The following is a 56,733-nucleotide window of genomic DNA, read 5'->3' as shown; positions in this document are numbered from 1 at the left end:
CTTCCTCTGGGTCCCGGCGATTCCGGCGGCCCTCCTCACCCTCTACATCGGCCACCTGCGCAAGCTGGAGCGCCAGCGGTACGAGGTGAAGCTGGACCGCGCCCGGGCCGCCCAGGCGGCCGAGCAGCTGCGGCGGCGCGAGCAGCAGCGGGCCGAGGCCCCGGAGGCGGAGCGCACCCCGGCCGAGGTCCCCGTCGACGCGGAGCCGGACCCGGCCGCGCCCGCCGAGCGGCCGCCCGGCCGCCGCCCGCACCTGCGGCTGGCCGCCGACCCCGAGGAGGCCACCGTCTCGGTGTCCGCCTCCGCGGTGGCCGAGGCGACCGAGCACGAGGAGTGGGTCGACGGCATGCGCGAGCGCGGTGCGGCCGGCCCGGACTCCTGGGAGCCGGTACCCGTCCCGCTGCCGACCTATGTCACCGCGCCGGTCGCCCCCCGGGTCTCCCGTGGCCTCGACCTGTCGGCCCCGGGCACCTGGACCGCTGGGCGCCCGACCGAGTCCCGCACCACCCCGCTGTTCGATCAGTATGCCGAGGCCCCGGCCCCGGAGACCCGCCCCCGCGCGGCCAACGAATGACCGTGACCACCCTCCGACCAGGAGGGTGGTCACAGACCCCCTCCGAAAGGTGCTAGAGTTTCTTCTCGTTGGGGCTGTGGCGCAGTCCGGTAGCGCACCTCGTTCGCATCGAGGGGGTCAGGGGTTCGAATCCCCTCAGCTCCACCCAACGGATCGACTCCGGTCGGTCCAGCAAATCCCGCCGGGAGTCAACTCCCGGCGGGATTTCGCGTTTTGCGGTTCCGGAGCCGATCCGAGCGCCGGCAGTGGTGGAGGTCACAGGGCCTTCCCGGGGCGGAATCTGACGCCGTTTGGGTCTCAGAGGGGTCGGTTATGGTGGTTGGGCCCAGACGCTGACGAGGGAACGATCTGGTCTATCTCAACGGGGTGCCATCGCGGTGCGCGAGTTCGGTCTGAAACGGTGGACGCGAGAAGCGGACCCGGAGGGGCCCGGCGGCCCGGCAACCGGAAGACCGAATTCCTGGACCGTGGCGGCGGCCTGCGCGGCGGCGGTGTCGCTGGCGGCGTTCGTCCTGGTGCGGCACCTGCACGGGGCGACCATGGTCGACATGCTGGTCTACCGGGCCGAGGGCCAGGCCGTGGTGAACGGCCAGGACCTGTACGCGATGCGGCTGCCCGGCTGGGACCTTCCGGCCACCTACCCGCCGTTCGCCGCGATGCTGTTCGTCCCGAGCACCTGGTTCGACGTGAGCACCCTGCGCGTCCTGGTGATGCTCCTCAACTACGCGCTGCTCGCCCTGGCCGTCCACCTCTCCCTCCGGCTGGCCGGCTGGCCCCGGCGCACCCGCCCGGCCGCCGTGATCCTCGCGGCCGGCCTCGGCGTCTGGCTGGAGCCGGTGTACACCACCTTCCAGTACGGCCAGGTCAACCTCGGCATCCTCTGCCTGGTGCTGTGGGACCTGACCCGCTCGGACCGCAGCCGGTTCAAGGGCGTGGGCATCGGGCTCGCCACCGCCATCAAGATCACCCCGGGCCTGTTCGCCGTCTACCTGTTCCTGACCGGCCGGGTCCGGGCCGGCCTGGTCTCGATCGGCACCTTCCTGGGCGCCGGCCTGATCGGCTGGATCGCGCTGCCGGACGCCTCGCACGGGTTCTGGAGCACCTACCTCTGGGACCCGAGCCGGGTCGGCGTCACCGTCCTGGTGGACAACCAGTCGCTGCGCGGGGCCGTCTGCCGGCTGCTCGACGTCAACGACCCCGGCCTGGTCGGGGTGATCGCCTCCGCGCTGGTCGGCGCGCTCGGGCTCGGGGTGGCGGTGCTGGCCGGGCGCTCCGCCCGGGTGCTGCGCCGGGCCGACGCCTGGGGTGCCGTCTGCGCGGCCTTCACCGCGCTGCTGGTCTCCCCCATCAGCTGGACCCACCACTGGGTCTGGTGCATCCCGCTGATCGCCCTGCTCGTGGTGGAGGCCCGGACCCGGGCCCGGCAGGCGCTGCTGGCCGTGACGCTGCTGGTGTTCCTCTCCCACGTCATGTGGACCGTCCCGCACCGCTGGGGCCGCGGGGTCGCCTGGTACTGGCAGCTGCCCGGCTCGGTCTACCCACCGCTCGGCATCGCCGTGCTGGCCGTCGTCGGACTGCGGCTCCACCGTGCTTGGCGCGAGGCCGTCGACGCCTCGGCCGGCGCCTGGGCGCTGCTGAGGCCCGTCCCGGGCACCGAGCCCGACCGTGACCCCGCCCTGACCAATCGGACCTGACGGATCAGAGTCGACGTGACCACCCAGACCGCAACCCCGTCGCCGCCCCGGGCCGCCGTTCCCGTCGCCCGCCGGGCGGCCGCCGCCCTGGGCTCGTCGGCCCGCCGTACCGTGCTGCTCGGCGTGCTCTGCTTCGCGGCGGTGTGCGCCATCGGCCTGCAGGGCTGGGCCTCCGTCTCGCTCGGCGGCTTCGACCTCGGCATCTTCGACCAGGGGGTGCGCGGATACGCCCACTTCGGGCTGCCGGTCTCGACGCTGAAGAGCTACCACCACGAGTTCCCGCCAGGGTTCTCCCTGTTGGGCGACCACTTCTCCCCGGTACTGGCGCTGCTCGCGCCGCTCTACTGGATCTGGGACGACCCGCGCTCGTTGATCATCGGGCAGGCGCTGCTGTTCGCGCTCGGGGTGCCGCTGATACGGCGGATCGCCGCGCACTGCTTCGCCGCGGCCGAGCCGCGCACCGCCCGGCGGGCGGCCGACCTGGCCGGGCTGGTCTACGCGCTCGGCTGGCCGCTGCTGGTCGCCGCCCGGGTCGGCTTCCACGAGGTGGCGTTCGCCGTCCCGCTCACCCTGCTGATGCTGGAGCGCGGCCTGGCCCGCCGGTACGTCGCGGTGGTGCTCGCCGCGGTGCTGCTGTGCTGCACCAAGGAGGACATGGGCCTGATGGTCGGCGCGTACGGCCTGGTGCTGCTGCTGCGCACCCGCCGTACCGGGGACCGCGCCGGCCGATTCACCGGGCTCGGGCTGCTGCTGGGCGGGCCGCTCGCCGCGGCGGTGGCGATCAAGTGGCTGATCCCGGCGATGGGCGGGGAGCCGGGCTACTACTGGAACTACGCGGCGCTCGGCGCCGACGGCGGCGACGCGCTCAAGCACCTGCTGCACAACCCGTTCCTGCTGGTGCAGACCGCCTTCGACCAGCCGCTCAAGCCGCTGCTGCTGCTCTGGCTGTTCGGCACGATGTTCCTGCTGCCGCTGCGCTCCGCCACCGCGCTGTGCGCGCTGCCGCTGCTGGCCGAGCGGATCCTCTCCAGCAACGCCAACCACTGGTCGATCGCCCGGCACTACGACTCGATGCTCTGGCCGATCCTGCTGACCGCCGCGATCGAGGTGCTGGGCCGGCTGAGCGCTGCCGAGCGGCCGGAGCCCACCCGTCGGCGGGCCCGGCTGCTGGGCCTGGGCACGGCCGGGGTGGCGCTGGTGGTGGCCGTACTGATCGGGCTGCTGCAGCTCGCGGTGCCGTCCTCCTGGGAGCCCAAGGCGAGCGAGGCGGCGCTGGTCCGGGCCGCCGCACTGATCCCGGACGGGGCCTCGGTGGAGGCGGACAACCAGATCGCGCCGCGGCTGACCGCCCGGGCGGACGTGGTGCTGGTGGACGGGACACCGCGTGGGCGCGAGTACGTGCTCACCCGCTCGGACAAGCGGTCCTTCCCGTTCAAGACGGACAAGGAGCAGGCCGACCGGATCCAGCTGCTGCTGGCGCACGGCTACCGGCAGCTCTGGGCCGAGGACGGGGTGGTGCTGCTGCACCGGGAGGGCGGCGAGCCGGTGCCCGGCGAGCACGTGCCCGGGCCGGGCAGCAAGCCGGTCCAGGACGAGGTGCCGTCCGACGTGGGGCACAACCTGTTCAAGGGCTGACGGTTGCGCTCAGGTCTCCCGGACGATGACCACCGGGCAGCGCGCGTGGTGCAGGCAGTACTGGGCGACGGTGCCGAGCGGGGTGTCCGGCGGGGTGGAGTGGCCGCGGTTGCCGAGGACCAGCAGGGCGGCGCCGGTCGCGGCGGCGACCAGGGCGGGGCCGGGCGGCCCGGCCTTGAGGTGGCGGCGGAGCGGGACGGCGCGGTCGGTGGCGGTCTCGGCGAGTCCGGCCGTCTCGGCGAGGATGGCGGCGGCGCGCCGCTCGGGCCCGAAGCCGTCCAGGGTGGGCGGGACGAGGCCGTGCTCGCCGTAGAGGCAGGGGAAGTCCCAGACGGCCACCGCCTCCAGCGGGCCGCCTGTGAGGTCGGCCAGGCGGGCCGCCCAGCGGACGGCCGCGCGGGCGGGCGCGGAGCCGTCCACACCGACCACGATCCGGCCGTGCGGCTGCATGCCTTCATCGTCGCAGACATGCCGAGGGCCGGCCGGAACGGTCTCCGGCCGGCCCTCGCCGTTGTTACGGGCGGTCGGCGTAGGAGCCGTGCTGGTGGGAGCCCTGGGGCGGGACGGCGCCGTAGTGGCCGGGGCGCCGGCCGCGCGGGTGCCGGGTCAGGTGGTAGCCGAGGACGCCGGCCAGCGCGGCCAGGAAGCCGCCGCCGATGGTCCAGTACCAGCGGCTGTTCCAGCCGGAGAACCAGCCGGTGTACCAGTGCTCCTTCTGGGCCACCGGGGCCGCCGCCTTGGCGGTGCTCGCGCCGCCGCCGACCGGCGGGACCAGCGGGGCCTTGAGCTCGCCGCCCTCCGGCTGGGCGTTGTCCGCGTTGCCCTTGGAGCTGACGTGCAGCTGGGCGCTGGCGGCCAGGCCGAGGTCGGGCTGCGGGGCGTCGGTGACCGAGAGCCGGACGTAGTAGGTGCCGGGCAGCGGGTCGCCGGACCACGGCTCGGCCCAGGTGCGGACCTCGCGCAGGGTGCAGTTGAGCGTCAGGGAGGTGGCGCTCTGGTCGCCGGTGGCGTTCTGGGTGCCGGCGGTGCAGGCCTGGCGGCGGCGCAGCCCGTCGAAGACCTCGACGGTCCAGGTCTGCGGGCCGTGCCGGTCGGTTGCCGGGGCCAGGTTGACGGTCAGGTTGACCGTCGGGGTCTGGCCCTCGGAGGCGCCGAACGCCCAGTACAGGTAGTCGCCGGTGGAGGCGGCGACGTTGGCGTCCTGGCCGGGGGAGAGGTTGACCGCGGTCAGGAAGGAGGTGCCGGCCTTGGTGGCCGGGGCCGGGGTGCCACTGGCGCTCGCCGTGGGCGACGGCGCGGCGGAGGCGGCCGGGGCGCCCAGCGCGAGAGCGGGCAGCAGGGCGAGGGCGGCGAGGGCGCCGCGGATCGTCGTACGCATGGTCAGTTCTCCCGCCAGACGGCGATGCGCCAGCGTGCGATCCAGCCGAAGAGCAGGCCGAAGGCCAGGCCGGCCAGGGTGAGGGTGAGCAGCAGGATCCAGCCGCGGCCGAGGCCCATCGCGGCGCCTTCGGGGGCGGGCGAGGCGGAGGCCAGGTCGACGGTCAGCTCGACCGGCATGCCGGGGTCGGTGTGCACACCGGCCTGCGGGGCCAGCGAGTTGCTGACGACCAGGCAGACGGTGGTCTCCGGCTTCTCGCTCGCCGAGGCGGTGGGCTTGGTCGTGACGTAGCCCTTGGAGTCGTTGGTGGACCAGCGCAGGCCCGTGGAGATGACGTCGGTGCGGGTGCTGTTGGCGTCGGTGCCGCGGACGAGTTCCTGGCCGGTGGCGCTGGTGGCCTGGAGCAGGACGCCGTAGTCCCGGTTCACCGCGCGGTCGAGGGCCACGCTGACCGAGGCGCGCAGCTCCTGGCCGGCCTTGACCGGAACCTTGTAGACGCGGTGCTCGGAGAACTTCTCGCGGTCGCTGTAGACGCCGGGGGTGAGCACCGGGGCGCTCTCGCACTTGTCGGTGCCGGTGGTCTGGACCGGGTTGACGGTGTAGGTGTCGTCGCTGCGGTCGATCAGCTGCTTCACCTTGCCGGTGAGCTGGTCCGGGGTGCGGACGTCGGTGTAGGTGCCGCCGGTCGCGTTGGCGATGCAGATCAGCTGCTGGCGGGTCTTGTCGTCGTGCGCCAGGCCGAGGGTGTCGACCACCAGGTGGATGCCCTGGGCGGCGAGTTCGCGGGCCACGTCGCACGGGTCCGGCGGGGAGCAGTCGTCCTCGCCGTCGGTGATCAGGACGATCCGGCGGGTGGCGTCACCCTTGCCGAGGTCCTGGGCCGCGCCGCGCAGGGCCAGGCCGATCGGGGTCCAGCCGGTGGGGCGCAGGGTGGCGACCGCGGTCTTGGCCTCGACCTTGTTGGTCTTGCCGACCGGGAACAGCTGCTTGGTGTCCTGGCAGCCGACGGTCTTGTCGTTGCCCGGGTAGGTGGCGCCGAGGGTGCGGATGCCGAAGTCGGTCTCCGTCGGCAGCGCGTCGATCACCTCGTCGATGGACTGCTGGGCCACCGAGATGCGGCTCTTGCCCTGGATGTCGGCGGTGTTCATGGACCCGCTGACATCCAGGATCAGGTCGACCCTGGGGTTCTCCTTGGGCGTGGGCGGGGCGCCGGCTGATGGTTCGTCGGCATGGGCGGGCAGGCCGAGGAGCAGCGAGGCGCCCGTTATCGCCAGGGCGGCCAGCAGGCTGCCGAGCCTGGTCTTCGGTCGTCGTCCGGTAGTCACGCGCCAGATCCTAGGGATCATCAGTTCGTCAAGGCCAAACGAGACCGGACGGTGCACTCGCCCGCCCCGGCGTGAAATCCGGGGTGTGGAGAGGGGATTACGGAGCGCTGTGCTCACGTCGGCCTTATCCGCGATGGATAGCCTTCAGGACGGTTCGGACGGAGGCGGGGTGCGATGGAGCTGACCGCGGTCGGCAAGCGGTACGGGCGGGGCGGGCGGTGGATCCTGCGCGACGTCGATCTGGCGGTCGGGCCCGGGGAACTGGTCCGGATCGCCGGGGCGAACGGCGGCGGCAAGTCGACGCTGCTGCGCGGCCTGCTGCTCGGCCGCCCGGCCGTACGGGTGCTGGCGGTGCGTCCACGGGGGGAGGAGCGGTGAGGCAGGGCGGGGCGCTGACCCGGTACCACCTGGAGCTGCTGCTGCGCTCGCACGCCTGGCTGCCGCCCTTCCTGGCGTTCACGCTGCTGCTGGTGATCGGGGTGACGGCGGGCGATCCGCTGCTGGGCGGACTGGGCTACGGCGCGGGGGTGCTGCTGCCGGTGAGCGCCTGGTACGTGCGCGGCGCGCTGACCGCCGAGCCGCCGGCCTCGCGGGCCTGCCTGGTCGCGGTGGCGGGCCCGGTGCGGGTGTACCTGGGCGCGCTGCTGGCGGCGCTGACGGCGGCCGTGGTGCTGGCGGTGGGCCAGGTGGCGGCGCTGTGGTGGGTCAGCGGCGCGGTGGCCGACCCGGGGGCGCAGCGGGATCCGGGCGTCTGGCGGGCGCTGCTGGCGGGGCTGTCGACCTCGGTGGTCTGTGTACTGCTGGGGGTGCTGGCCGGGGCGTTGGGCAACCGTCCGGTGCCGGTCCGCCCGCCGTACGGGATCCCGGTGACGCTGGGGCTGGCCGTCCTGGCGCTGGTGGTGCCGCTCTCGCCGGCCAACGCGGCGGTGCGCGCACTGGTGACCGCCGCGCGGACCGGGCAGGTCGCGGTGCACTGGGTCGCACTGCTGCTCTCCGTCGCCCTGCTGGCCGTGGTCGGGGCCGGGGTGGCGGCCCTGGCCGGGCGGCGGGCGGAGTGAGGCCTGCGGATGAATTCCGGCAATAGCGGACACACCGTAGCGAAGAGCCAATAAATATGGATATTGCTCGTTAGGGTGACGAACCGGGGCGCCGGCGCCGCCGCACCGGCTCCCCGTGCCCGGTCCGCCCCGATCGGCATCCCCGCCTCCCCCAGGACGGACCGTGGCGACACCCTCCGCCGTGACGAGATCCGCGGCCCGGCCCGCCCGGCCGGTGCCGACCGGGCGCACCGCCGAGCTGGTGCTGGTGCTGACCGCCGTCCTGGCCACGGTGTTCGGCTACATCGAGGTCGGCGCCAACCTGGACGGCACGGCGCCGGCCCCCGAGGTCGCGTACGGGGCCGGCGCCGTGCTGGGTGTGCCGGCCCTCGCGGCGCACGCCGTCATCCGGTGGCGGGCCCGGTACGCGGACCCGCTGCTGCTGCCGATCGCCGTGCTGCTCAACGGGATCGGGCTGGTGGTGATCCACCGCCTCGACCGGGCCACCCCGGGCCGGGCCGCCGCCTCCACCCAGCTGCTCTGGTCGAGCCTGGGGGTGGCGCTGTTCATCGCCGTGGTGCTGCTGGTGCGGGACCACCGGCGGCTGCAGCGCTACGCCTACGTCGGGGCGCTGGTGGCGCTGGTCCTGCTGGTGCTGCCGATCTTCTTCCCGCCGGTGTACGGCTCGCGGATCTGGATCGTCGTCGGGCCGCTCTCCTTCCAGCCGGGGGAGCTCGCCAAGATCCTGCTGGCCGTCTTCTTCGCCGCCTACCTGGCGGTGCACCGGGACGCGCTGGCGCTCACCGGTCGTCGGGTCTGGCGCTGGAAGCTGCCGCGCGGGCGGGTGTTCGGGCCGGTGCTGATGATCTGGGCGGCCTTCGTCGGGGTGCTGGTGCTGGAGACCGACCTCGGTACCTCGCTGCTCTTCTTCGGCCTGTTCGTGGCGATGCTCTACGTGGCCACCGCGCGCACCGGCTGGATCGCGATCGGTCTGGGCCTGGCGGCGGTCGGAGCGGTGACGGTGGGATGGCTCTCGCCGCACGTGCACAGCCGGGTCGTGGACTGGCTGGACCCGCTGGGCTCGATCGCGGCGGGCAAGGGCGCCAACCAGATCGCCCAGTCGCTGTTCGCCTTCGCCTGGGGCGGCGAACTGGGCACCGGGCTGGGCAACGGGCACTCGGTGCTGATCGGCTTCGCCGCCAAGTCGGACTTCATCCTCGCCACCATCGGCGAGGAGCTCGGCCTGACCGGGCTGATCGCGGTGTTCCTGCTGTACGCGGTGCTGGTCTCGCGCGGCTTCCGGATCGGCATCGCGCTGCGCGACCCCTTCGGGCGGCTGCTGGCGATCGGGCTGGCGGCGATCGTCGGCCTGCAGGTGTTCGTGGTGGCGGGCGGGGTGCTGGCGCTGATCCCGCTGACCGGGATGACCATGCCGTTCATCGCCCAGGGCGGCTCCTCGGTGGTGACCAACTGGATCATCGTCGCGCTGCTGGTGCGCATGAGTGACGATGCCCGGCGGCCGGCACCCGAGGTGGGCTGATGGCGCGGATCCGACTCGGGGGGAACGGCCCGCAGGGGCTGCCCGGGATCTCGGTCACCGGGCGGCGGGCGGCCACCTTCTGTCTGCTGCTGGTCGTGGCGCTGTGCGTGCAGGCCACCCGGGTGCAGGTGTTCGAGGCCGAGGACCTCGACCACAACAGCGCCAATCAGCGGCTCACCATCGAGCGCTACGCCCAGCCGCGCGGGAACATCCTGGTCGGCGCCGAGACCGTCACCGGCTCCGCGGCCACCGGCGGCCGGTACGCGTACAAGCGCACCTACACCGACGGGCCGACCTACGCCGCCGTCACCGGCTTCGCCTCCCAGGCGTACGGCGACACCCAGCTGGAGGGCACCGAGGACGCCCTGTTGACCGGCACCGATGGCCGGCTGACCGGCTGGTCGCTCTGGGACGCGATCGCCCGTAGGCAGAACCCCGGCGGGGACGTGTACACCACGATCGACCAGGCCGCCCAGCGGGCCGCGATGCGCGGGCTCGGCGGGCAGAAGGGCGCGGTGGCCGCGATCGAGCCGGCCACCGGACGGATCCTGGCGCTGGCCAGCACGCCCTCCTACGACCCGGGCAGCTTCGCCGGCTCCACCGGCGCCGACCGGACCGCCTGGAACCGGCTGCAGGCCGACACCGACCAGCCGATGCTCAACCGGGCGCTGCGCCAGACCTACCCGCCGGGCTCGACCTTCAAGGTGGTCACCGCCGCGGCCGCGCTCGCCGGCGGGGTGGTCACCGACCCGGACGCGCCGACCGGGGCGCCCTTCCCGTACGTGATGCCCGGGACGACCACGCCGCTGGTGAACGACAGCGCGGCCTGTGACCGGCCCGGCCAGTCGCTGGACGCCGCGATGACCGCCAGCTGCAACAGCGTCATGGGCTACCTCGGGGTGCAGACCGGGCTGGAGAGGATGGTGGCCACGGCCGAGGGCTTCGGCTTCAACGACCCGAAGCTGGACCTGCCGGTGCGCCCGGCCCGGTCCAACTTCGACACCGCGATGAACCGGTCGCAGCTGGCGCTCTCCTCGATCGGGCAGTTCGACACCGCGGCCACCCCGCTGGTGATGGCGATGGTCGCGGCCGGGGTCGCCAACGACGGGACGGTGATGCGTCCACAGCTTGTGGACAAGCTGACCAGGAGCGACGGCACCGTGGTGCAGCTGATGAAGCCGGCCGTGTACAAGCGGGCGCTGACCCCGGCGGTGGCCGGCCAGGTACGGAAGCTGATGACCGACGTGGTGGAGAACGGCACCGGAGGCAACGCCCGGATCGCCGGGGCGGTGGTCGGCGGCAAGACCGGCACCGCCGAGCACGGGGTGGACAACAGCGGGACGCCGTACGCCTGGTTCATCTCCTGGGCCAAGCCGGCCGGCTCGGACGCGGTGCCGACGGTCGCGGTGGCGGTGGTGGTCGCGGACAGTGACGCCACCGACGTCACCGGTGGCGCGCTGGCCGCGCCGATCGCCCGGTCGGTGATGCGGGCGGTGCTCGACCGCTGATCCGATGTGGCCGCTGACCTGGCCTTCTATCCGATGTCCGGCAAGTCAGCCGTGTGCGAAGTGTCTGGTTTGTTATCCGCGGTGCGCCGGTTCGTACAATGCGCCGATCAAGACTGTTCGTTTGCGACACTGGTGCATTCGCGGGGTACTGTCCCATGTTTGTTCGGTTGGTCCCCGATGGCACCCCTTGGTGCCCGGGTGACCTGCTCGCTAGGACACCCTCCCCTGCCCAGAAGGACCGCGGTTTTGGCCAGCAACACCCTTGGTGCGCGTCTGCTGCGACGCAAGCCCGTCTCGACCCTGATCGCGGAGAGCGAGGGCCGCAGCGGCCTTCCGGCGGGCGCGCCCGAGGAGGGCGGACGCTCCGGCATCCACCTGCGCCGCTCCGTCGGCCTCTGGCAGCTGTCCTCGATCGGCATCGGCGCCACCATCGGCACCGGCATCTTCTTCGTGCTCGGCAGCGCGGTGCCCGCGGCCGGGCCGGCGGTCATCCTGTCCTTCGTGATCGCCGCGGTCACCGCCGGACTCACCGCGCTCTGCTACGCCGAGATGGCCTCGGCGATCCCGGTCTCCGGCTCCTCGTACTCCTACGCCTACGCCACCCTCGGCGAGGGCGTCGCGTTCGGCGTCGGCATCTGCCTGCTGATGGAGTACGGCGTCTCCGCCTCCGCGATCGCGGTGAGCTGGGCCGAGTACCTCAACAAGTTCCTCGACCTGGCCTTCGGGTTCAAGATCCCCGAGCAGCTGTCCGGCGCCCCCGGCGGCGGTCACTGGTTCAACCTGCCGGCGCTGCTGCTGGTCGCGATGGTCTGCTTCCTGCTGATCCGCGGTGTCAGCGAGTCGGTGAAGGTCAACGCGGCCATGGTCGGGATCAAGATCCTGATCCTGCTGCTGTTCGTCGGCGTCGCGCTCACCGGCTTCCACTCCGGCAACCTGACCCCGTTCATGCCGCTCGGCATCGGCGGCGTGAAGATCGCCGCGTCCAGCATCTTCTTCTCCTTCATCGGCCTGGACGCCGTGTCCACCGCCGGCGAGGAGGTCAAGAACCCGCGCCGCACCCTGCCGATGGCGATCATCATCTCGCTGGTCGTGGTGACCCTGCTCTACATCCTGGTCGCGCTGGCCGGCATCGGCGCCCAGCCGTGGGGCCAGTTCAAGGACCAGGAGGCCGGCCTCGCCCAGATCATGCAGGACATCACCGGCCAGAGCTGGCCCGCGATGATCTTCGCGGTCGGCGCGATCGTCTCGATCTTCAGCGTCACCCTCGTGGTGATCTACGGCCAGACCCGCATCCTGTACTCGATGGGCCGTGACGGCATGCTGCCCGAGCGCTTCGCCCAGCTCTCCCCGCGCACCGGCACCCCGGTCTGGAACACCCTCGTGGTGGGCCTCGGCGTGGGCGCGCTGGCCGCCTTCATCCCGCTGGACGTCCTGGCCGACATCACCAGCCTCGGCACCCTCATCGCCTTCTCGGTGGTCTCCATCGGCGTGATCGTCCTGCGCCGCACCCAGCCCGACCTGCCGCGCGGCTTCAAGGTGCCCGGCTACCCGGTCGTCCCGCTGCTCAGCGTCGGCTTCTGCATCTACCTGATCACCGGCCTGCACGCCGACACCTTCCGGGCCGGGGCGATCGCCCTCGCCGTCGCGGTGGTCGTCTACTTCGGCTACAGCATCAAGCACTCCCGGCTGGAGAAGGCCGAGCAGCAGGCCGTCCCGGTCGACACCAACGCCGGCTGACCGGGTCGTTACCCAATCGTGAAGGGCCGCCGCTCGGTACGACACCCGGCGGCCCTACGCGCGTAGCGCGACAACCGGTGCCGGACGCCATGGCGACAGGGCCCGGCCCGCACCCATAACCTTCCACCATGGTGAGCACCCGCACGCCCGGCTTCTCCCGCCCGCGCGGCCGCTACACCGGCCGCGTCAGAACGCCGGCCCAGACCATCCGCGCCGAACTGCCGTCCAGACCCGGACGGCCACCGAGAGGCTTCTCCGCCCGGCCGTTCCCCCGGCAGCGTGGCGAGAGCGCATTTCCACCCACGCTCGATCGATGGAATCCCGCCCGGCTCGCCTCGCTGCGCTCCGTCCAGCTGCTCGGCTGTCTGATCGCGGCCGGCTGGGCCGCCGCCTTCCCGCTCGTCTCCGACCTGCCCAACCAGCGGCTGTGGGGCCTCGTCGCGGCCCCCGCCTACCTCCTGGCCGGCCTGTTCTGCCTCACCCTGCCGCGCCGCTACGCGCCCCAGGCGGCCGCCGCGGTAGGCCTCGCGGGCGCCGTGTTCGCCCCGCTCGGACTGCTCGCCCTCACCGGCCGCCACCAGTCCGAGGTCATGGTGGTCGAACGCTCGGCCCACCTCCTGCTCACCACCGGTGACGCGTACCTGCCGCACCCGGTCGTGGTCACCGACTACAACCCGTACCTGCCGGCGATGGCCCTGTTCGGACTGCCGCGCCAGCTGCTCGGCAACTCCACCGCCTTCGCCCGGGTCGCCGGGGACGCCCGGATCTGGTTCGCCCTCACCTTCGTCGCCTGCCTGCTGGGCGCCTGGCGGCTGCTGCGACCCACCCGGGACCGCGCGCCGCTGCTGCCGCTGGCCGTCCTCACCGCCTCGCCGCTGATAGCGCTCGCCCTGGCCGTCGGCGGAGTCGACCTGCCGCTGATCGGCGTCTGCTGCCTGGCCATGGCGCTCGCCGAGCGGGACCGCACGGTCGGCGCCGGACTGGTGCTCGCCCTCGCCTGCAGCCTCAAATGGACCGCCTGGCCGGCCCTGCCGGTCGCCGTCCTGCTGCTCTGGCGGCTCTACGGCCGAAGGCCCGCCACCCGCACCGCGCTGATCGGGGTCGGGGTGAGCGCGGCGGTGATCCTGCCGTCCGTCCTGACCCAGGCGGACCAGCTGCGCGACCAGGTGGTGCGCTTCCCGCTCGGGATGACCGCGATCCGCACCCCGGCCGGCAGCCCGCTGCCCGGCAAGGTGCTGGCCGGGTTCGGTCCGACCGGGCACTCCATCTCCCTGGCGCTGATGACCCTGGCCCTGATCGGGGTGGCGATCTGGCTGCTGGCCCGGCCGCCGGTCTCCGCGATCGCCGCCGCCGACCTGCTGGCCGCGGGGCTCGCGATCGCTTTCATGCTCGCCCCGGCCGGGCGGTTCGGGTACCTGGCGCTGCCGGCCGTCCTGGTGATCTGGCCCCGGCTGGCCGCCCGGCGGTGGAGCAGCCGCCGCCGGATCCCGCCCCGGCCGCTGCCGGACCCTCCGGAGCCCGCGCTGCCGCGACGCTGAGCGGGCGGTCTCGCCCGCCCCGGAACGCACCGGGGCCCGCTCGGCCTTCTCGGCTGAGCGGGCGTGGTCGCTTCTGTCTTTCGGTACCGGCGCGCCCCTTCGGCTCGGGGAGGGCGCGTGCGGGTCAGCGGCTGCCCGCCGCCTTGAGCAGCGAGGCGACCGCCGGGCCGGCCGCGTCGACGCCGTGGCCGCCGCCCTGGACCTCGGCGGCGACCGCGAGGTTGCCGCGGAAGGCGGTGAACCAGCTGTTGGTGGTGGACGCGCCCTGGACCTCGGCGGAGCCGGTCTTGGCGCCCGCGTTGTCGGTGATCCCGGCCATCACGTCCTTGGCCGTGCCGCCGACGGCGGTGGCGTTCATCATCGCGCGCAGCTTGCCGGCGACGTCCGGCGAGATCTGGCGGGCCGCCGTCTGCTGCGGCAGGCCGGCGACCAGGATCGGCTGCTTGAACGCGCCGCTCTGGACGGTCGCCGTGATCGAGGCGATGGCCAGCGGGTTCATCTGGACCTTGCCCTGGCCGATGTAGTTCATGGCCTGCTCGTCCTTGCTGCCCGGGGTCGGCGGGATCTTGCCGTCGGCGTTCGGCAGGCCGGTCTTCCACTCCAGGCCGATGCCGTACACGTCCTTGGCCGTGCTGGACAGCGTCTCGGGCTTGAGGCTGGTCAGGCCCTGGTTGATGAAGGCCGTGTTGCAGGACACCATGAAGTCCTGCTGGAGCGTGTTGTTCGGGAAGGCGCCCGGGAAGTCGTTCGGGATCGCCACCGGGTTGCTGCTCTTCTCCGGGCAGGCCACCGTGCTGTCCGGGTTGATCCCGGCCTCCAGCAGGGCCGTCGAGGTGACGATCTTCATCGTCGAGCCGGGGGCGAGCAGGCCGGTGAAGGCCCGGTTCTGGCCGTTGGCGGGGGCGTTGGCGAAGGCCAGCACCTGGCCGGTGCTCGGCTCGATCGCGACGATCGAGCCGTTCTTGCCGCCCAGGTCGGTCATCGCCTTCTCGGCGGCGGCCTGGATGGCGTTGTCGATGGTCACCTTGAACGGCTTGCCGGGCTTCGGCTCGACGATGGTGAACAGCTTGTCGGCGGCGGCCTTGCCGGACGGGTCCGTGATCACCACCGCGCTGCCCGCGTCCTGGTCCTTGTTCGGGTCCGGCGGCAGCAGCTTGCGGGCGTTGTCCTGCAGGGTGCTCATCAGCGCCGGGGTCAGCGAGGCGCCCTGCAACGGCTTGCCGTTGCGGTCCACCACGGTGGACGGCGGGGAGAAGACCTGCTGGGTGGCGATCGTCTCGCTGCCGGACAGATGCGGGTGGATCACCGAGGGCGCCCAGTGCACGGCCGGGGTGTTGTCGCTCATCTTCACGACGCCCAGGAAGCCGTTGTAGTCCCAGACCCGGCTGGTGCCCTCGAACTCGGCTCGCGCCTTGAAGCCCATCAGCACGCCGGTGGGCCCGGGGGTGGCGGAGGCGGACGGCGAGTCGGTGGCGCCGGGGGTGCCGGTCGCGGACGGGGTCGCCGAGGCCGCGCCGGTGGGCTTGGCCGGGGTGGGAGTGCCGGTGGCCGAGGCGAAGGCCTGCGGGGTGGCCGGACCGGCCGGGGTCAGGGTCAGCGCGCTCGGCTTCACCTGGTCCTTGAAGGCCGTCAGCGCCGTGGTGGCCGCGGCCGGGTCGTCCGTCAGCGAGGCCGCCTTGGCGACGTCGCCGGACGCCCAGGCCGCCAGGAAGTCCTTCGCGCCGTTCGCCGCCTGATCGGCCGTGGGGGGTTCGGCGACCACCGTCCGGGGCTTCTTGTCGTCGGAGGACCCGGAGCCCGAGCCGCCCATCAGGCTGTACGCGCCGTAGCCGCCGCCCGCGAGGACGACGATGGACACGCCGGTGATGATGCCGATCTTCGCGCCACTGCGCATGGTGCAGTTCCCCCAGGGGTCTCGCGGCCGGGCGCCGCCGGCCGGGGGCCGGAAACGCGGTACGCCCCCACCCTAGGCAGCGCGGATCGGTGCGCCGACGAAACGCCCGGGACTTGTGACGGATCTGGTACGTGTCGTGCACCGCATACGGACGGTTCGGGGGTTTCGTGTGTGGACCGGCCCCGGCGGTCGGCTCAGATCCAGCTGTTGAACCACATCCGGCCGCGCCAGTCGTCCAGCGGGATCGTCTGCCCGGTGAACAGCGGGAAGAAGTAGAGGTAGTTTCGATCTCCCCAGCCTCTACGGCTCTGACCTGGCCGTACGCCCCGCCCCCGGGCCGTGTCAGGCCCCTGGGGCCGTCTCGGGGCCGTCAGGCAGCTTTCCGAAGGCCCGATACATGCCGTCCACGGCGTTCCGCGTGCGGCTCTCGCTGCTCGGCATCAGGTGGGTGTAGACCCGCAGCGTGAATCCCGGGTCCTCGTGGCCGAGGTACTGACTCAGGGCCCGGACGTTCTCGCCAGCGTCCAGCAGGACGGAGGCGTAGAAGTGCCGCAGGGCGTGCATTCCGTGTTCGCGGGCGCTCTTATACCGCTCCCCCTTCCCGGCCTCCGGAATGATGCCAGCAGCGGCCAGGGCGGGCTTCCAGAGGTGGTCATCGAAGTGGCTCGGGCGGACGAAGTCCTGAGTCGTCCCCATGAAGACGACCTTGCGGGTCACAGGCGGCCCGCTCAGCGTCCCCCACGGAAGAGTGATCTCCACAGGCGGGAAGCGCTTCATGTGCTCGCGGAGCGCCGCCGCCACGGCCGGCGGCAACGGCACGTCGCGGACCTTGCCTCGCTTTGGGAGGGCGAAGACGAACTTCCCCCGCACCCGCTTGAGCTGCTGCCGGACGGCCAGCCAACCGCTGTCGAACCCGATCGCCTCGACCGGCAGTCCGAAGATCTCGCCCTGCCGGAGACCGCACCCGCCGCCAAGGTCGACCATGGTCCGGAAGCGCTCCGGCAGGGCTCCCTGAACGGCGAACACCTGGTCCGGCGTCCAGGGGACGACACGGGTGGGCTCTGCCTTCGGCATCCGGACGGACTTCACTCGGCACGGGTTCTTGAGGATCAGGCCGTCGTCCACGGCGGCGCTGAACACGGTCGACACCGTGCCGTAGATGATCCGCTGGTAGGAGGCGGCCGGCGCGGTCTTGGGCAGGTTGGTCAGCCAGGTGCGCACGTGGCCGGGCTGGAACGAGACGAGCGGCCGGGAGCCGATGGCCTCGAAGACGTGCAGCCGCAGGTGTCGCTCCAGCGCGCCCCGCTCGTTGGTGTCGCCCTGGTGGCTGCTGAGCCAGTTCTCCGCGAACTGGCGGAAGGTCAACCGACTCGCCCGAGGGTCGGTGTAGGTGCCACGGGACATGTCGGCCGCGATCTCGATCAGCCAGTTCTCGGCCTGGCGCTTCTGCCGGTCGGGGAAGCTCCGGCTCTTCTCCTTGCCGTCCGGGCCTTCATAGCGGGCCCGGTAGCGCTTGCCTGTGCCGTAGCGGTCGGTGCGGACGCGGTGGGGCTTGCCGTCCGGGCCCTTCTCGGTCTTGTACCAGCGGTCTTGGATGTGTCCGGCCATGGGGCCGCTCCTAGGTGTTGGGGTGTGGGTGTGCTGCGGGCAGGGAGGGAGGCGGCTGGTGGCGCGTGAGAGCGGTTTCGGGGCCGCTAGCGGGGGCGTTCGGGACGCCTCCCTGCATCCCTGGGGCGCTGTTCTTCCTGGTGAGGGCGGAGTTGGTGGCCAGGGAGGCGGTCAGGGAGTTCTCCCTACCTCCCTGGCGCCTCCCTGGTGGTTCAGGCGGCCTGGTGGGTCTGGTCGGTGACCCACTGGGCGACGGCGTCGGGGTGGTAGCGGAGGTGGCGGCCGGCGCGGAAGGCGGGCGGGCCGGTGCGCTTGCGGCGCCACTGGTAGACGGTCTCCAGCGGGACGCCGAAGAGGGAGGCGATGTCCTCGGGGGTGAGGAATCGGGCGGGCAGGGAAACTACGGCGGGGCCGGTGTCGGGCTGGGTGCGGTGGTTGGCCAAGGTGCTCTCCTGGGCTGTCGTCTCGCCTGTCGCCTGTCTTGTCGCCTGTCTTGTCGCCTGTCTTGTCGCCTGTCGTCCCGCAGGTGGGAGCGGGGTTCCGGGTTCTGCAGGCGGTTTGGCGGGGGTGAGGCGACAGGCGACAGGCGGGCTGGGCCGTGGTGGCAGGGCGGCGGTCTGTGGTCTGTCAGCGGAGGTGTCAGGGGTGGGTGTCAGCGGCTGTCAGAGGCGGTCTGACAGCGGGTCTGCCTAGGGGTTTGGGTGTCAGGGGGTGTCAGGTGTCAGGGGTGTCGGGCCTCTGACGGTTCGGTGGTGGGTGGGCTCGTTGTGTGGGGCACACGGAGGGCTCGGCGTGTGGCCCTGGGGCCGGTTCCGGGGCTCGGGGTGGGGCTGTGTGGGGCTTGGTGTGTGCCCCACACGGGTCACACGGGCAGGTCGGAGGGGCACACAGCCTGTGTGGGGCACACGGCCGCGTGTGTGGCCCTGTGTGGGGCTGCTCGGGCCGTTCGGTGACCGGCTGGGCTTCACCCAGGGGTTGCTGTGGGTGGCCGTACTGGGGTGGTCACCGGGTAGTGGGTAGTGGGGCGGAGCGTGCGAGCGGGTCCCGTTTCGGTCCCCGGGAGGGGCGCTACTGGGTAGTGGGGTGCGCCCCAGTACCCAGTACTCGGTAGCTGTGCGTGATGGCTGAGGGCTTCCTCGCGCGTACGCGTGCACGCGTGCTTGGGACCCTCGGACGCACGGAGCGGGCGTTGATGATGAGCGCGGAGCGTGAGCGCCCGGTCCGGTTCCCATCTCCCCCCACCCACCCCCCACCCGGAGGGAGAGTCCGTTTCGGGCTCCTGAGCGGGTGGGGGGAGCCTTGGGAGATGGGTGGGGGGTGGGTGGGGGGACGTCCGGGTCCTGTGCCCGGTGACGCCTAGCGACCAGTGGAGGGATGCGGGGGCGGCCCGGGGCGGGTTTCGGGGTTCAGCCGGCCGGGGCGCTAGACGCTAGGCGGCTGGTCACTGCGGGTGGTGGACGCTAGCGGGGTCGCTAGGTCTAGCGACCGGTGACGCTAGGCGCGTGGCCGTCCGGTGGGCGGCCGGGGCTTGGTGGGGAGCGGGCCCGGGGCGTCATGGCGGCCGGTGGGGCGTCCGTCCGGGTGGCCGGTCGGGTGGTGCGGGTGGTGGTCGGGCGGGTCATGGTGTGGTCTCCGTTCGGGTCCGGGGGTGGTCCGAAAAGGCCGGAAAGGCCGTAAAGGGGTCTGAGCTGGGGTTTTGCGTGGCGGAAAGTGGTCCGGAATGGTCCGGAAAGGGTCCGGGAGGTTCGGGGCCGGGGGATCGCGGACCACTTTCCGGACCATTCCGGACCACTTTCCGGCAGCCGTTTTCGCAGGTCAGAGGGCTTTCCGGCCTTTCCGGCCTTTTCGGACCGCTCCTCAGTCGGGCGGGGCGTAGAGGTAGGTGGTCTGCTGGCGTCCGCCGGTGGAGAGCTGGGCGGCGGCGAAGCCGGGCAGCTGGCAGAGCCGGGCGGTGACGTCGGCGCGCTGGGTGGCGTTGAGCCGCTTCAACAGCACCTGCACCTGGCTCTGCGTCATCCCGCCCGCCCCGGCGGCCTTCACGGCCTGGATGAGCTTGTCGAGGTGCGGGTCGCCGGTGCTGGCGGCGGCGGTGGGGCCGAGGATGTGGGCGGCGCTGGCGCGGGCGTACCGGACCAGGGCCCACGCGGCGCGGAGGTGGGCTTCGGCGATGCGGTCGGTGTGGTCGAGGAGGGCGTAGACCATGGCCGTGCGCTTGGCGTAGGGGGCGGCGCGGGCGGTGAACTCCGCGATCGGGCCTTCGTCGCCCTCGTCCCCGCACAGCGCCGGGTAGACCTCCTCCCGCCACAGCTGGGCCGCCTCCGGGCTGAGCCGGACCTCGCCAACCCGCCTGGCGTCGGTGAGCACGGTCTTCCACGCAGTGGCGAGGTTGTCGATCAGCCCGTCCGGGGCGCCTTCGCCGTCCGGGTCGAGCAGGTTGCGGTGCACGAAGACTGGCAGGAAGCGGTTGTAGGTGCCTCCGGCCATCTCGGCGTCCTGCATCTTCGCCCGCAGCTCACGCGGGCTGATGTGGCCGATGACGGCGATGTGCGGGGCGGTGGCGTGCAGCGCGTCCCGGTTCATCACGCCCAGGTCTTCGCCGTTCCACGCCTGACGCAGGATGCCGCTCAGCGACGATCCCTCCCGCCGCCCCCGGGCCATGGTGACGCCGTACTCCGACTCGACGACCCACAGCCGCTTGTCGATGACGCCGGGGTCCTTCTCGCCGTCGCCGTCGCGGACCATCTCGATCAGGCCCTCGCCGGAGGACAGGCCGGAGCGGGTGTTGCAGGCGATGAAGTCCGGCACGGCCGCCTTGAACAGCCGCCTGGCGGTGTTGGTGCCCGCGCCCTTGCGCCCGGCGGCGGTGGCGCCGACCGTCAGCGCCCAGATCAGGGCCGGGTGACGATCATTGCCGATCCACATGAACGGACCCGGACCGATCGCGGCCCCGCCGGCGGACAACAGGTTCACCAGCACGCCCACCGGGTCGGCCTCCGTGGTCGGGTCCAGGTCGCGCACGGTGTCGCCGACCCAGCCGCAGAACACCTCCGGGTCCGGCACCGGGCCCGGCCGCGAGGGACGGTCGATCCCGGCCGCCGGGTCGTACATCGGGTTGGCGGCCTGTGGTCGACCGTCCGGGGTAGTGACGAGGTGGAGTTCGACGGGCATCAGGCGCTCTCCGCAAGGGTCGGGGTGTCGGGCAGGTCGACCTGACGGCCGGAGGGGTGGCGGTGACGGTGCCAGCCGGGGCGGCCGGGGATGGCCACCGGCGGCCAGCTGGAAGAGGCCACCACGGGGCGGCGGGCGGCTTCGACGGCGCGGGTGCGGCGCTCGGCCAGTTCCAGCGCGGTCGGGTGGTTGGACCAGGCCCGCACCGTGCGCACCAGCTCTTTCCAAGCGGCTTCGTCCTCGGCCACCCACTCGGCGCGGGCCTGCTCGCCGAGCACCAGGTCCGTGCGGAGCCCGGCGTGAATGAACTCCGGGGCGTGCTCGGCCTGCTGGCGCCAGGCTTCGGCGGCGATGATGAGCGCGGCCTCACGGCGCGGGTCGCCCGCCGGGAGGGCGGCGAAGGCGGGGGAGCCGTAGTCGGGGATACCGACGGGCTGTCCCCACCGGTCGAGCACCACGGCCGGGCTGACCCGCCGGAGCACGCTCACGAACCGGTCGGCGGCCCACCGGGCGGTGGAGCGGTGCGCGTCCCGGGTCGGCGTGGGGAGGGCGATCGGGTCGGGCAGGACCGTTTCAACCGCGTCCGAGTCCGTTTCAGCGGCACCGGCGGCGGGGGTGTTCATCGGATGCTCACCGGCGCTCACGGCGTCGTGTTCACCGCTCATAGCCGGGCCCGTTTCAGGTCCGCCGGGCGCCGCTTCAACCACGCGGCCGGGCGTTTCAGCGGCGGGGTGAACGGGGCGGTGAACACCCGACTGAACGGCGCTCACGGCGGGGCGTTCACCGCTCGCGGTCGGACCGGTTTCAGGTCCACGGGCGCCCGTTTCAGCGGCGGCGGGCCGGGTTTCAGGTCCGGCTGGTGGAGGTTCCTGGGGGCGAGAGTCGGCCCCGTTGTGGCTGGTCACAGCTACTCCTGCAAGGGTCGGGAGTCGGGCTGGAAGTCGGGGGTGTTCACCGGGAACGGAGTCGGGTGGCGGTTGGGTCATGACTGCTGGTCAGTGAGCGACCGATGCTTGGGGGTAAAGGGCGGGAACGCTTCCCGTGAGCACGGGAACGGTCGGCGGGTAGCGCCGGGAACGGTTCCGTGAGCGGCGGTGAACGGTCGGGTGTTCACCGCACCGCGCGTGCCCCTGAAAGTCAGCCAGCTGCCCTTGAAACGGGGCCGCCGGCCGGGGCGTACTCGTGTACTCGGGTACGTACTCCGGGCAGGTGCGAGGCCGTGAGCGCCGGTGAGCGATGGTCGGTCGGGCGTCGGTGTACCCGCCGCACTCGGGCGGTCGGGTACACCGGTCAGCGGCAGCGGGTACGTGTACCCGGCGGGCCCGGTGAGCGGGTCGTGAGCGCCCGTGAGCGTCGGTGAGCGCCCGCACGGAGAGGCTCGTCAGGCGGCGGCCTGGGTCGCCAGGGACAGGGCCGGGGTAGCGGGCGGTTCCGGGGCGGTGACGCCGAAGACGTGGGTGATGACGTTTCCGAGGCTGACCGTGAAGGCGTGGAGGTTGGAGGTGCGGCGGCCGGTGTAGATGTCCATGGCCATGTCCGCGAAGTCCTCGGCGGTGTCGTAGCCGGTCTGCGCGAGCGTGAACCGAAGGCAGTCCACGATGTTGGCCTCGTTGCCGGTCTCCAGGTCCTCGTGCGTCAGCATCAGGCCGGAGGTGAACAGCAGGCGGCCGAGGATCTCCGCGAACGACAGGTGCAGGGTCACCTGCACCGCCACACGCGGGCGGGTCTCGCCGGGGTCGGACTCGCCGAGCACGCTCACCTGGGAGCTGATGGAGCCGATGGTCAGTGGCTGGGTGTTGAGCGATCCGTGCATGATGGAACTCCCTTCACTGGGGATGGGAGCGACGGTCTTTCTTGGCGGATTGGGCGTCGCTCCCACTGCTGCTACCTGGGCCTTTGCGGGCACCGTCGACCGGTCGAACCGGCCTCTCAACTGGTGCGCACCAGTAGTCTGCAACTGGTGCGTACCAGTGGTCAAGGGGCTCGCTGCGTGTCCGTCAGTTCCGGCCACGTCTCTATGGAACGACGTGAGCCAACAACCCGGTAGCCAGCAGGGGTTAACCCAGTTTTGTTAACCCCCAGTGCAGCGCCGTCGAATGGGGGATGCTGGCTGGAAAGCAGCATCACCACGGCAGGGGTGAGCACGTGTCAGAGCGTCTACGGCAGGCCCGGAAGGGGCGTGGTTGGTCGCAGGACCGGCTGGTGCGGGAGGTGGGCAGCTACGCGGAGCGGCACCTGATCGACGTAGCGACTCCGGCGAGCCTCCGGGTCTACGTCTCGGAGTGGGAGAACGGTCGCCGAACGGTCTCGGAGACCTACAGGGCGATCCTCCGGGCGCTGCTGGGCATGACGGACGACGAGCTGTTCGGCGAGCCGTCTGCGGGTGCTCAGCCAGCGGCGGACGGCTATGACGAGCTGCTCGGGCGTATCGACTCCGCCCGGACCATCAGCCTGGGGATGGTCGACGCCTTCCTGAACCAGACGGAGCTACTCCGCAGCTTCGACCGGCAGATGGGCGCTGCGGCGCTGGTCGACCAGATGCGGGCGCATCTCGACTCGCTGGAGGACGCACTGACCTTCGCCGTCCTGCCGGACGCCCGCCGGCCGGTGGCCAAGGCGCTGGCCGGAGCAGCCACGCTCGCCGCCTGGCAGGCCCTCGACGTGGGCGCGGTGGAACGGGCCTGGCGGCACTACGAACTGGGGAAGAGGGCGGCTGCGGAGGCGGAGGCGCCGATGTACCTCGCTCACGCGATGGCTGAGCAGGCGTACGTACTGGTCGATGCCGGACGGGTGCAGATGGCTGTGGACCTGGTCCGGGACGCCCGGCGAACCGGGGGCTCGAAGGTGTCCCCGCGGCTTGCCGCGTGGCTCCTGGCGGCGGAGGCGGAGATGTGCGCGAAGGCCGGTCTGGCCGACGACTGCCGACGTGCACTCGACCAGGCCGCGTCGGCGCTCCCGGACGGCAATGAGAGCCGCGATCCGGAGATGGCGAGCATCTTCCTGAACGCCAACCACCTGGCCCGCTGGCGCGGCAACGCGCTGGCCATGCTCGGCGAGGATGACGCCGTGGCGGAGCTCTACGCGGCCTTGTCTCAGATGGACCCGGCGTTCATCCGGGCGACGGCAGGGCTGCGGTGCGACCTCGCTCAAGCGCACCTGGTGCGCGGGGAGTTCGGGCAGGCGAAGGAGCATTTGCAACAGGCCCGCCTCCTGGCCAACCGAACGGGTTCGGTCAGGACCAGGAGGCGGATCGAGCAGCTCACTCGGAGGGTGTAAGCCCGCCAGCACGAGACGCGAGGACGTGGAGGAGCGCCACCAGCGTGCCGGAGCCTTGCAGCTTGTCCTGGGCCATCAGGCTGGGGATGTCGGCCAGCGGAATCCACTCGATCCGTCCGGCTTCTTCCTCGTCCGTGGGGTCACCGATGAGCGTCGCGCCCTGTCCCACGAAGATCTCGTGCGGGGAGTCGACCATGCCCACCATCGGCTGGAAGGTCACGGCGTGCTGGAGCTTGGTGGGGCGCCAGCCGGTTTCTTCCTCGACCTCCCGTGCGGCAGCTGTCGCCGCGTCCTCGCCGGCGTCCACGATGCCGCCGGGGAGTTCCCAGCCCCACTTGTTCGGGACGAACCGGTAGCGCCACAGCATCAGGACCCTGTCTTGGTCGTCCACCACGGCCGTAATCGCCACGTGGTGAAGCCGGACGACGTGGCTCTCGTACCGCTCGACCCCAGGCGGTTCCACGTCCACCAGGGTGAGCTTCACCCACGGGTTGTCGTAGATCGTCCGTTCGCCGTGGATGCGCCACGGCTCAAGCTCACCCTGGGTGCTCACGCTTCCGTGTCCCACCTTGGACCTGGTGACGAAGTAGCCGCGTCCGTGCTGAGCCTCGATCAGGCCTTCGGCCGCGAGCCTCGCCAGCACGAGCCGGACCGTAGTCCGACTGGCGTCCAGGTCGGTCACCAGCGTGCGCTCGGAGGGCAGCTTCGCGCCCGCCGCCAGTTCGCCGGTCTTGATCCACTCGCGGATCGTCCGCTCAACTCGCTCGGTCTTCCCGTCCATGCCTTCCACGCTCCAGATTCGGCTAACTGGTACGCACCACTGTAGGGGCCGCCCCCTGTCGCCGTAAGAGGCTCGGGTGACCCCTCTGCCGGGGCCGCGCCTGGGCCGCCTGTGGGCCGTCCCATGGCGGCCAATGATGACCAACAACGACAACTGACGACGGGTGAGGCGAGCTGAGCGGCCGCCGATTCGCCAGCTAGATCCAGCTGTTGAACCACATCCGGGCGCGCCAGTCGTCCAACGGGATGGTCTGCCCGGTGAACAGCGGGAAGAAGTAGAGGAAGTTCCAGACGATCAGCAGCACCACCAGGCCGGCCGTCGTCGAGCCGATGATCCGGCGGTCCCGGGAGGCACCGGCCGGTCCGATCAGGGCGCCGACCAGCATCGTCACCGCGAGCACCAGGAACGGGACGAAGACCACCGCGTAGAAGAGGAAGATCGTCCGCTGCTGGTAGAGGAACCACGGCAGGTACCCGGCCGCCAGGCCGCACAGCAGCGCGCCGGCCCGCCAGTCCCGCCGGAACGCCCAGCGCCACAGGCAGTACACCAGCGCCAGCACGGCCGTCCACCACAGCAGCGGGGTGCCGATGCCCAGCACCTCGCGGGCGCAGTCGGCGGCGGTGCAGCCGTTCTGGCCGAACTTGGGGGACTCGTAGTAGAAGGAGACCGGTCGGCCCAGCACCAGCCAGGACCACGGGTTGGACTGGTAGGTGTGCGGGTCGCTCAGGTGGGTGTGGAACTCGTAGACCGTCGAGTGGTAGTGCCACAGGGCACGCAGGCCCTCGGGTATCCACGGGTAGTCGGTGGAGCGGCCGACCGCCCAGTCCCGGCCCCAGCCGCCCTGGCCGGGCGCGTTGCTGCTGGCGAACCAGCCCCACCAGGAGGCGATGTACACCGCCACCGAGACCACGACGACCGACACGAAGGCCGGCACCGCGTCCCGGGCGAGCACCGCCAGGTACGGGCGCGGGGCACCGGCCAGCCGACGGGCGCCGACGTCCCACAGCACGGTCATCAGGCCGAACGCGGCCGCCACGTACAGGCCGCTCCACTTGGTGGCGCAGGTCAGGCCGACGCAGACGCCGGCCGCGATCCGGTACGGGCGCCAGCCCAGGTTGAGCCGCTGGGCCAGCTCCGGGTCCGCCACCCCGCCCAGGCGGGCCGCCAGCCGGGCACGGGTGCGGTCCCGGTCCAGCAGCAGGAAGCCGAAGGCGGCGACGATCCAGAACATCACCACCAGGTCGAGCAGCGCCGCCCGGCTGAGCACCAGGTGCAGGCCGTCCACCGAGAGCAGCAGGCCGGCCACGCAGCCCAGCAGGGTCGAGCGGAACATCCGGCGGGCGATCCGGGCCAGCATCAGCACCGACAGGGTGCCGAGCAGGGCCACCGCGAACCGCCAGCCGAAGGGGTTCATGCCGAACAGCTGCTCGCCCGCGCCGATGATCCACTTGCCGACCGGCGGGTGCACCACGTACGAGGGCGTCGGGCGGTACGGGACGGCCGCGCCCGGCGTCATGATCGTCGTGTTGGCGTCCTCCGGCCAGCTGATCTCGTAGCCGCCGTGCCAGAGCGCGTAGGCGTCCTTGGCGTAGTAGGTCTCGTCGAAGATGATCGCGTGCGGCTGGCCGAGGTTGGTGAACCGCAGCAGCCCGGCGAACACCGCCACCGCGATCGGGCCCAGCCAGCCGGACCAGCGGCACAGGAAGTACCAGAGGCCCTGCGGCAGCGAGATCCCCAGCCGCAGCAGCAGCGGCGACTGCGGTACGTCCCGCCCGGTCACCCCGGGGCCGTCCGGCATCGGCGGGACCAGGCGTTCGGTGAGCGTCGCGACGGGGCGGGGCCGGTAGCCGTGGCGGGCCAGGCGCTCCGGCCAGTTCATGGGTGACCGGGGTGAGCGGGGGGACGGCAGGCCGACACCGCCCTGCGCGGAGTGGTCCGTACCAGTGGGCGTCTGCGCCGCCGTGTCGCCGTTCATCCGCCACATCGTAGGGGCGCTCTTCGTGCGCGTGACCGGTCCCTCGGAAGCTGCCCGAATCGTCACCAAAAGCCCCGGCCCGGCGGAGCTGGAAGGATGGGGTCCGTGACAGGAGTACTCGTTCTCGCAGGCACCCCCATCGGCGACGTCTCGGACGCCCCGCCCCGGCTGCTCACCGAGCTGGCCTCGGCGGACGTCATCGCGGCCGAGGACACCCGCCGGCTGCGCCGGCTCACCCAGGCGCTCGGGGTGACCCCGGCCGGGCGGGTCGTCTCCTACTTCGAGGGCAACGAGGTCGCCCGCACCCCCGAACTGGTCGAGGCGCTGCTCGGCGGCGCGCGGGTGCTGCTGGTGACCGATGCCGGGATGCCCTCGGTCTCCGACCCCGGCTACCGGCTGGTGGCGGCGGCCGTCGCGGCGGACGTGAAGGTCACCGCGGTGCCCGGGCCGTCCGCGGTGCTCACCGCGCTCGCGCTGTCCGGCCTGCCGGTCGACCGCTTCACCTTCGAGGGCTTCCTGCCGCGCAAGACCGGCGACCGGGCCCGGCAGCTGGCCTCGATCGCGGCCGAGCCGCGCACCATGGTCTTCTTCGAGGCGCCGCACCGGATCGCCGAGGCGCTGGCCGCGATGGCCGAGGCGTTCGGGCCCGAGCGGCCGGCCGCCGTGTGCCGCGAGCTCACCAAGACCTACGAGGAGGTCAAGCGCGGGCCGATCGGCGAGTTGGCGGCCTGGGCGGCCGAGGGCGTCAAGGGCGAGATCACCGTGGTGGTCGCGGGCGCCCCGCCGGCCGCGCCGCAGGAGCTGACCCCGGCCGAGCTGGCCCGGCTGGTGGCCATCCGGGAGGAGGCCGGGGAGCGGCGCAAGGAGGCCATCGCGGCGGTCGCGGCGGAACTCTCCGTGCCCAAGCGGGAGGTCTTCGACGCGGTCGTGGCGGCCAAGAAGGACGGGTTGAACGAGGCTTTGAAAAAGGGGTGAATTCCGAGGGGTTGCGTGGCGGACGGGGAGTCGTACCTTGGAGGGAAGGCCCCGGTAAACGCCCGTCGAGCTGAAGCTTCGGCCCTGGTTTCCGGGTTGCGGAAGGCCCTTCGTATAGGACTTCCCAACCCGCATCCAAGTCTTCACAAGAAGGGCGTCGGCCGGGGCGGTCCGGGCATTTCCTGGAATGGAAAGACCCAGCCGGGCGAGCGCCCGGCGGGCGCTGGGAGACGGCTATGAGCGAGATGATCGGTAGCCCCCTCGGTGGCAACGCACTGAGCGCGCCCGGCCTGGCCGGGCGGCCGCACACTCCCGTCGAGACCGTACGGGAGGCCTACTCCTTCGCGTGCCTGCGCTGCGGGTACGGCTGGGAGCAGGCGTACGACATCGAGCACCACATCGCCAAGGACGGCCACGTCGTGTTCGAGTACCACGCCAACGGTGTCCGGGTACCGTCCCCGCTGCTCAAGCCGACCTGCCCGGGATGCGGTGGTCACACCGTCCGGATCATGCGCGAGGGCCGGGTGGCCGTCGCCGACCAGCCCTGGCAGCACGCTCCCGGCTACCCGGCGCACGCCGAGCCGGCCGGGGCGCCCCCGGTGTCCGGGCCCGAGAAGCCGCGCGGACGCTGGGCCCGGTTCTGGTCGCGGCTGTTGGGCTAGGGCCTGACACAGACACGGGGAGCGCAACCGGGGCCGCCCGCCGCGAGCAGTGCGGTGGGCGGCCCTTCGCACGCCGTCGCGGGGGTAATGCGGTCGAGGCGGGTGTTCGGGCCCGACTAAGCTTTCCGACCATGGCGGCCACTGCAGAACACAGCACCACCGGGACGAGCGCCCCGGCGTACTACGTCTCCACCCCGATCTACTACGTCAACGACCGTCCGCACCTGGGCCACGCGTACACCACGGTGGCGGGCGACGTCCTCACCCGCTGGCACCGCCAGCGCGGCGAGAAGGTGTGGTACCTGACCGGCACCGACGAGCACGGTCAGAAGATCATGCGGACCGCCGAGGCCAACGGCGTCAGCCCGCAGGAGTGGTGCGACAAGCTGGTCGAGGAGGCCTGGAAGCCGCTCTGGGAGCACCTGGAGATCGCCAACGACGACTTCATCCGCACCACCCAGGAGCGGCACACCGCCCGGGTGCAGGAGTTCGTCCAGGATCTGTTCGACAAGGGCGAGATCTACAAGGGCGGCTACTCCGGCCCGTACTGCGTCGGCTGCGAGGAGTTCAAGCTCCCCGCCGAACTGCTGGACGGCGCCACCGCGGACGAGAAGCTCTGCGCCGTGCACAAGCGGCCGGTCGAGTGGCTGGAGGAGGAGAACTACTTCTTCCGCCTTTCCGCCTACGGTCCGAAGCTGCTGGAGTTCTACGCCGCCAACCCGGACTTCATCCAGCCGGCCTCGGCCCGCAACGAGGTGCTGCGCTTCGTCGAGCAGGACCTGAAGGACCTCTCGATCTCCCGCTCCACCTTCAACTGGGGCGTGCCGCTGCCCTGGGACGAGAAGCACGTCCTCTACGTGTGGGTGGACGCGCTGCAGAACTACATCACCGCGGCCGGTTACGGCAGCGACCCGGAGCGCTTCGCCGAGCTGTGGCCGGCCTCCGTCCACCTGGTCGGCAAGGACATCCTCCGCTTCCACGCGGTCATCTGGCCCGCCATGCTGATGGCCGCCGGGCTGCCGCTGCCCAAGCGGGTCGTCGCCAACGGCTGGCTGATGGTCGGCGGCGAGAAGATGTCCAAGTCCAACCTGACCGGCATCGCGCCCACCGACCTCACCTCGCACTTCGGCGTGGACGCCTACCGCTACTACTTCCTGCGGGCGATCCCGTTCGGCACGGACGGTTCGTTCTCCTGGGAGGACTTCACCGCCCGCTACACCTCCGAGCTCGCCAACGACTTCGGCAACCTGGCCTCCCGGGTCGCCGCGATGGTCGGCAAGTACTTCGGCGGGGAGCTGCCGGCCTCCGCCGCGCACGGTGACGCCGAGCAGGCGATCGCGGACGGGCTCGTCAAGGCCGTCGAGACGGCCGACCGGAAGATCGGTGAGGAGCTGGACTTCGCCGGCGGCCTCGCGGCGATCTTCGACTTCGTCAAGCAGGTCAACGGCTACCTCACCGAGCAGGAGCCGTGGAAGGTCGCCAAGGACGAGTCGGAGGAGGGCCGGGCGCGCCTGGCCACCATCCTCTACACCGCCGCCGAGGCGCTGCGCGGCACCGCCGTCCTGCTCAACCCGGTGATGCCGTCCACGGCCGAGAAGCTGTGGGCCTCGCTGGGCGCCGCCGAGGGTCTCGGCGCGCTCGCCGCGCAGACCGTCGCCACCGTCGGTGACTGGGGCCGGCTGCCCGCCGGTGCCACCGTCACCAAGGGCGAGATCCTGTTCCCGCGCCTGGAAGAGAAGCCGGCCTCCTGATGCCCGCCAAGGACGACGACCGGTCGACCCCGCCGCCGCTGCCGGAACCCCTGGCCGTGGCGGTGGCCGACTCGCACACCCACCTCGACATGCAGGCCGGAACCCCGGCCGAGGGACTGGCCCGGGCCGCCTCGGTCGGGGTCACCACGGTGGTCCAGGTGGGCTGCGACGTGCCCGGCTCGCGCTGGGCCGCCGAGCTGGCGGCCCAGTACGAGCAGGTGCACGCGGCCGTCGCCCTGCACCCCAACGAGGCGCCGCGGATCTTCCTCGGCGACGCCGACGGCTGGTCCGGCCAGCAGCGCAAGGCCGGCGGCCAGGCGGCGCTGGACGAGGCGCTCGCCGAGATGGACGCGCTGGCCGCGCTGCCGCAGGTGCTCGCCGTGGGCGAGACCGGCCTGGACTACTTCCGCACCGGGCCGGAGGGCGTGGAGATCCAGAAGGAGTCGTTCCGCCGCCACATCGAGATGGCCAAGCGGCACGGCAAGGCCCTGGTCATCCACGACCGGGACGCCCACGAGGACGTCATCGCCGTCCTGCTGGCGGAGGGCGCCCCCGAGCGGACGGTCTTCCACTGCTACTCCGGCGACGCCGAGATGGCCAAGGTCTGCGCCGAGCACGGCTGGTACCTCTCCTTCGCCGGCCCGGTCACCTTCAAGGCCAACCAGCCGCTGCGCGACGCCCTGCTCGCCACCCCGCTGGACCGGATCCTGGTCGAGACCGACGCCCCGTTCCTCACCCCGCACCCGTACCGGGGGCGGCCGAACGCGCCGTACCTGATCCCGGTCACGGTGCGGTCGATGGCCGCCACCCTGGGGCTGCACGAGGACGAGCTGTCGGCGGCGATCGCGGAGAACACCGCCCGGGCCTTCGGGTACTGAGCGCCGTCGCGGGCGTTGCCCCGAGTGTTGTCCCGGGCGCCGGTCCGAGTCCTGCCCCGAGTGCCGGCCTGAGGGGGCGTTCCGGTTCGGCGCGTCCGGACGGTGCCCCGTGCGCCCGTATCCTTGGCGCGTGAGCACCACCGACCCCACCTCTGACAGCCACCTGCTGGGCGCCGCCGACATCCGGGAGCTGGCGGCCGCGTTCGGCGTGAAGCCGACCAAGCAGCGCGGGCAGAACTTCGTCATCGACGGCAACACCGTGCGGCGGATCGTCCGGGCCGCCGACGTGACGGAGCAGGACGCGGTGGTGGAGGTCGGGCCCGGGCTCGGATCGCTGACGCTGGCGCTGCTGGAGGTGGCACGGCACGTCACGGCGGTCGAGATCGACCCGGTGCTCGCCCAGCACCTGCCGGACACCGTCGCCGCCCGGATGCCCGGCCGGGTGGACTCCTTCGACCTGGTGTTCAGCGACGCCATGGAGGTCACCGAGCTCCCCGGCCCGGCGCCCACCGCGCTGGTCGCCAACCTCCCGTACAACGTGGCCGTGCCCGTCCTGCTGCACATGCTGGCGACCTTCCCCAGCATCGAGCGGACCCTGGTGATGGTGCAGAGCGAGGTCGCCGACCGGCTCGCCGCCAAGCCCGGCAACAAGGTGTACGGCGTCCCGTCGGTCAAGGCCAACTGGTACGCCGACGTGAAGCGGGCCGGGGCGATCGGGCGGAACGTGTTCTGGCCCGCCCCCAACGTCGACTCCGGCCTGGTCTCGCTGATCCGCCGCGAGCCGCCGAAGACCAGCGCCAGCCGCGAGGAGGTGTTCGCGGTGGTCGACGCCGCGTTCGCCCAGCGGCGCAAGACCCTGCGCGCCGCGCTGGCCGGCTGGGCCGGCTCCCCCGCCGGGGCCGAGCAGGCGCTCGCCGCCGCCGGGATCGACCACAAGCTGCGCGGCGAGATGCTGACGGTGGAACAGTTCGCCGCGATCGCCGAGCACAAGCCCGTCAAGGACAGCGAGCCCGCCAAGGACAGCGAGTGATCACCGTACGGGTCCCGGCCAAGGTCAACGTCCAGCTCGGCGTCGGCGGACTGCGCGCCGACGGCTTCCACGACCTGGCCAACGTCTTCTTCGCGGTCGCGCTCGGCGACGAGGTCACCGCGACTCCGGGCGAGGGCGTCACGCTGACCTGCTCCGGGCCGGACGCCGCCGTCGTCCCGCTGGACGACAGCAACCTCGCCGCCCGCGCCGCCCGGCTGCTCGCCGCCCACCACGGGATCGCCGACCCCGGGGTGCACCTGCACATCGCCAAGGCCATCCCGGTCGCGGGCGGCATGGCCGGCGGAAGCGCCGACTGCGCCGCCGCGCTGGTCGCCTGCGACGCGCTGTGGAAGCTGGACACCTCCTTCGAGACGCTGCTGGAACTGGCCGCCGAACTGGGCTCCGACGTGCCGTTCGCCCTGGTCGGCGGCGTCGCACTGGGCCGCGGCCGGGGCGAGATCCTGGAGTCGCTCGCCGTCTCCGGCACCTTCCACTGGGTCTTCGCGGTCGCCGAGGGCGGCCTGTCCACCCCCGCCGTCTTCCGCGAGTGCGACCGGCTCCGTGAGGAGGCCGGCACCGGCTCCAGCGACACCGACGTCCCCACCCCCGACGCCGACCCGGCCCTGCTCGCCGCCCTCGCCGAGGGCGACGCCGTCGCCCTCGCCGCCGCGCTCGCCAATGACCTCCAGCCGGCCGCGCTCTCGCTGCGCCCCGCGCTGGCCGCCACCCTGCGGGCCGGCACCGAGGCGGGCGCGCTCGGCTCCCTGGTCTCCGGCTCCGGGCCGACCTGCGCATTCCTGGCCAAGGACGCCGACGCGGCCACCGCCGTCGCCGAGGCGCTGCGGGCCTCCGGCACCTGCCGGACCGCGCACGCCACGTACGGGCCGGTGCCGGGGGCGTCGCTGCTGCGGTAGCGGTGTGGTCTCGGCGACCTCGGTCGCGCAGGCACTGGCTCCTCGCCCGGCAGTGGGGTGTCGGCGGGCCCATTAGGCTGGGGTGATCGGGGCGTCCCCGAGAGGGGCACCCCTCCGCTGAGGGCGGACCGCCCCGCGACCGCCGAACCCAGGAGCGCAGCACACGTGGCCGTCAACCTCGCCACCATCGAGTCCGTCACGAAGGTCTACGGCACCCGCACCCTGCTGGACGCGGTGAGCCTGGGCGTGAGCGAGGGCGACCGGATCGGCGTCGTCGGCCGCAACGGCGACGGCAAGACCACCCTGATCCGGATGCTCGCCAAGCTGGAGGAGCCCGACGGCGGCCGGATCACCTGGAACGGAGGCCTCGAACCGGCCGTCCTCACCCAGCACGACTCGCTCGACCCGAAGGCCACCATCCGGCACGAGGTCATCGCCGACCGCGCCGACCACGAGTGGCTCGGCGACGCCCGCATCCGCGACATCATCGAAGGCCTCTTCGGCGGCCTCGACCTGCCCGGCTTCGCCGACGGCCTCGACACCGTCATCGGCCCGCTCTCCGGCGGCGAGCGCCGCCGGATCGCCCTCGCCAAGCTGCTGCTCGGCTCGCCCGAGCTGATCATCCTGGACGAGCCCACCAACCACCTCGACGTCGAGGGCATCAACTGGCTCGCCCAGCACCTGCAGAAGCGCCGCTCCGCGCTGGTCTGCGTCACCCACGACCGCTGGTTCCTCGACCAGGTCTGCACCCGGATGTGGGACGTCCAGCACGGCGAGGTGCACGAGTACGAGGGTGGTTACTCCGACTACGTCTTCGCCCGCGCCGAGCGCTCCCGGATCGAGGCCGTCGAGGAGCAGAAGCGCCAGAACATGGCCCGCAAGGAGCTCGCCTGGCTGCGCCGCGGCGCCCCGGCCCGTACCTCCAAGCCGCGCTACCGGATCGAGGCGGCCAACGCCCTGATCGCGGACGTGCCGGAGCCGCGCGACAAGAGCGAGCTGATGAAGTTCGCCAACGCCCGGCTCGGCAAGACGGTCTTCGACCTGGAGAACGTCACCGTCAAGGCCGGCCCCAAGCTGCTGCTGGAGAACCTCACCTGGCAGCTCGGCCCCGGCGACCGGATCGGCCTGCTCGGCGTCAACGGCGCCGGCAAGACCTCGCTGCTGCGCGCCATGCGGGACGCGTACGCCTCCGAGGGCGACGTGCAGCCGACCTCCGGTGTGGTCAAGGTCGGCAAGACCGTGCGACTGGCCTACCTCTCCCAGGAGGTCGCCGAGCTGGAGCCGGAGACCCGGGTGCTGCAGGCCGTCGAGCAGATCCGCTCCCGGGTCGACCTCGGCAAGGGCCGGGAGATGAGCGCCGGGCAGCTGTGCGAGCAGTTCGGCTTCGGCAAGGACAAGCAGTGGACGCCGGTCGGCGACCTCTCCGGCGGCGAGCGGCGGCGGCTGCAGCTGCTGCGGCTGCTGATGGACGAGCCCAACGTGCTGTTCCTGGACGAGCCGACCAACGACCTGGACATCGAGACGCTCAACCAGCTGGAGGACCTGCTCGACGGCTGGCCCGGCTCGATGGTCGTCATCAGCCACGACCGCTTCTTCATCGAGCGGACCACGGACGTCGTCCACGCGCTGCTCGGCGACAAGAAGATGCGGATGCTGCCGGGCGGGGTGGACGAGTACCTGGAGCGGCGGGCCCGGATGGCGGCTGCCGCGGCTCCCGTCGCGGCTGCTCCGGCCCCCGTCGCCGAGACCGCCTCCGGGCTGTCCGGCGGGGACCTGCGGGCGGCGAAGAAGGAGATGCAGAAGCTGGAGCGGCAGATCGCCAAGCTGGACGAGAAGGAGTCCAAGCTGCACGCCCAACTCGCCGAGCACGCCGCCGACTTCTCCAAGGTCGCCGAGCTGGACGGGCAGCTGCGCGCGGTCCGCGAGGAGAAGGAGGAGCTGGAGATGAGCTGGCTGGAGCTGGCCGAGCAGGTCTGAACTACTGCTCCTTGAGCAGGATTTCGAGCTCGTCCGCCGCACGGCCCAGCGCGCTCAGCGCCGGGTCGTGCGGCGCCGTCGGACGGGCCGCCGGCCTCGTCGGCGGGCGGTGCTCCCGGGCGGCGGCAGTCAGTTCGTCCAGCGCCCGGCGGACCCGGTCGGTCTCCGCGGGATCGGGCACCCGGCCGCCGTACCGGATCTGCGCGGCGAACGCCGCCACCGCGCCGCCCAGCCGCTCCAGCGCGGCCGTGGCGGGCAGCCACTGCTCGGCCGACCGGCCGGTGGGCGGCGGCTCGGCCAAGCCCCGCTGCACCTCCTGGCGGGCGTCCGCCAGGGAACGGTAGGCGGTGCGGCGCAGCCAGACCTGGGCCTGGCTGTTCCGGGTGGTGGCGTCGAGGTAGGCCCGCAGGGCGGTGGTCGCGATGACCAGCCGGGGCTCGATGCGGTGACGCGGGCGCTCGGGCCACAGCAGGTAGCCGAAGAGCAGCACGACCGCGCTGGCGAGCACCGTGTCCAGCACCCGGGGCCAGAACTCCGCCGCGCTGCTCTGGCCGCCGAGTTGGAGCAGGACCAAGGCCATCGGGGTCATCACCACGGTGTTCAGCCCGTAGTGCGCGGCGGTCGCGTACGGGAGCAGGGCGACGCACAGCGCGGCCATCGCGGTCAGCGCCCACTGCTCGGTGGTGAGCGACACCAGCGCTGCTGTGACCACCACGCCCAGCACCGTGCCGATCGCCCGGCTCACCGCGCGCAGGAACACCGAACCGAGATCCGGCTTCAGCACGAACGCGATCGTCATCGGCACCCAGTAGCTCTTGCTGAGCGGGTAGTTGGCGGTCACCGCCTCGCCGACCGCGATGCACAGCGCGACCCGCAGCCCGTACCGGACGGAGGGACGCGACAACAGCCGTGCGCGCAGCCGCCACGGGTCGGGCGGGGGCGCGGGGGCGGTGCCGATCCGCGTCGCACGGCCGGCGACGGTGTCGGCGGCGGCACGCAGCGCCACGTCCAGCGCCTGCCGCGCGGGGGTGTCGGGCCGCCAGTCGGGCACCGCGACCTCGCCGCCGCCCTGCCGTACGGCGGCCGCCAGGCGCCCAGGGACCTCGGCCACCTCCGGCGGGACGGGGCGCCAGGCCCACAGCAGGCCGGTCGCGGCCTCGGTGGCGGCGAGGGCGGCCTCGTACATGCGGTGCAGGGCTTGCGGGTTGGTTCGGTGGGCCGGGTCCGGGAGCAGATCCTGGAGCTGGTTCAGGCGGGCGGTCAGTACCTGGCGCGAGGCGGCGCCCTGCGGGGTGCCCAGATCCGCGAGGGTGCGGCCGAGCGCCTCGTAGACGGCGGCCAGCGCGCGGTTGCGGGGGTCGGAGCCGGACCGGTGATCGGTCCTCACCGGCAGACCCAGCACGACGACCAGCGCCGCCCCCGCCAACATCATCGGCGCCGCCGCCCACCACGGACGCGGCAACGGCATCCCGCTGCCCAGCGCGGCCGACACCAACAGCAGCATCCCGGCCGCCGAACCACGCGGGCCGGTCGCACTCAGCGCACCCGAGGCGAAGGCGGTGAACGTCAGCGCGCAGCCGAGCACGGCGGCGCTCGCGTGGGCGTGCTGGAGGCCCGTACCGATCAGCATGCCGAACGCCGAGGCGAGGGCCGCGGTCGCGATGCGGGTGGTACGCCGGCCCGTCGGCTCCGCGCGGTCGTTCATCGTCGCGTGCATCGCGCCGAGCCCGGCGAACACCCCGAGATCCAGCCGGTGCGTCAACAGGCCGGCCGTCAGCGGTACCGCCATGCCGAGCGCGGCGCGGGCCATCGGCGCCAACGGCAGCGGCGGGCGGGCAGGTCGCGCGGCGCGGGCCCACCAGGGCGTCGGCTTGCTGCTCGGAGGCATACGGGGTCACGTCCGTTCTGCGGCCTCGGGTCGCTGCTGTGCGACATTGCGCGGCAGATGGGGCGTACCGGGTCAGTCTACCCAGCGGCCTGGTGGTCGGCTGTACGTGTCAAGTTCGTACCGATCGTGCACGGGCGGGCCAAGGGCCCTGCCAGCCCGACAGAGGTGGTGGCTACGATGACAGAGGCGGAAACCGCCCACAGGGCGGGCGGTTGAGCCGACCAGGGCGGTACGAGCCAGAAGTTGACGGTGTGTTGCGGCGCGGAGCGGCCGGGGGTTGCCCGGAGTGAGTGGCCGTACGGGGGAGAGGTGGATTGCTGTGGGAGACACGGATAAGCCGGGTGCGGCGACGAGCCCGCTGAAGCCTGCGGCTACCGGGACGGACCCGGCGGCAGCACCGGATGCGACGCCGTTCATGCTGGACGGGCCGACGATCCCGCTGCCTTGGGGGCATGGGGTCAAAATTGCCCCAGTCGTCAGCGCGGCGCAGACGAACGTCAGCGCCGACGACCTAGTGAAGGCCTTCGGCAAGCAGGACGTCCAGATCGAGCTCGACACGCTCACGAACTTCGCCAACAAAGTCGACGCACTGCTCCAGGCCATGGAGGGATCGGCGGCCGCGCCGTACAAGCTCCAGGAGCAGAAGGTCTCCCAGGGTAGCTTCATCAACGCGTCGGACGCCGGGAAGTTCCCGGAGGCCGTGGCCCTGCACACCGCCTACGACAAGGTCCACGACCAGCTCGTCAAGCTCCACAAGGACTTCGCGGCGCAGATCGAGGCGATGAAGGCTGCGGTTACGGACACGCACAGCAAGTACACGAGCAACGAGGACCACACGACGGCCGCCCAGAAGGCGGTCGCGGCGGGGGCGAGCGGAACGGCGTCGACGTCCAACGTGACGGCCTGACAGCGGCGCCGGGAGAGATCTACGGGGAGACGGGGAACAGGCCATGTCAGGAACGACGGATTTCACGAATATCGACCACGCCGTACTCAAGGGGATGGTCGACGGCGGGAAGCCCGCCGACGTGCTGAAGCGAGCGAATCAGCTCCAGGACGCGGGCCGCGTCCTGACGGATCTCAGCCAGGCGCTACAGGGACACCTCGGCAATGTCAGCTGGGAGGGACCGGCGGCCGAGAACTTCAAGACCTGGGTCGGGAACCTCTACAAGTCGGCGGCGATCATCGCCCAGCATTCCACGGCCGCCGGCAACGCCATGGTCCAGGCCGGGGAGGCACTCAGCACGGCCCAGTCCGCTGTGCCCAAGCCTCCTCAGACGGAGATCGATCTACTGGCCAAGGCCAAGGCGCAGTCGGTCTACATGCCGTCGAACGTGGACCTGGGTGGTAAGACAGTCGACGACTTCATGTTCTCGCTCAACCCGAACTGGGTGAGCGCGGCCCAGGCCAATCAGGCCAAGGCGACGATCGAGAAGGAGAAGCAGCAAGCCGTTCTCCAGATGGAGAAGCTGGCGCAGGCGTACAGCGCGGCGACGACGACGCTGAACGGGATCGACGACAACGTGGTGCTGCCGGGGACGCCTGGCAGCGACGCCACCGGGAGGTCCGACGGTTCGGAGTACGGGGGTAGGGGGAGCAGCTCTGGCGCCTACGGTGGCTACAACGGTGGCACCGCACGCGGTTCCCGTGCGAACGGTGGCAGCTACAGCCCGTCCGGCGGCAACTACGGTGGCGCCACCATGAGGCCCCGCGATCCGGCAACGAGCTGGCAGGACCCGTCCAACCCGACCCACCCCGGCCCGACGCCGCCGTACGGCGGCGGTCAGCTGCCGCCCCCGCCGCAGGACCCGGGCTCGTCGATCCCGCCGTCCTACCCGTCGGACCCGGTCACCCGCCCCGGTACCGGCCTCGACAGCATCCCGACCCTGCCGGACCAGACCGTCCCGGTCGGGCCTGGCAGTGGTCCTGTGCTGCCGAGTGGCCCGAGCGGAACTCCCGCCTACCCGGGCGGCCCTGACGGCCGTGGCGGCCTGCCCGGCTTGCCGGGCAGTGGACCGATTCCCGGCTTTCCGACCGGGGGCGGCGGCGGCTCAATTCCGGCCAAGGGCACCAGCGGCGGTTACGTCCCCGGTAAGGGCGGCGGCTCGGTTCCCGCCCGTACAGTCCCGTTCGGCGGCGGCCTGGTTCCCGGCAAGCCCGGTACCTCGGGTCTGCCCAGCGGAACGGTCTTCGGTCGTGAGGGCGCCACGGGCGGTGGCCGGGTTGGATCGCCCATGGGCGGCGGAATGGGCGGAATGCACCCGGGCATGGGCGGCGGCCACGGCGTCGTCGGCGGGGGCGGCGGCTCGCGCGGTCGGGGCCTGACCTCGACCCCCGGCGGAACCGCCGGCGGCCGCAAGGGACCTGCCGCCGGCGGGGAGTTCACCCCGGGGGGTACGGGCCTGCGCAACCGTGCTGCTGCGGCGGGAGCCGCCGAGGGCGGTGGCCGGTCCGGGCAGAACGGCATGATGGCCCCGGGCATGGGTGGTCACGGCGGCAAGAACGAGCGCGACCGCCGCAACCGCGCGGACTACCTCCATGAGGACGAGGAGACCTGGACCAGCGGTACGCCGCACAGCAACCCGGACGTGATTGAGTAGGACGACAACGACTGCCCGGCCACTGGGCTCGCTCAGTGGCCGGGCAGAGCTGTTCGGGGCTGCGTCCCCGGGGTGCTGAGAATACGACGAGGAGTTGTGATGGGGCGGAAGCTAGAGAGCCGGCGGATGCTTGCAGCGGCACTCTTGGCTGTGGGAGTTCTTGTCGTGCCGGTTGCGGCGCCTGCGGTTGCTGACGATTCGATCCGTGCTGATCAGTGGCATCTGGACACGATGCACGCCCCGGAGATGTGGAAGGTCTCGAAGGGGGAGGGGATCACTGTTGCGGTGATCGATGGCGGGTTCAAGCTGGATCATCCGGATCTCGTCGGGCAGTTCCTTCCGGGGAAGGACTTCAGTGACAGCTCGGGCGGAGTGGGGTCCGACCCGGATGGACACGGGACGGGCATGGCCAGCCTCATTGCCGGTACGGGCAAGAACCGTGGAGGAAACGGAGCCTACGGTCTCGCGCCCGCAGCGAAAATTCTCCCATTGAAGATCAACAACGGGTCTGTTGGAACTGTAATCTCGGCCGACTTCCTTGGCCAGATCGGGCAGGCTGTGAATTACGCAGTCGACCAGGGCGCCAAGGTCATCAGCATCTCGCAGGGAAGGGCCGCAGTCATGGCTTCTCCCGACGACGTAGCCAAGATCAACCAGATTATGGCGAACGCGCGGGCGAAGGGTGTGCTCGTGGTCGCCAGCGCCGGGAACTCTGCACAGAAAGGCAATCTCGCCGAGTATCCGGGGGCGCTGCCCAATGTCGTCACGGTCGGGGCTTTTGATCAAAATGGCAATGTGACGGACGAGTCCGAGAGGGGGCCGCAGGTTGCTTTGGTGGCACCCGGCAAGGACATAATTGCGGCTTGTACAGCCGCCACCGGTTACTGTAAGAGCCATGGCACGTCCGATGCGACTGCTCTGGTTTCCGCTTCCGCAGCGTTGGTTTGGGCGGTTCACAAGGATTGGTCGGCGAATCAGATTCTTCGGGTGCTCATCAATACCGCTGGTAGGCCTAATGGTGGGAATGCCCGTACGGATGACGCCGGTTGGGGTGCGGTTCGGCCACGAATTGCGTTGACGAGCCCTGGTGATCCTGGTCCGGCGGATGTGTCGCCGCTTCCGGCTGATGCGGCTACGCCGTCAGCTGGTCCGTCGCCATCGGCGGGTTCGTCGGCTTCCGTGTCGTCGGTGCCGAGTGCTCCTGCGAGCCCGAGCGATGTGGCGGTGGGTGTGCCGACGTCGCAGCCGAAGGCGGACGCGTCGTCCGGGTCGGGTGGCAGCGCGGTGCCGATTGTGGGTGCCGTGGTGGCCGGGTTGGTGCTGGTTGCCGGTGTGGTGTTCGCCGTGGTGCGGCGGCGGAAGTCTGCTGCGCAGCCTGAGGGTGGTGTTCCGCCGGTGCCTCCGCAGCAGCTGGTGGCTCCGCCGTCGTATCAGCCGCCGGTGCCGCCGGGGGACAACCCGTAAGCGAAGTAGGGGTTTTGTGGGCGAGGTGGGCCCGGGTGTCGCGGTTGGGGCGCCCGGGCTTTTTGGTGGGCGCGGGGGGTTGGGGTGTACGCCGGGGTCACTCGGGTGGGGGCTGGTGGGGGGCCCGGGTGGTGGTGAGGGTGGGTGGTATGGATGCGGAGGATGCTGGGCGGCGGGTAGGGCAGTTGCGGCGGGCGGCGGCTGCGGCGTTGATCGGGACGGCGATCGAGTTCTACGACTTCTTCCTGTACGGGACGGCGGCCGCGTTGGTGTTCGGGTCGGTGTTCTTTCCCGAACTGGGCACGGTGGGAGCGCTGTTGGCGGCGTTCTCGGTGTATGCGGTGGCGTTCCTGGCCCGGCCGTTGGGGGCGGTGGTGTTCGGGCACTTCGGTGACCGGGTGGGGCGGAAGGCGACGTTGGTGGTGTCGCTGCTGCTGATGGGGTTGTCGACGGCGGCGGTGGGGGTGTTGCCGGGGTTCGCGGTGTGGGGGTGGTGGTCGCCGGTGCTGCTGGTGGTGTTGCGGGTGTGCCAGGGCGTCGGGTTGGGCGGGGAGTGGGGCGGGGCGGCGCTGCTGATCGCGGAGAACGCGCCGGCCGGGCGGCGGGGGCGGTACGGGGGGTTCCTGCAGTTGGGGCCGACGGGGGGGTTCGTGTTGGCGAACGGGGTGTTCCTGGCGCTCCAACTCGGCATGGACGAGGGGTCGTTCCGGGGGTGGGGGTGGCGGGTGCCGTTCCTGGCCTCGCTGGCACTGGTGGCGGTGGGGCTGTTCGTGCGGCTGCGGCTGACGGAGTCGCCGTTGTTCCGCGCGGACGAGCGGCGGGACCGGCCGCCGGTGGTGGAGGTGTTGCGGGAGCACTGGCGTCCGGCGCTGGCGGGCGGTGGGGCGATCACCGTGGGGTACGCGCTGTTCTACCTGACCACGACGTACGCGCTGGCGTACGCGACGTCCGGCCTCGGGGTGGCGAGCACGCTGGTGTTGTCGATGCTGCTGGTCGGCGCGGTGGGGATGGCCGTGGCGGTGTGGCTGAGCGCCTCGCGCAGTGACCGGTGGGGGCGGCGGCGGACGTTGCGGTGGGCGACGGGCCTCGCCGCCGGCTGGGCGCTGGTGCTGTTCCCGCTGTTGGAGACGGTGCGGCGGCCGCTGATGTTCGCCGGGCTGGCGGGGGCGATGGTGCTGCTGGGCTGCATGTTCGGGCCGATGGCGGCGTTCCTGCCGGAGCTGTTCCCGACCCGGGTGCGGTACACCGGGGCCGCGTTGACGTACAACCTGGGCGGTGTGATCGGCGGTGCGACGACGCCGCTGGTGGCGACCAGACTGACGGCCGCGTACGGGACGGCGCAGCCGGTGGGTTGGTACGTGGCGGGGCTGGGCGTGCTGGCCCTGGGGTGTCTGTGGCTGCTGCCGGAGACCACGGGTGCCGAGCTGGCGGCGGTGGACGGCGGACGCCGCCGGGCGCCCGTCCTGGGGACGGACCCGGCGGCGTAGGCGCAGGCGCGGGGGAGGGGTCAGCCGGCCAGGGCGGCGCGGCCGGCCAGCAGGACCGCGGTGTGCTGAGCGACGCGCGCGCCCAGGTGCTCGGCGGTCGCGATGTCGGCCTTGTGGACGGCCTCGGTACCGGCGTCGGACGGGGAGGAGGCGGCGGCGCCGTTGAAGAAGCCGAGGCGGTTGAGGTCGTTCTCGCTGGCGGTGGTGGCGTTCCAGCCGGGCTTGAGGCCGAGGTTGACCCAGTTCATGCCGTGCTGGGCGGCGAGGGTCTGGAAGAAGCCGAGGGTGCCGGCCTTGTCGCCGCTCTTGGAGGCGGAGTTGGTGAAGCCGGCCGCGACCTTGTCCTTCCAGGCGTCGGTGAACCAGCGCTTGCTGGTGGCCTCGGCGAAGACGTGGAAGGCGCCGGAGGCGGTGCCCATGTAGGTGGGGGAGCCGAAGACGATCGCGTCGGCGGCGTCCAGCTGGGCCCACTGCTCCTCGGTGATGGTGTCGACGGCGATCGAGATGACCTCGGCGCCTGCGGCGGCCGCGCCGCGGGCGACGGCCTCGGCTATCACGGCGGTGTGGCCGTAGCCGGAGTGGTAGGCGATGGCGACGGTCGGACGGACGGCGGTCATGCGGGCACTCCTGTACGGGACGGCGGTGAGCCGGTGGGGAAGCGGAGGGGACGGAGCGCGGACAGGGCGTACTGCGCGGGCCCGGCCCGTCGATCGGTCTCCAATATAGACCAGGTCTCCATTGGTTACCAAGAGTGGATTGGAGACCGTGGAGCTACCCTGGTCGGCATGACGACCGAGGAAGCGGCCCGCACCGGCATCGGGTGGCACCAGGAGCGCGAGCGCGAGCAGGGGCGGGAGCAGGGGCAGGAGCAGGGGCAGGAGCTGGAGCTGGAGCTCGATGTCTTCGCCCAGCTCTGCCCGAGCCGCGAGATGTTCGCCGAGCTGGCCGACAAGTGGTCGCTGCTGATCCTGATGAGCCTGGCCGCCTGCGGGCCGCAGCGCTTCTCTGAACTCCAGCGCGGGGTCGGCGGGGTCAGTCGCAAGATGCTCACCCAGTCGCTGCGCACCTTGGAGCGCGACGGGCTGGTGCGCCGCACGGTCTTCCCGGAGACACCGCCACGGGTGGTCTACGACCTGCTGCCGCTCGGCCGGGAACTGGCCGCGCTGGTCTCCCCGCTCGGTCGCTGGACGGAGCGGCGGGCCCGGCAGATGCTCGCGGCCCGCGAGGAGTTCGACGCGGCGCACGCCGAGGCCTGAGTGGAGGCCTGAGCGGACGCCTGGGCGGCGGCCCGAGTGGTCGGAGTGCGGACCTGGGCGGTCGGACCGGGGTCGAGCGGGGCCGATTTCCCTTTCGGGTCGACGGCCGTGTAATGTCTTCCTTGTTCGACCGGCCCGGGAAAACAAACCCGGCAAGCCCCTATAGCTCAGTCGGTAGAGCGTCTCCATGGTAAGGAGAAGGTCTGCGGTTCGATTCCGCATGGGGGCTCAGCTGAAAGACCCTCGCCTCACGGCGGGGGTCTTTCGCTTTCTTGAACCAGCACAGCCTGAACCAGCACAGCCTGAACCAGCACGGCCTGAACCGGCGCAGCCTGAACCGGCACAGCCCCGGACCAGGCGCGGTCCGAGCCCGGCCGGACCGCCGACACGCGGTGGCCTAGCGGGTCGGGTGCGGAATGCGCTGTGATGGTGCGTCATCGGCCGCCCGCCCGTGGGGTGCGGGCGCGAGCCGGACCCCGACCGGGAGGGCGTCATGGGCGTTCGACTCGTGGTGGTCGACGACCACCGGCTGCTGGCCGAGGCGCTGGCCACCGCGCTCCAACTGCGCGGCCACCGGGTGCTCGCGGTCGGCTCGCCGGTCGGCGTCGCCGCCGATCTGGTCGCCGGACGGCGGCCGGAGGTGTGCCTGCTGGGCGTGGCCGCACCGGGGGAGCCGGGTGCCTTCGACGGGCTGCGCCGGATCCGCCGGGAGCGCCCCGAGGTGGCCGTGATCGTGCTCGGGCCGGTCGGTGAACTGCGGGGCGTGGCGGGGGCGTTCGCGGCCGGGGCGGCCGGGTACGTGCCCAGCGACGAGCGGATCGAGGTGGTCGAGCGGGCGATCGGACGGGCCCGGGCCGGCGAGGCCGCGGTGGCGGTGGACATCCTGCGCGGGGCCTTCGACCAACTGCTGCGCCCGGTGGCCGAACCGGACGACGAGGCGGTCCGGCTGCTGCGGCTGCTGACCCGCCGTGAGGTGCAGGTGCTGGCCCGGATCGCGGACGGCGAGGACACCGCGGCGATCGCCGCCGGGATGCGGATCGCCGCGAGCACCGCCCGTACCCACGTCCAGCGGGTGCTGATGAAGCTGGGCGCGCGCACCCGGCTGGAGGCGGCCGCGGTGGCCTCGCGCACCGGCCTGCTGGAGCGGATGTCCGGCGGCTGAGGACGGGGACCGGGGCGGGAACCGGGACGGGGGCGGGGACCGGGACGGGGGCGGGGACCGGGACGGCGGCTGAGGACAAGGGCTGGGGACGGCCCGCGGGCGGCGGCTGTGGAGGACGGCTGAGGACTGGGTGAGAAAGCCCGGGAGCCACCGCCCCGGTGGTCGGGAGCACCCTGCCGGGCAGGGACAATTGACCGCAGTCGTACGCAATCCCTCGATGGCCCGCCGACCGGGCGGACCATTGCCCGCTGGAGGTCTCATCATGAGTAAGTACCTGGTCACGGGTGGCGCCGGCTACGTCGGCAGTGTGGTGGCCGCCCACCTGCTGGAGGCGGGGCACCAGGTGACCGTCCTGGACGACCTCTCCACCGGCTTCCGCGAGGGCGTCCCGGCCGGCGCCGAGTTCGTCGAGGGGCGGATCCAGGAGGCCGGCAAGGTGCTGGACGGCTCCTTCGACGGCGTGCTGCACTTCGCCGCCTCCTCGCAGGTCGGCGAGTCGGTCGTGGACCCGGAGAAGTACTGGCGCAACAACGTGGCCGGCTCGCTGGAGCTGATCAGCGCGATGCGCGCGGCGGGCGTGCGCAAGCTGGTGTTCTCCTCCACCGCCGCCACCTACGGCGAGCCGGAGGCGGTGCCGATCGCCGAGACCGCCCGCACCGCGCCGACCAACACCTACGGCGCCACCAAGCTCGCGGTGGACCACCTGATCACCAGCGAGGCCGTCGCCCACGGCCTGGCCGCCGTCTCGCTGCGCTACTTCAACGTGGCCGGCGCGTACGGCGCCTACGGCGAGCGCCACGACCCCGAGTCGCACCTGATCCCGCTGGTCTTCCAGGCCGCGCTGGGCCAGCGTCCGCACATCGCGGTGTACGGCGACGACTACCCGACCCCGGACGGCACCTGCATCCGCGACTACATCCACGTCGCGGACCTGGCCGAGGCGCACCTGCTGGCGCTGGACGCCGCCAAGCCGGGCGAGCACCTGATCTGCAACCTGGGCAACGGCAGCGGCTTCTCGGTGCGCGAGGTGATCGAGTCGGTCAAGCGCGTCACCGGCCGGGAGATCCCGGTGCAGGTGGCCGGGCGCCGGGCCGGCGACCCGGCCGTGCTGGTGGCTTCCGCCGAGCGTGCCCACCAGGCGCTGGGCTGGACGCCGCGCCGCCCGAGCCTGGACGACATCGTCGCCGACGCCTGGAAGTTCACCCTGGAGAAGAACGCCGGCTGACCACGGGCGAGTCGGGTCGGTCCCGGGGTGCGGAAAGCGCCCCGGGACCGACCGGACCGATCAAGTCCGGCCACTCACGCGCCTCCTGGCGAAACTTCACCAAACCACCACGGGTGGGTTTCCAGGCCCGTACGCTGAGTGCGGTACCGGTGGGGGCCGGCGCCCATTCGGCCTCACCGGCCAACCGGTGGGCGGGCGGAGCGACGGGTCCGGAGCGCGCACGCCGGACCGGTCCCCGCTCCCGGGCTCGGGCGCCCTGAGCAGGGGGGTAGTGACGATGGGGCGGATCCGGGTCCTGGTGGTCGACGACCACCGGATCTTCGCCGAGGCACTGGCCGCGGCCCTCGCCGCCGAGCCCGACGTGGAGGTGGGCGCGGCCGGCAGCGCGGCCGCCGCCGAACGGGCGCTGGAGCGCGCCGCCGCCGAGGGGCGGGCCTACGACGTGGCGCTGATCGACGCCGACCTGGGGGCCGAGGCCGCGGGCGCCCGGGCCAGGCCCGGCACCGAGCCGGCCGAGGAGGCCCGGCGCCGCCCGGCCCAGGGCGTACCGCCGCCGCGCCGGTCTGCGGTCCAGGCCGCGGTCCCCACGGCCGTCGCCCGCCCGGCCGACCGGCCGAGCCCCGACCAGCTGCGGGCCGACCAGCTCAGAGCCGTCTCCCCGCCCCCCGACGGCATCACCCTGCTCGGCCGACTCCGCCGCGCCCACCCCGGGCTGCGCGCCGTCGTCCTGGCCACCGCCGACGACCCGCACCGCGCCGCCCGGGCGCTGCACGCGGGGGCCACCGGCTGGGTGGCGAAGGAGAGTTCACTGGCCCGGCTGCTCGCCGTGGTCCGGGGCGTGCTGCGGGACGAGACGCATCTGCCGCCCGCGCTGCTCACCGGGGTGATCCGCGAACTCACCACCGCCCGGCGGGACCGCACCGAGAGCGAGCGGCTGGTCGACACCCTCACCCCGCGGGAGAAGCAGATCCTGCGCTGCATGGTCGCGGGGCTGGGTCGGCAGGCCGTCGCCGAGCGGCTCTACCTGTCGCCGCACACCGTCCGGACGCACATGCAGAACGTGCTCGGAAAGCTCGGGGTGCACTCCACGCTGGCCGCCGTCGCGGTCGCCCGCCGGGCCGGGGTCAGCCCCGCGGAACCGGCGGTACCGCCGTCCGTCGCCTCCGCCCCGTAAGCGGCGGCCTCCCGAACAGCGGCCCCCGAACGGTCGCCCCCGAACGGTCGCCCCCCGAACGGCGTCGTCCGAACGGCGTCGTCCGAACGGCAGCGGAAGGCTCAGCCCGGGATGTTGTCGAACGGCGCGACCAGCAGCCGCAGCAGCGCGGCGAGTTCGCCCTGCTGGCCGGAGCTGAGCTGGGCCAGGAGTTCGCGCTCGTGCGTGAGCAGTCCGGCCAGTGCCTGGTCGGCGCGGTCGCGGCCGTCGTCGGTGAGCCGGACCAGGACGCCGCGCCGGTCGTCCGGGTCGGGCAGGCGCTTGACCAGGCCCTTGCCGGTGAGGCGGTCGATCCGGTTGGTCATGGTGCCGGACGTGACCAGGGTCTGGGTGAGCAGCTGGCCGGGGGAGAGCTGGTACGGGGAGCCGGCCCGCCGCAGGGCGGTCAGGACGTCGAACTCCCAAGGCTCCAGGCCGTGCTCGGCGAATGCGGTGCGGCGGGCGCGGTCCAGGTGCCGGGCGAGCCGGCTGACCCGGCTGAGCACCTCAAGCGGCTCCACGTCGAGGTCGGGGCGCTCTCGGCGCCACGCTGCGACCAGCCTGTCGACCTCGTCCTCCATGACGATCAGTGTATCGGTGGATGTGTCGATGTGAAGTCTCTTGACATCGAGAAATGTGCCAGCGAGGCTTCACCGAGATATCTTGATGTCGAGATACCTGCGAGGTGAGCCATGACCACCCCCGTCTGGGACCCGGCGCAGTACCTGCGCTTCGCCGACGAACGCACCCGCCCGCTGCGCGAACTGACCGCCCGCGTCCCCGCCCTCCCGGATCCGGACGACGCCGTGATCCTCGACATCGGCTGCGGCCCGGGCAACTCCACCGCCGTCCTGCGCGAACGCTGGCCGCAGGCCCGGATCACCGGAGTCGACAACTCCGCCCCGATGCTCGCCACCGCCCGCGCCGAGGGCGAACCCACCGCCGAGTACCTGCTCGCCGACGCCCGCGAGTACGACCCGACCCCGGCCCGACCGGACCTGATCGTCTCCAACGCCACGCTGCAGTGGATCGACGGTCACCTCGACCTGATCCCGCGCTGGGCCGCCGCGCTGCGCCCGGGCGGAGTGGTCGCCTTCCAGGTCCCCGGCAACTTCGAGGCCCCCAGCCACACCCTGCTCGCCGAACTGCGCCGCAGCCCGCGCTGGCGCGACACCCTTGGCGTCGACGCCGTTCGCTCCGGCGTCCACCCGCCCGAGCGCTACCTCGACGCCCTCGCCGCCGCCGACTGCCTCCCCGACGTCTGGGAGACCACCTACCGCACCCTGCTCCCCGGGCCGGACCCGGTGCTGGAGTGGGTCAAGGGCAGCGCGCTGCGGCCCGTCCTCACCCGGCTCGCCGACCCGGCCGACCGGGCCGCCTTTCTCGCCGAGTACGGGCGGCTGCTGCGTGAGGCCTACCCGGCCGGGCCGTACGGGACGGTCTTCCCGTTCCGGCGGATCTTCGCGGTCGGGGTGAAGCGGTCGGGGTGAAGCGGTAGCCGGAGTGAAGCGGTGGTGGCGGTGGAGCGGTAGTCGGAGTGTGGGGCGAGCGGCGGCGGGGGTGAAGCGGTGGGAGCCGGGCCCGGTGCGGGCTCAGCCCTTGCGGTCGCCGACCAGCTTCGGGTGCCGCTCCAGCCCCTCCAGCCCGTGCCAGGCCAGGTTCACCAGGTGTGCCGCCACCGTCGCCTTGTCCGGCTTGCGGACCTCCAGCCACCACTGGCCGGTCAGCGCGACCATCCCGACGAGCATCTGCGAGTACATCGGGGCCAGCCGGGCGTCGAAGCCGCGGGACTTGAACTCCAGGCCCAGGATGTCCTCGACCTGGGTGGCGATGTCGCTGATCAGCGAGGCGAAGGTGCCGGTCGACTGGGCCACCGGCGAGTCCCGGACCAGGATCCGGAAGCCGTCCGTCGAGGTGTCGATGTAGTCCATCAGCGCGAACGCGGCCTGCTCCAGCAGCTCGCGCGAGTGTCCGCCGGTGAGCGCCCCCGTCACCATGTCCAGCAGCAGCTGCATCTCGCGGTCCACCACCACCGCGTACAGCCCCTCCTTGCCGCCGAAGTGCTCGTACACCACGGGCTTCGACACCCCGGCGCGCTCGGCGATCTCCTCCACCGAGGTGCCGTCGTAGCCGCGCTCCGCGAAGACCGTCCGGCCGATCTCCAGCAGCTGCTCCCGGCGCTGCTTGCCGGTCATCCGGACCCGGCCGCCCCGGCGGCGCGGGGCCGAGGCGGTTGTGCCCCCGTCCGTGCCCCGTTCCGGGCCCCCGTTGGCGGGCGTGCCCGCCGGTGCAGCGGCCCGCGGACGGGCCGGCGCCGTTCCGGGCGCCGCGTCCGTCCGCGTGCTGTGGTGACCGCCTGTGCTGTCTGCGCTGCTCCCGTTCACCCCTACATCATGCTGGAAACGCCGCCTCATGCGGCGCGGCGGGCGGCGATCCGCTGTGCGTCCGGCCAGCGGACGTCCCGGACCCAGCCGGCCAGCTCGAACCAGCGGATCAGCCGGGCCGAGGAGTCGATCTGCCCGCGGAGCACCCCGTGCCGGGCCGCGGTCGGGTCGGCGTGGTGCAGGTTGTGCCAGGACTCGCCGCAGGAGAGCACCGCCAGCCACCAGACGTTGCCGGAGCGGTCCCGGGAGCGGAACGGGCGCCGGCCCACCGCGTGGCAGATCGAGTTGATCGACCAGGTGACGTGGTGCAGCAGCGCCACCCGGACCAGCGCCCCCCAGAAGAAGGCGGACAGCGCGCCCTCCCAGGACAGGCTCACCAGGCCGCCGATCAGCGCGGGCAGCAGCAGCGAGATCATGGTCCAGAGCCAGAACAGCCGGGAGATCCGCCTCATGGCCGGGTCGCGGACCAGGTCCGGGGCGTACTTGAGCTGCGAGGTCTGCTCCTCGTCGAACATCCAGCCCATGTGCGCCCACCACAGGCCCTTGATCAGGGCCGGGACGCTCTCGCCGTACCGCCAGGGCGAGTGCGGGTCGCCGTCCTTGTCGCTGAAGCGGTGGTGCTTGCGGTGGTCGGCCACCCAGCGCACCAGCGGGCCCTCGACGGCCAGGCTGCCGGCGATCGCCAGCACCAGGCGCATCGGGCGGTTGGCCTTGAAGGCGCCGTGGGTGAAGTAGCGGTGGTACCCGACGGTGACGCCGTGGCAGGTGAGGAAGTACATGGCGACGGTGATCGCCGCGTCCGTCCACCCCAGCCCCCACCCCCAGGCCACCGGCACGGCGGCGGCCAGCGCGGCGAACGGCACGAGGATGAACAGTGCGAGCGCGACGCGTTCGGCGAAGCCCTGCTTCTCCCCGCCACGGGTGGCGGACAGCCGGGTCGCTGCGTCGGCGCAGGGATCGGGGAGCGCGTCGCCCCCCGGGTGCGCCTCGCCTGCCTGGATGGTCATGGGGCGTCCCTTCGCGGCGTCCCTTGAACGGGACAGAGCGGAGCCTACGTTGGCGTAACCTACGGCATCGTAGGTTGCGCTCCGCGCCCGGGGGAACACATCGCCGCGCGGCGCTTGAGTGAATTCACCCGACTGGATGGATGAACCCCGGGCCCGGGATGTTCGATCGGCTCCGGCGGATCAGGGCCTGCGGATCGGGCTTGTTGATACCCACGGGAGGGTCGACTCGGGTAGGGTCTGACACGACTGTCCGCCGTGGTGTAATGGCAGCACAGGGCCCTTTGGAGGCCTTTGTCTGGGTTCGAATCCTAGCGGCGGAGCCTTTGCGCGCCTCGGGTTCGGGCGTTTCCCCCCTCGCCGGTATTGTCAGTGCTGCTCGGCGGACTGTGCGAATGGCGACCGGCCTGGGTCCGGGCCGGGCCTGCCCTCCCTCTCTGTGAACCTACCGAGGAGCCTCCCCGCATGGGTGCCAATTCGCTTGCCGCCGTTGTCGTGCTCGCCGCCGGTGGCGGGACCCGGATGAAGTCGAACAAGCTGCCCAAGGTGCTGCACGAGGTGTGCGGGCGCTCGCTGGTGGGCCACGCGGTGTCGGCGGCCGGTGAACTGGCGCCGGAGCAGCTCGTCGTGGTGGTCGGCCACCAGCGCGAGCAGGTGGAGGAGCACCTGGTGGCGCACTACCCGGCGGTGCGGCCGGTGGTGCAGGAGGAGCAGAACGGGACCGGGCACGCGGTGCGCACGGCGTTGGAGGCGCTGGCCGCGGACGACGTGGTGCTGGACGGCACCGTGATCGTGACCGCCGGTGACTCGCCGCTGCTGACCGGGCAGACCCTGCGCCGGCTGGCCGACGCCCACGCCGCGCAGCGGAACGGGGTCACCGTGCTGACCGCCGTCGTCCCCGCGCCCTTCGGCTACGGCCGCATCCTGCGCGACGAGGACGGCACCGTCGCCGCGATCGTCGAGGAGCGGGACGCCAGCGACACCCAGCGTGCGATCACCGAGATCAACTCGGGCGTCTTCGCCTTCGACGCCAAGCTGCTGGTCGAGGCGCTGGCCGAGCTCACCACGGACAACTCGCAGGGCGAGGAGTACCTGACCGACACCCTGGAGATCCTGCGCAAGGCCGGGCACCGGGTCGGCGCCGTGGTCGCCGAGGACCACCGGGACATCCTGGGCATCAACGACCGGGTCCAGCTGGCGCAGGCCCGCCGGCTGCTGAACGACCGCCTGCTGGAGCGGGCGATGCGCGCGGGCGTCACCGTGATGGACCCGGCGACCACCTGGTTCGACGTGCAGGTCTCGTACGAGCCGGACGCCGTGGTGCTGCCGAACACCCAGCTGCAGGGCGCCACCCACCTGGGCGAGGGCTGCGAGGTGGGCCCGAACTCCACCCTGAAGGACACCCTGATCGGCGCCGGCGCCCGTGTGAGCAACACCACGGCCGACCGCGCCGAGGTCGGCGAGCTGGCCATCGCCGGCCCGTACGCCTACCTGCGGCCGGGGGCGAAGCTGGCCCGCAAGGCGAAGGTCGGCACCTACGTCGAGGTGAAGAACTCCGAGCTGGGCGAGGGCGTCAAGGTGCCGCACCTCTCCTACATCGGCGACGCCACCATCGGCGAGGGCACCAACATCGGCGCGGCCTCGGTCACCGTGAACTACGACGGGGTCAACAAGCACCGCACGGTCATCGGCGCGCACTGCCGCACCGGCTCGGACAACATGTTCATCGCCCCGGTCACCATCGGTGACGGCGCTTACACCGGCGCGGGCTCGGTGATCACCAGCGACGTCCCGGCGGGCGCACTGGGCGTGAACCGGGCGCAGCAGCGCAACATCGAGGGCTGGGTCGAGCGCAAGCGCCCCGGGACCACGTCCGCCCAGGCCGCGAAGGCTGCGACGGACGGGGCCGCTGAGGCCTGACGGGCCGGGGTGCGCCCACGGGGCGGTCCCGGGGCGGACGGTTTCTGCGCGGGCGCGTAACCTTGAGGACATACGTGCGCCACCGGGCTTACCGCCCGTGTCCAGGCGTACCGAGAATTCCCTGATCCCCGTGAGTGCGGGCTGCGCCTGCCCTCCACGGGGACGGGGTTCAGCGTCCGCAAACGCGAGGAGACGGTGCAGTGAGCGGGATCACGACGTCGGGTGAGAAGAAGCTGAAGCTCTTCTCCGGCCGTGCCCACCCGGAACTGGCGAAGGAGGTGGCCGAGGCGCTGGGGACCGAGCTGGTCCCGACCAAGGCCCTGGACTTCGCCAACGGCGAGATCTACGTCCGCTTCCTGGACTCCGCGCGCGGCGCGGACTGCTTCGTGATGCAGAGCCACACGGCTCCCATCAACCAGTGGATCATGGAGCAGCTGATCATGATCGATGCTCTGAAGCGGGCCTCCGCGAAGAGCATCACCGCGATCCTGCCGTTCTACGGGTACGCCCGCCAGGACAAGAAGCACCTGGGTCGCGAGCCCATCTCGGCCCGCCTGATCGCCGACCTGCTGCGCCAGGCCGGTGCCGACCGCCTGATGGCCGTGGACCTGCACACCGCGCAGATCCAGGGCTTCTTCGACGGCCCGGTGGACCACCTGTTCGCGCTGCCGCTGCTGGCGGACTACGTGGGCGAGCGGGTCGACCGCTCCAAGCTGACCATCGTCTCGCCGGACGCCGGCCGGGTGAAGGTCGCCGACCAGTGGTGCGACCGCCTGGACGCCCCGCTGGCGATCATCCACAAGCGCCGCGACATCACCCAGGCCAACACCATCCTGTCGGCCGAGGTCGTCGGCGACGTCAAGGGTCGGGTCTGCGTCCTGGTCGACGACATGATCGACACCGCCGGCACCATCTGCGCCGCCGCCGACGCGCTGTTCGAGAACGGCGCGGCGGACGTCCTGGTGGCCGCCACCCACGGCGTGCTCTCCGGCCCGGCCGCGGACCGGCTGAAGAACTCGCGGGTGAGCGAGTTCGTGTTCACCAACACGCTGCCCACCCCGGCGCAGCTCCAGCTGGACAAGATCACCACGCTGTCCATCGCCCCCTCGATCGCGGCCGCGATCCGCGAGGTGTTCGAGGAGGGTTCGGTCACGAGCCTCTTCGAGGGCGTGCACTGACGAAGGCGCCGCGCGGCGGCCCCGGTCCCTCGCGGGCCGGGGCCGCCGCCGATTTCACGGGAGGGCGCCGATGCGGTTAGACTCGTGCAACTGCTCGGCGAGGGATGCCGTGTGCCTGCTGGACGGGCACCGACACCGTGATCGACGCGCTGCCGGTGGCGGATTCCGTCCGCCGGCAGAGGCCGTTGCCGCCGAGTGACCCCCGAACGTACTGAGGGTGTGGTCCCGGCGGTTTTTCGCGTTGCCTGCACCCCCGTGCCAGTCTTCACGAGGAGTGCAGTCGTGTCCGAGATCCGCCTTGCCGCTGAGACCCGTACCGAGTTCGGCAAGGGTGCCGCCCGTCGCGCCCGCCGCGCCGGCTTCGTCCCCGGTGTCGTCTACGGCCACGGCCACGCCCCGGTTCACCTGAACCTGCCCGGCCACGACCTGATGATGGCCCTCAAGACCCCGAACGCCCTGCTGGTCGTCCCGATCGACGGCAAGGACGAGTACGTGCTGCCGAAGGCCGTCCAGCGCGAGGCCATCAAGCGCACCATCGAGCACGTCGACCTGCTGCTGGTCAAGCGCGGCGAGAAGGTCACCGTCGAGGTTCCGGTCCACACCGAGGGCGAGCTGGCCGCCGGCGGCAACCTGCTGGAGCACGTCCTGCAGGCCCTGCCGGTCGAGGCCGAGGCCACCCACCTGCCCGAGGCCGTCACCGTCTCGGTCGAGGGCCTGGAGGCCGGTGCCTCGATCCACGCCAAGGACATCGTCCTGCCGGCCAACGTCTCGCTGGCCGTCGACGCCGACGCCGTCGTGCTGCAGGTCATCGCCGCCCAGGCCGCCCCGGCCGAGGAGGAGGCCGCCGAGGCCGAGGGCGCCGAGGCCTGAGCCTCCTAGCGCTTAACTGCTGAGACCGCTGCCCCGGTCGCTCCCGCTGGAGCGACCGGGGCAGCGGTGTGTCCGGGATGATGACGTCGAGCGCTAAGGCGAGGAGAGCAAGGAATGGCTGAGGAGTACGACGGGCCCTGGCTGGTGGTGGGGCTGGGAAACCCGGGGGAGCAGTACGCCCGGAACCGGCACAACATCGGCTTCATGGTGGTGGACCTGCTGGCGCAGCGGATGGGCGCGAAGTTCAAGGCGCACAAGAGCCGGGCACAGGTGGCCGAGGGCCGGCTGGCGGGCAAGCGGGTGGTGCTGGCCAAGCCGATGTCCTTCATGAACCTCTCCGGCGGGCCGGTGACGGCGCTGCGGGACTTCTACAAGGTGCCGGCCTCGGCGCTGATCGCCGTCCACGACGAGCTGGACGTCGACTACGCGGCGCTGCGGCTGAAGCTGGGCGGCGGGGACAACGGCCACAACGGCCTGAAGTCGATCACCAAGTCGCTGGGTCCGGACTACCACCGGGTGCGCTGCGGGATCGGTCGTCCGCCGGGCCGGATGGAGGTCGCGGACTTCGTGCTGAAGGACTTCTCCTCGACCGAGCGCAAGGAACTGGAGTGGTTCGTGGACCGCTCGGCGGACGCGGTGGAGGCGCTGCTGTCCGAGGGGCTGGAGCGGGCGCAGGGCACGTACAACTCCTGACTGGTCGTCATGGACGTGCTGTGCGCGGTACGCAACAGTCGTACAACGCTTGCCGTTCCAAACCTGAATCCATGTGAGAACCCTGTGCGGGATCGGATAGCGTCGGCCTGGTACGCGAACGGGTCCTGGGGAGTTCTCGATGCGGAGATTGCGTCCGGTCCGCCGACTTCGGCGGCTCCGGGTGGTCCGGCTGAAACAGCTCGGACGACGAGTCGGTACGGCCGGTGCGCTGGGGGCGGCCGGAGTGTTGTTGTCCAGCGGTGCGGTGGCGCACGCCGATCCGGTGGCGGAGCCGGATCCGGCGGTCTCGCCGGAGCCCGCGGCGGCGCAGTTCGCGCCGGTGCTCGGCGACTCGGTCGGGCCGGACGCCGGGCTGCTGGCGGTCGGCGGCGGCCTGGTGGTCGTGGCCGGCGGTGCCGCGCTGTGGCTGAAGCGGCGGCGCGCGGGCGAGCCCGCGGAGTAGGAACGTGACGTGAGGGGCCGGTGTCCACGGGAGTGGGCGCCGGCCCTTCGCCGTCTTGTCATCCGTTTCCGGCGTGCGGGGCGTCGTGAGGGTATGAAGCGCGAATCGATGCGCCCGGGGGGTTCCGGATCCGACCCGTTCGACGAGTTCGTCGCGGCGCGGTACCAGGCCCTGCTACGGGGGGCATACCTGATCACCGGGGACGTTCACGACGCCCGGGACCTGTTGCACGACGCTCTGGCACGGGTGTACCCGAAGCGGTCGGCGATCCGGGAGCCGGGGGCGGCCGAGGGGTACGTCCGCAGGACGATGGTCCGCACCCATGTGTCGCGGTGGCGCCGGACCCGGCGCGAGGTGCTGACGTCCGCCCTGCCCGACGGGCCTGCGGCCCAGGAACCCGAGCGGGACGGGCAGTTGGCGGCGGCGCTGGCCGGGCTGCCGCGGCGGCAACGGGCGGCGGTGGTGCTGCGCTACTACCTGGACCTGTCCGTCGCGCAGGTGGCGGTGGAGCTGGGGTGCTCGGTGACCACGGCGAAGACCCACCTGGCGCGGGGGATCAAGGCGCTTCGACAGGAACTGGAACCGGCGAGGGAGTTGGTGGGGCGTGAGCGCTGAGGGCGAGTTCGAGGAGGAGCTGGCCGTCCGGCTCGGGGTGCGCGCGGCGGGGGTCGGTGGCAGCCCGCCGCTGGCCGAGCTGCGCGAGGCGGGGCGCCGGCGGGCGCGGCGGCAGCGGGCCGTGCGGGGGGCGGCCGCGGTGGCGGTGCTGGCGGTCGGCGCGGGGGTGCTGACGCAGCTGGGCGGCGGCTCCGGGGTCGGCCGTACGGGCGTGGCCGGGGCGGGCGTCGCTCTGGTGAGCCCGACGACAGGTGCGACGGGCGCGGGGCCGGAGGCCGTGATCCTGAGTTGCGCGAAGGGGCCCACGTCCATGCGGACACCGGGCTGGCACCAGCACCCGGCCTGGACGCCTCCGGCGGTGCCGTCGTCGGGTGTTCCGTCGTCGGGTGTTCCGTCGTCGGGTGTTCCGTCGTCGGGTGTTCCGTCGTCGGGTGTTCCGTCGTCGGGTGTTCCGTCGTCGGGTGTTCCGTCGACGTA

The 56,733-nt window shown here is 72.2% G+C and carries 47 protein-coding genes, 3 tRNA genes and 2 pseudogenes (1 of these 52 cut by a window edge); 36 read left to right on the top strand and 16 right to left on the bottom strand.

From position 1 onward, the window contains the following. From ABZW30_RS07415 to ABZW30_RS07400, 4 genes are all read left to right on the top strand, one after another. Window positions 1–574 carry the 3' portion of a hypothetical protein gene (locus tag ABZW30_RS07415; RefSeq protein ID WP_355670069.1) on the top strand. Its footprint begins 428 nt before the window's first position, so the window shows 574 of its 1,002 coding nt (coding positions 429–1,002); its start codon lies off the left edge, out of view; its stop codon occupies window positions 572–574. Window positions 575–644: 70 nt separating this feature from the next. Further along, window positions 645–718 (top strand) — tRNA-Ala (locus ABZW30_RS07410). Between the two features lie 323 nt (window positions 719–1,041). Beyond that, complete coding sequence (locus tag ABZW30_RS07405) at window positions 1,042–2,268, top strand: glycosyltransferase 87 family protein (protein ID WP_355670068.1); 1,227 nt, start codon at window positions 1,042–1,044, stop codon at window positions 2,266–2,268. Between the two features lie 15 nt (window positions 2,269–2,283). Next, window positions 2,284–3,903 (top strand): DUF2079 domain-containing protein, encoded by a 1,620-nt coding sequence (locus ABZW30_RS07400; protein WP_355670067.1) that lies wholly within the window; start codon window positions 2,284–2,286, stop codon window positions 3,901–3,903. 9 nt (window positions 3,904–3,912) lie between these two features. On the opposite strand, the gene ABZW30_RS07395 is transcribed toward ABZW30_RS07400, so the two are convergent. The 3 genes from ABZW30_RS07395 to ABZW30_RS07385 all read right to left on the bottom strand — a co-directional run bounded on the left by ABZW30_RS07395 (window position 3,913) and on the right by ABZW30_RS07385 (window position 6,606). Next, entirely contained in the window at window positions 3,913–4,353 is a 441-nt protein-coding gene (locus ABZW30_RS07395) for a universal stress protein (RefSeq protein WP_355670066.1), read from the bottom strand. A 64-nt stretch (window positions 4,354–4,417) separates the two neighbouring features. Further along, window positions 4,418–5,281 carry a peptidase gene (locus ABZW30_RS07390; RefSeq protein WP_355670065.1) on the bottom strand — a complete coding sequence of 288 codons (864 nt, stop codon included), beginning with the start codon at window positions 5,279–5,281 and terminating at the stop codon, window positions 4,418–4,420. A 2-nt stretch (window positions 5,282–5,283) separates the two neighbouring features. After that, window positions 5,284–6,606, bottom strand: a complete 1,323-nt coding sequence (locus ABZW30_RS07385; RefSeq protein WP_355670064.1) for a VWA domain-containing protein — start codon at window positions 6,604–6,606, stop codon at window positions 5,284–5,286. Window positions 6,607–6,780: 174 nt separating this feature from the next. Between ABZW30_RS07385 and ABZW30_RS07380 the strand changes: the two are divergent. The 6 genes and pseudogenes from ABZW30_RS07380 to ABZW30_RS07355 form a co-directional block, all read left to right on the top strand. Further along, a pseudogene (locus ABZW30_RS07380) lies at window positions 6,781–6,933 on the top strand (ATP-binding cassette domain-containing protein); the annotation flags it as partial. Window positions 6,934–6,980: 47 nt separating this feature from the next. After that, entirely contained in the window at window positions 6,981–7,664 is a 684-nt protein-coding gene (locus ABZW30_RS07375) for an ABC transporter (RefSeq protein WP_355670063.1), read from the top strand. A gap of 181 nt (window positions 7,665–7,845) precedes the next feature. Beyond that, window positions 7,846–9,183, top strand: coding sequence for an FtsW/RodA/SpoVE family cell cycle protein (locus ABZW30_RS07370; RefSeq protein WP_355670062.1), 1,338 nt, complete (start codon window positions 7,846–7,848; stop codon window positions 9,181–9,183). Beyond that, window positions 9,183–10,691, top strand: coding sequence for a penicillin-binding transpeptidase domain-containing protein (locus ABZW30_RS07365; protein WP_355670061.1), 1,509 nt, complete (start codon window positions 9,183–9,185; stop codon window positions 10,689–10,691). Before ABZW30_RS07370 ends, ABZW30_RS07365 begins: the two co-directional genes overlap by 1 nt. 246 nt (window positions 10,692–10,937) lie before the next feature. Further along, window positions 10,938–12,428 (top strand): amino acid permease, encoded by a 1,491-nt coding sequence (locus ABZW30_RS07360; protein ID WP_355670060.1) that lies wholly within the window; start codon window positions 10,938–10,940, stop codon window positions 12,426–12,428. Window positions 12,429–12,556: 128 nt separating this feature from the next. Further along, a complete protein-coding gene (locus tag ABZW30_RS07355) occupies window positions 12,557–13,966 on the top strand; it encodes a glycosyltransferase 87 family protein (protein ID WP_355670059.1) in 1,410 nt (469 codons plus the stop codon). Window positions 13,967–14,090: 124 nt separating this feature from the next. On the opposite strand, the gene ABZW30_RS07350 is transcribed toward ABZW30_RS07355, so the two are convergent. The 6 genes from ABZW30_RS07350 to ABZW30_RS07325 form a co-directional block, all read right to left on the bottom strand. Continuing rightward, entirely contained in the window at window positions 14,091–15,860 is a 1,770-nt protein-coding gene (locus tag ABZW30_RS07350; RefSeq protein WP_355670058.1) for a penicillin-binding transpeptidase domain-containing protein, read from the bottom strand. Window positions 15,861–16,202: 342 nt separating this feature from the next. Beyond that, window positions 16,203–17,468 carry a tyrosine-type recombinase/integrase gene (locus ABZW30_RS07345; protein WP_355670057.1) on the bottom strand — a complete coding sequence of 422 codons (1,266 nt, stop codon included), beginning with the start codon at window positions 17,466–17,468 and terminating at the stop codon, window positions 16,203–16,205. Between the two features lie 212 nt (window positions 17,469–17,680). After that, window positions 17,681–17,911, bottom strand: coding sequence for a helix-turn-helix domain-containing protein (locus tag ABZW30_RS07340; protein WP_355670056.1), 231 nt, complete (start codon window positions 17,909–17,911; stop codon window positions 17,681–17,683). A 1,414-nt stretch (window positions 17,912–19,325) separates the two neighbouring features. After that, window positions 19,326–20,636, bottom strand: a complete 1,311-nt coding sequence (locus ABZW30_RS07335; RefSeq protein WP_355670055.1) for a DUF3987 domain-containing protein — start codon at window positions 20,634–20,636, stop codon at window positions 19,326–19,328. Further along, window positions 20,636–21,259 (bottom strand): hypothetical protein, encoded by a 624-nt coding sequence (locus tag ABZW30_RS07330; protein ID WP_355670054.1) that lies wholly within the window; start codon window positions 21,257–21,259, stop codon window positions 20,636–20,638. The genes ABZW30_RS07335 and ABZW30_RS07330 overlap by 1 nt, the downstream gene beginning before the upstream one ends. Window positions 21,260–22,017: 758 nt before the next feature. After that, a complete protein-coding gene (locus ABZW30_RS07325; protein WP_355670053.1) occupies window positions 22,018–22,449 on the bottom strand; it encodes a hypothetical protein in 432 nt (143 codons plus the stop codon). Between the two features lie 332 nt (window positions 22,450–22,781). Between ABZW30_RS07325 and ABZW30_RS07320 the strand changes: the two genes are divergently transcribed. After that, on the top strand, window positions 22,782–23,912 hold the full coding sequence (locus tag ABZW30_RS07320) for a helix-turn-helix transcriptional regulator (protein WP_355670052.1): 1,131 nt from the start codon (window positions 22,782–22,784) through the stop codon (window positions 23,910–23,912). Here the strand turns inward: ABZW30_RS07320 and ABZW30_RS07315 are convergent. Both ABZW30_RS07315 and ABZW30_RS07310 read right to left on the bottom strand, forming a co-directional pair. After that, window positions 23,896–24,693, bottom strand: coding sequence for an NUDIX domain-containing protein (locus ABZW30_RS07315; RefSeq protein WP_355670051.1), 798 nt, complete (start codon window positions 24,691–24,693; stop codon window positions 23,896–23,898). The genes ABZW30_RS07320 and ABZW30_RS07315 overlap by 17 nt on opposite strands. Before the next feature lie 196 nt (window positions 24,694–24,889). After that, window positions 24,890–26,572 (bottom strand): phospholipid carrier-dependent glycosyltransferase, encoded by a 1,683-nt coding sequence (locus ABZW30_RS07310; RefSeq protein WP_355670169.1) that lies wholly within the window; start codon window positions 26,570–26,572, stop codon window positions 24,890–24,892. Between the two features lie 201 nt (window positions 26,573–26,773). Between ABZW30_RS07310 and rsmI the strand changes: the two genes are divergently transcribed. The 7 genes from rsmI to ABZW30_RS07275 all read left to right on the top strand — a co-directional run bounded on the left by rsmI (window position 26,774) and on the right by ABZW30_RS07275 (window position 34,855). After that, window positions 26,774–27,643 (top strand): 16S rRNA (cytidine(1402)-2'-O)-methyltransferase, encoded by an 870-nt coding sequence (gene rsmI, locus ABZW30_RS07305; protein ID WP_355670050.1) that lies wholly within the window; start codon window positions 26,774–26,776, stop codon window positions 27,641–27,643. Between the two features lie 236 nt (window positions 27,644–27,879). After that, complete coding sequence (locus tag ABZW30_RS07300) at window positions 27,880–28,305, top strand: hypothetical protein (protein WP_355670049.1); 426 nt, start codon at window positions 27,880–27,882, stop codon at window positions 28,303–28,305. A 131-nt stretch (window positions 28,306–28,436) separates the two neighbouring features. Then, window positions 28,437–30,056, top strand: a complete 1,620-nt coding sequence (metG, locus tag ABZW30_RS07295; protein WP_355670048.1) for a methionine--tRNA ligase — start codon at window positions 28,437–28,439, stop codon at window positions 30,054–30,056. Then, window positions 30,056–30,934, top strand: coding sequence for a TatD family hydrolase (locus ABZW30_RS07290; protein WP_355670047.1), 879 nt, complete (start codon window positions 30,056–30,058; stop codon window positions 30,932–30,934). Before metG ends, ABZW30_RS07290 begins: the two co-directional genes overlap by 1 nt. 130 nt (window positions 30,935–31,064) lie before the next feature. After that, the gene (gene rsmA, locus ABZW30_RS07285) at window positions 31,065–31,964 is read left to right on the top strand and encodes a 16S rRNA (adenine(1518)-N(6)/adenine(1519)-N(6))-dimethyltransferase RsmA (protein ID WP_355670046.1); all 900 of its coding nucleotides are present in this window, start codon (window positions 31,065–31,067) and stop codon (window positions 31,962–31,964) included. Then, entirely contained in the window at window positions 31,961–32,878 is a 918-nt protein-coding gene (locus tag ABZW30_RS07280; RefSeq protein ID WP_355670045.1) for a 4-(cytidine 5'-diphospho)-2-C-methyl-D-erythritol kinase, read from the top strand. Before rsmA ends, ABZW30_RS07280 begins: the two co-directional genes overlap by 4 nt. 165 nt (window positions 32,879–33,043) lie before the next feature. Continuing rightward, complete coding sequence (locus ABZW30_RS07275; protein ID WP_355670044.1) at window positions 33,044–34,855, top strand: ABC-F family ATP-binding cassette domain-containing protein; 1,812 nt, start codon at window positions 33,044–33,046, stop codon at window positions 34,853–34,855. A gap of 1 nt (window position 34,856) precedes the next feature. Here the strand turns inward: ABZW30_RS07275 and ABZW30_RS07270 are convergent, their stop codons facing one another. Continuing rightward, on the bottom strand, window positions 34,857–36,743 hold the full coding sequence (locus ABZW30_RS07270) for an FUSC family protein (protein ID WP_355670043.1): 1,887 nt from the start codon (window positions 36,741–36,743) through the stop codon (window positions 34,857–34,859). Window positions 36,744–37,062: 319 nt separating this feature from the next. On the opposite strand from ABZW30_RS07270, the gene ABZW30_RS07265 reads away from it, so the two are divergent. The 4 genes from ABZW30_RS07265 (at window position 37,063) to ABZW30_RS07250 (ending at window position 42,294) form a co-directional block, all read left to right on the top strand. Next, a complete protein-coding gene (locus tag ABZW30_RS07265) occupies window positions 37,063–37,650 on the top strand; it encodes a hypothetical protein (protein WP_355670042.1) in 588 nt (195 codons plus the stop codon). Between the two features lie 43 nt (window positions 37,651–37,693). Further along, a complete protein-coding gene (locus ABZW30_RS07260) occupies window positions 37,694–39,343 on the top strand; it encodes a hypothetical protein (protein ID WP_355670041.1) in 1,650 nt (549 codons plus the stop codon). A gap of 99 nt (window positions 39,344–39,442) precedes the next feature. Continuing rightward, window positions 39,443–40,807, top strand: coding sequence for a type VII secretion-associated serine protease mycosin (gene mycP / locus ABZW30_RS07255; protein WP_355670040.1), 1,365 nt, complete (start codon window positions 39,443–39,445; stop codon window positions 40,805–40,807). A gap of 149 nt (window positions 40,808–40,956) precedes the next feature. Beyond that, the gene (locus ABZW30_RS07250) at window positions 40,957–42,294 is read left to right on the top strand and encodes an MFS transporter (protein WP_355670039.1); all 1,338 of its coding nucleotides are present in this window, start codon (window positions 40,957–40,959) and stop codon (window positions 42,292–42,294) included. Window positions 42,295–42,314: 20 nt separating this feature from the next. On the opposite strand, the gene ABZW30_RS07245 is transcribed toward ABZW30_RS07250, so the two are convergent. Next, on the bottom strand, window positions 42,315–42,911 hold the full coding sequence (locus ABZW30_RS07245; protein ID WP_355670038.1) for a flavodoxin family protein: 597 nt from the start codon (window positions 42,909–42,911) through the stop codon (window positions 42,315–42,317). 168 nt (window positions 42,912–43,079) lie between these two features. On the opposite strand from ABZW30_RS07245, the gene ABZW30_RS07240 reads away from it, so the two are divergent. The 5 genes from ABZW30_RS07240 to ABZW30_RS07220 all read left to right on the top strand — a co-directional run bounded on the left by ABZW30_RS07240 (window position 43,080) and on the right by ABZW30_RS07220 (window position 47,111). Then, a complete protein-coding gene (locus ABZW30_RS07240; RefSeq protein ID WP_355670037.1) occupies window positions 43,080–43,550 on the top strand; it encodes a helix-turn-helix domain-containing protein in 471 nt (156 codons plus the stop codon). Between the two features lie 156 nt (window positions 43,551–43,706). After that, window positions 43,707–43,779, top strand: a tRNA-Thr gene (locus ABZW30_RS07235). 264 nt (window positions 43,780–44,043) lie between these two features. Continuing rightward, window positions 44,044–44,712 (top strand): response regulator transcription factor, encoded by a 669-nt coding sequence (locus ABZW30_RS07230; RefSeq protein ID WP_355670036.1) that lies wholly within the window; start codon window positions 44,044–44,046, stop codon window positions 44,710–44,712. Between the two features lie 262 nt (window positions 44,713–44,974). Next, the gene (gene galE / locus ABZW30_RS07225) at window positions 44,975–45,937 is read left to right on the top strand and encodes a UDP-glucose 4-epimerase GalE (RefSeq protein ID WP_355670035.1); all 963 of its coding nucleotides are present in this window, start codon (window positions 44,975–44,977) and stop codon (window positions 45,935–45,937) included. Window positions 45,938–46,214: 277 nt separating this feature from the next. Then, on the top strand, window positions 46,215–47,111 hold the full coding sequence (locus tag ABZW30_RS07220) for a response regulator transcription factor (protein ID WP_355670034.1): 897 nt from the start codon (window positions 46,215–46,217) through the stop codon (window positions 47,109–47,111). 101 nt (window positions 47,112–47,212) lie between these two features. On the opposite strand, the gene ABZW30_RS07215 is transcribed toward ABZW30_RS07220, so the two are convergent. After that, window positions 47,213–47,710 (bottom strand): MarR family transcriptional regulator, encoded by a 498-nt coding sequence (locus ABZW30_RS07215; protein ID WP_030290689.1) that lies wholly within the window; start codon window positions 47,708–47,710, stop codon window positions 47,213–47,215. Window positions 47,711–47,821: 111 nt separating this feature from the next. Here ABZW30_RS07215 and ABZW30_RS07210 point away from each other — a divergent pair, with 111 nt between their 5' ends. Beyond that, window positions 47,822–48,619, top strand: a complete 798-nt coding sequence (locus tag ABZW30_RS07210; RefSeq protein WP_355670033.1) for a methyltransferase domain-containing protein — start codon at window positions 47,822–47,824, stop codon at window positions 48,617–48,619. Window positions 48,620–48,721: 102 nt separating this feature from the next. Here the strand turns inward: ABZW30_RS07210 and ABZW30_RS07205 are convergent, their stop codons facing one another. Both ABZW30_RS07205 and ABZW30_RS07200 read right to left on the bottom strand, forming a co-directional pair. Then, complete coding sequence (locus ABZW30_RS07205) at window positions 48,722–49,324, bottom strand: TetR/AcrR family transcriptional regulator (RefSeq protein ID WP_350526162.1); 603 nt, start codon at window positions 49,322–49,324, stop codon at window positions 48,722–48,724. A gap of 215 nt (window positions 49,325–49,539) precedes the next feature. Then, entirely contained in the window at window positions 49,540–50,520 is a 981-nt protein-coding gene (locus ABZW30_RS07200; RefSeq protein WP_355670032.1) for a fatty acid desaturase, read from the bottom strand. Between the two features lie 249 nt (window positions 50,521–50,769). Between ABZW30_RS07200 and ABZW30_RS07195 the strand changes: the two genes are divergently transcribed. The 8 genes and pseudogenes from ABZW30_RS07195 to ABZW30_RS07160 form a co-directional block, all read left to right on the top strand. After that, window positions 50,770–50,840 (top strand) — tRNA-Gln (locus ABZW30_RS07195). A 142-nt stretch (window positions 50,841–50,982) separates the two neighbouring features. Further along, window positions 50,983–52,437 carry a bifunctional UDP-N-acetylglucosamine diphosphorylase/glucosamine-1-phosphate N-acetyltransferase GlmU gene (gene glmU, locus ABZW30_RS07190; protein ID WP_355670031.1) on the top strand — a complete coding sequence of 485 codons (1,455 nt, stop codon included), beginning with the start codon at window positions 50,983–50,985 and terminating at the stop codon, window positions 52,435–52,437. A gap of 200 nt (window positions 52,438–52,637) precedes the next feature. Next, a complete protein-coding gene (locus ABZW30_RS07185) occupies window positions 52,638–53,615 on the top strand; it encodes a ribose-phosphate diphosphokinase (RefSeq protein ID WP_355670030.1) in 978 nt (325 codons plus the stop codon). Window positions 53,616–53,897: 282 nt separating this feature from the next. Beyond that, window positions 53,898–54,485: a 50S ribosomal protein L25/general stress protein Ctc gene (locus ABZW30_RS07180; protein WP_355670029.1), complete on the top strand. Its 588-nt coding sequence runs from the start codon at window positions 53,898–53,900 to the stop codon at window positions 54,483–54,485. A 114-nt stretch (window positions 54,486–54,599) separates the two neighbouring features. Then, a complete protein-coding gene (gene pth / locus ABZW30_RS07175) occupies window positions 54,600–55,178 on the top strand; it encodes an aminoacyl-tRNA hydrolase (RefSeq protein WP_355670028.1) in 579 nt (192 codons plus the stop codon). A 139-nt stretch (window positions 55,179–55,317) separates the two neighbouring features. Beyond that, complete coding sequence (locus tag ABZW30_RS07170) at window positions 55,318–55,641, top strand: hypothetical protein (RefSeq protein WP_355670027.1); 324 nt, start codon at window positions 55,318–55,320, stop codon at window positions 55,639–55,641. 93 nt (window positions 55,642–55,734) lie between these two features. Further along, window positions 55,735–56,256, top strand: coding sequence for a SigE family RNA polymerase sigma factor (locus ABZW30_RS07165; RefSeq protein ID WP_355670026.1), 522 nt, complete (start codon window positions 55,735–55,737; stop codon window positions 56,254–56,256). Next, a pseudogene (locus ABZW30_RS07160) lies at window positions 56,246–56,733 on the top strand (hypothetical protein); the annotation flags it as partial. The gene ABZW30_RS07165 and the pseudogene ABZW30_RS07160, both read left to right, overlap by 11 nt.

This window comes from Kitasatospora sp. NPDC004669 (assembly GCF_040609455.1).
Lineage (GTDB): Bacteria > Actinomycetota > Actinomycetes > Streptomycetales > Streptomycetaceae > Kitasatospora.
This window is presented reverse-complemented; position numbering and strand designations above follow the sequence as displayed.

Excerpts from the sequence above, each read along its gene's own strand:
- ABZW30_RS07395 (WP_355670066.1), bottom strand. The coding sequence starts at position 4,353 with ATGCAGCCGCACGGCCGGATCGTGGTCGGTGTGGACGGCTCCGCGCCC.
- ABZW30_RS07390 (WP_355670065.1), bottom strand. The coding sequence starts at position 5,281 with ATGCGTACGACGATCCGCGGCGCCCTCGCCGCCCTCGCCCTGCTGCCC.
- ABZW30_RS07365 (WP_355670061.1), top strand. The coding sequence starts at position 9,183 with ATGGCGCGGATCCGACTCGGGGGGAACGGCCCGCAGGGGCTGCCCGGG.
- ABZW30_RS07355 (WP_355670059.1), top strand. The coding sequence starts at position 12,557 with ATGGTGAGCACCCGCACGCCCGGCTTCTCCCGCCCGCGCGGCCGCTAC.
- ABZW30_RS07350 (WP_355670058.1), bottom strand. The coding sequence starts at position 15,860 with ATGCGCAGTGGCGCGAAGATCGGCATCATCACCGGCGTGTCCATCGTC.
- ABZW30_RS07345 (WP_355670057.1), bottom strand. The coding sequence starts at position 17,468 with ATGGCCGGACACATCCAAGACCGCTGGTACAAGACCGAGAAGGGCCCG.
- ABZW30_RS07335 (WP_355670055.1), bottom strand. The coding sequence starts at position 20,636 with ATGCCCGTCGAACTCCACCTCGTCACTACCCCGGACGGTCGACCACAG.
- ABZW30_RS07330 (WP_355670054.1), bottom strand. The coding sequence starts at position 21,259 with ATGAACACCCCCGCCGCCGGTGCCGCTGAAACGGACTCGGACGCGGTT.
- ABZW30_RS07325 (WP_355670053.1), bottom strand. The coding sequence starts at position 22,449 with ATGCACGGATCGCTCAACACCCAGCCACTGACCATCGGCTCCATCAGC.
- ABZW30_RS07315 (WP_355670051.1), bottom strand. The coding sequence starts at position 24,693 with ATGGACGGGAAGACCGAGCGAGTTGAGCGGACGATCCGCGAGTGGATC.
- ABZW30_RS07310 (WP_355670169.1), bottom strand. The coding sequence starts at position 26,572 with ATGAACTGGCCGGAGCGCCTGGCCCGCCACGGCTACCGGCCCCGCCCC.
- ABZW30_RS07300 (WP_355670049.1), top strand. The coding sequence starts at position 27,880 with ATGAGCGAGATGATCGGTAGCCCCCTCGGTGGCAACGCACTGAGCGCG.
- metG (WP_355670048.1), top strand. The coding sequence starts at position 28,437 with ATGGCGGCCACTGCAGAACACAGCACCACCGGGACGAGCGCCCCGGCG.
- ABZW30_RS07290 (WP_355670047.1), top strand. The coding sequence starts at position 30,056 with ATGCCCGCCAAGGACGACGACCGGTCGACCCCGCCGCCGCTGCCGGAA.
- ABZW30_RS07270 (WP_355670043.1), bottom strand. The coding sequence starts at position 36,743 with ATGCCTCCGAGCAGCAAGCCGACGCCCTGGTGGGCCCGCGCCGCGCGA.
- ABZW30_RS07260 (WP_355670041.1), top strand. The coding sequence starts at position 37,694 with ATGTCAGGAACGACGGATTTCACGAATATCGACCACGCCGTACTCAAG.
- mycP (WP_355670040.1), top strand. The coding sequence starts at position 39,443 with ATGGGGCGGAAGCTAGAGAGCCGGCGGATGCTTGCAGCGGCACTCTTG.
- ABZW30_RS07250 (WP_355670039.1), top strand. The coding sequence starts at position 40,957 with ATGGATGCGGAGGATGCTGGGCGGCGGGTAGGGCAGTTGCGGCGGGCG.
- ABZW30_RS07245 (WP_355670038.1), bottom strand. The coding sequence starts at position 42,911 with ATGACCGCCGTCCGTCCGACCGTCGCCATCGCCTACCACTCCGGCTAC.
- ABZW30_RS07240 (WP_355670037.1), top strand. The coding sequence starts at position 43,080 with ATGACGACCGAGGAAGCGGCCCGCACCGGCATCGGGTGGCACCAGGAG.
- ABZW30_RS07230 (WP_355670036.1), top strand. The coding sequence starts at position 44,044 with ATGGGCGTTCGACTCGTGGTGGTCGACGACCACCGGCTGCTGGCCGAG.
- galE (WP_355670035.1), top strand. The coding sequence starts at position 44,975 with ATGAGTAAGTACCTGGTCACGGGTGGCGCCGGCTACGTCGGCAGTGTG.
- ABZW30_RS07220 (WP_355670034.1), top strand. The coding sequence starts at position 46,215 with ATGGGGCGGATCCGGGTCCTGGTGGTCGACGACCACCGGATCTTCGCC.
- ABZW30_RS07215 (WP_030290689.1), bottom strand. The coding sequence starts at position 47,710 with ATGGAGGACGAGGTCGACAGGCTGGTCGCAGCGTGGCGCCGAGAGCGC.
- ABZW30_RS07210 (WP_355670033.1), top strand. The coding sequence starts at position 47,822 with ATGACCACCCCCGTCTGGGACCCGGCGCAGTACCTGCGCTTCGCCGAC.
- ABZW30_RS07205 (WP_350526162.1), bottom strand. The coding sequence starts at position 49,324 with ATGACCGGCAAGCAGCGCCGGGAGCAGCTGCTGGAGATCGGCCGGACG.
- ABZW30_RS07200 (WP_355670032.1), bottom strand. The coding sequence starts at position 50,520 with ATGACCATCCAGGCAGGCGAGGCGCACCCGGGGGGCGACGCGCTCCCC.
- glmU (WP_355670031.1), top strand. The coding sequence starts at position 50,983 with ATGGGTGCCAATTCGCTTGCCGCCGTTGTCGTGCTCGCCGCCGGTGGC.
- pth (WP_355670028.1), top strand. The coding sequence starts at position 54,600 with ATGGCTGAGGAGTACGACGGGCCCTGGCTGGTGGTGGGGCTGGGAAAC.
- ABZW30_RS07170 (WP_355670027.1), top strand. The coding sequence starts at position 55,318 with ATGCGGAGATTGCGTCCGGTCCGCCGACTTCGGCGGCTCCGGGTGGTC.
- ABZW30_RS07165 (WP_355670026.1), top strand. The coding sequence starts at position 55,735 with ATGAAGCGCGAATCGATGCGCCCGGGGGGTTCCGGATCCGACCCGTTC.